This is a genomic window from Streptomyces sp. NBC_00996 (assembly GCF_045162675.1).
Classification (GTDB): Bacteria; Actinomycetota; Actinomycetes; order Streptomycetales; family Streptomycetaceae; genus Streptomyces.
This window is the reverse complement of the sequence record NZ_CP108723.1, coordinates 5787149-5843335: the sequence shown is the minus strand read 5'-3', so window position 1 is coordinate 5843335 and position 56187 is coordinate 5787149. Positions and strand designations below refer to the sequence as shown.

General features: G+C 69.4%; 54 protein-coding genes and 12 pseudogenes (2 of these 66 only partly in view). 20 read left to right on the top strand and 46 right to left on the bottom strand.

Features of this window, described 5'->3' with window-relative positions; genetic code table 11:
• From kynU to OG390_RS27485, 6 genes and pseudogenes are all read right to left on the bottom strand, one after another.
• Positions 1-563, bottom strand: the 5' end (the start) of a protein-coding gene (kynU, locus tag OG390_RS27510; RefSeq protein ID WP_406171948.1) for a kynureninase. It extends 622 nt beyond the left edge of the window; only the first 563 of its 1185 coding nucleotides appear in the window; its start codon is at positions 561-563; its stop codon lies off the left edge, out of view.
• Positions 556-1404: a tryptophan 2,3-dioxygenase family protein gene (locus tag OG390_RS27505; protein ID WP_406171946.1), complete on the bottom strand. Its 849-nt coding sequence runs from the start codon at positions 1402-1404 to the stop codon at positions 556-558. Before OG390_RS27505 ends, kynU begins: the two co-directional genes overlap by 8 nt.
• Positions 1405-1523: 119 nt before the next feature.
• Positions 1524-1682: pseudogene (locus OG390_RS27500) on the bottom strand (DUF3151 family protein); the annotation flags it as partial.
• A 381-nt stretch (positions 1683-2063) separates the two neighbouring features.
• Entirely contained in the window at positions 2064-2192 is a 129-nt protein-coding gene (locus tag OG390_RS27495) for a hypothetical protein (RefSeq protein ID WP_406178376.1), read from the bottom strand.
• Positions 2193-2443, bottom strand: a pseudogene (locus OG390_RS27490) (serine hydrolase); the annotation flags it as partial.
• Between the two features lie 177 nt (positions 2444-2620).
• Positions 2621-2728, bottom strand: a pseudogene (locus tag OG390_RS27485) (IS5/IS1182 family transposase); the annotation flags it as partial.
• Positions 2729-2831: 103 nt separating this feature from the next.
• Between OG390_RS27485 and OG390_RS27480 the strand changes: the two are divergent.
• Positions 2832-3797: a TAXI family TRAP transporter solute-binding subunit gene (locus OG390_RS27480; RefSeq protein ID WP_406177877.1), complete on the top strand. Its 966-nt coding sequence runs from the start codon at positions 2832-2834 to the stop codon at positions 3795-3797.
• A gap of 11 nt (positions 3798-3808) precedes the next feature.
• Here OG390_RS27480 and OG390_RS27475 read toward each other — a convergent pair whose 3' ends face one another.
• From OG390_RS27475 to OG390_RS27440, 8 genes are all read right to left on the bottom strand, one after another.
• Positions 3809-5290 (bottom strand): sensor histidine kinase, encoded by a 1482-nt coding sequence (locus OG390_RS27475; protein ID WP_406171944.1) that lies wholly within the window; start codon positions 5288-5290, stop codon positions 3809-3811.
• Positions 5272-6009 carry a response regulator transcription factor gene (locus OG390_RS27470; RefSeq protein WP_406171942.1) on the bottom strand — a complete coding sequence of 246 codons (738 nt, stop codon included), beginning with the start codon at positions 6007-6009 and terminating at the stop codon, positions 5272-5274. Before OG390_RS27470 ends, OG390_RS27475 begins: the two co-directional genes overlap by 19 nt.
• Before the next feature lie 73 nt (positions 6010-6082).
• On the bottom strand, positions 6083-6604 hold the full coding sequence (locus OG390_RS27465) for an ATP-binding protein (protein WP_406171940.1): 522 nt from the start codon (positions 6602-6604) through the stop codon (positions 6083-6085).
• A gap of 514 nt (positions 6605-7118) precedes the next feature.
• On the bottom strand, positions 7119-7817 hold the full coding sequence (locus OG390_RS27460; protein ID WP_406171936.1) for an ABC transporter ATP-binding protein: 699 nt from the start codon (positions 7815-7817) through the stop codon (positions 7119-7121).
• 13 nt (positions 7818-7830) lie between these two features.
• On the bottom strand, positions 7831-8643 hold the full coding sequence (locus OG390_RS27455; protein WP_406171934.1) for an ABC transporter ATP-binding protein: 813 nt from the start codon (positions 8641-8643) through the stop codon (positions 7831-7833).
• Positions 8640-9716 carry a branched-chain amino acid ABC transporter permease gene (locus OG390_RS27450; RefSeq protein ID WP_406171932.1) on the bottom strand — a complete coding sequence of 359 codons (1077 nt, stop codon included), beginning with the start codon at positions 9714-9716 and terminating at the stop codon, positions 8640-8642. The genes OG390_RS27455 and OG390_RS27450 overlap by 4 nt, the downstream gene beginning before the upstream one ends.
• Before the next feature lie 2 nt (positions 9717-9718).
• Complete coding sequence (locus OG390_RS27445) at positions 9719-10606, bottom strand: branched-chain amino acid ABC transporter permease (RefSeq protein ID WP_406171930.1); 888 nt, start codon at positions 10604-10606, stop codon at positions 9719-9721.
• Positions 10603-11835: an amino acid ABC transporter substrate-binding protein gene (locus OG390_RS27440; protein ID WP_406171928.1), complete on the bottom strand. Its 1233-nt coding sequence runs from the start codon at positions 11833-11835 to the stop codon at positions 10603-10605. Before OG390_RS27440 ends, OG390_RS27445 begins: the two co-directional genes overlap by 4 nt.
• 186 nt (positions 11836-12021) lie before the next feature.
• On the opposite strand from OG390_RS27440, the gene OG390_RS27435 reads away from it, so the two are divergent.
• Complete coding sequence (locus OG390_RS27435) at positions 12022-12801, top strand: response regulator transcription factor (RefSeq protein ID WP_406171926.1); 780 nt, start codon at positions 12022-12024, stop codon at positions 12799-12801.
• A gap of 68 nt (positions 12802-12869) precedes the next feature.
• Positions 12870-13643 (top strand): annotated as a pseudogene (locus OG390_RS27430) (nitrilase-related carbon-nitrogen hydrolase); the annotation flags it as partial.
• 634 nt (positions 13644-14277) lie between these two features.
• Here the strand turns inward: OG390_RS27430 and OG390_RS27425 are convergent.
• From OG390_RS27425 to OG390_RS27405, 5 genes are read right to left on the bottom strand one after another with little or no spacing between them, the layout of a single operon-like run.
• Positions 14278-15717, bottom strand: a complete 1440-nt coding sequence (locus OG390_RS27425; protein ID WP_406171924.1) for a serine hydrolase domain-containing protein — start codon at positions 15715-15717, stop codon at positions 14278-14280.
• On the bottom strand, positions 15714-16250 hold the full coding sequence (locus OG390_RS27420; RefSeq protein WP_406171922.1) for a dCTP deaminase domain-containing protein: 537 nt from the start codon (positions 16248-16250) through the stop codon (positions 15714-15716). The genes OG390_RS27425 and OG390_RS27420 overlap by 4 nt, the downstream gene beginning before the upstream one ends.
• Entirely contained in the window at positions 16247-16786 is a 540-nt protein-coding gene (gene dcd / locus OG390_RS27415; RefSeq protein WP_406171921.1) for a dCTP deaminase, read from the bottom strand. The genes OG390_RS27420 and dcd overlap by 4 nt, the downstream gene beginning before the upstream one ends.
• Positions 16783-18009, bottom strand: a complete 1227-nt coding sequence (locus OG390_RS27410; protein WP_406171919.1) for a metallophosphoesterase — start codon at positions 18007-18009, stop codon at positions 16783-16785. The genes dcd and OG390_RS27410 overlap by 4 nt, the downstream gene beginning before the upstream one ends.
• A complete protein-coding gene (locus tag OG390_RS27405; RefSeq protein WP_406177876.1) occupies positions 18006-19289 on the bottom strand; it encodes a UDP-N-acetylglucosamine 1-carboxyvinyltransferase in 1284 nt (427 codons plus the stop codon). The genes OG390_RS27410 and OG390_RS27405 overlap by 4 nt, the downstream gene beginning before the upstream one ends.
• Before the next feature lie 355 nt (positions 19290-19644).
• Here OG390_RS27405 and OG390_RS27400 point away from each other — a divergent pair.
• Positions 19645-21163, top strand: a pseudogene (locus OG390_RS27400) (LacI family DNA-binding transcriptional regulator).
• A gap of 392 nt (positions 21164-21555) precedes the next feature.
• Positions 21556-23415, top strand: a complete 1860-nt coding sequence (locus tag OG390_RS27395; RefSeq protein WP_406171917.1) for a TerD family protein — start codon at positions 21556-21558, stop codon at positions 23413-23415.
• Between the two features lie 243 nt (positions 23416-23658).
• Here OG390_RS27395 and OG390_RS27390 read toward each other — a convergent pair.
• The 4 genes and pseudogenes from OG390_RS27390 to OG390_RS27375 all read right to left on the bottom strand — a co-directional run.
• Positions 23659-24513: pseudogene (locus OG390_RS27390) on the bottom strand (S-4TM family putative pore-forming effector); the annotation flags it as partial.
• Between the two features lie 65 nt (positions 24514-24578).
• Positions 24579-25463, bottom strand: coding sequence for a CBASS oligonucleotide cyclase (locus OG390_RS27385; RefSeq protein WP_406171915.1), 885 nt, complete (start codon positions 25461-25463; stop codon positions 24579-24581).
• A complete protein-coding gene (locus tag OG390_RS27380; protein WP_406171913.1) occupies positions 25460-25981 on the bottom strand; it encodes a hypothetical protein in 522 nt (173 codons plus the stop codon). The genes OG390_RS27385 and OG390_RS27380 overlap by 4 nt, the downstream gene beginning before the upstream one ends.
• Complete coding sequence (locus tag OG390_RS27375) at positions 25978-26184, bottom strand: hypothetical protein (protein WP_406171911.1); 207 nt, start codon at positions 26182-26184, stop codon at positions 25978-25980. Before OG390_RS27375 ends, OG390_RS27380 begins: the two co-directional genes overlap by 4 nt.
• On the opposite strand from OG390_RS27375, the gene OG390_RS27370 reads away from it, so the two are divergent.
• Both OG390_RS27370 and OG390_RS27365 read left to right on the top strand, forming a co-directional pair.
• Positions 26161-26592 (top strand): hypothetical protein, encoded by a 432-nt coding sequence (locus tag OG390_RS27370; RefSeq protein WP_406171909.1) that lies wholly within the window; start codon positions 26161-26163, stop codon positions 26590-26592. The genes OG390_RS27375 and OG390_RS27370 overlap by 24 nt on opposite strands.
• Complete coding sequence (locus OG390_RS27365; protein ID WP_406171907.1) at positions 26589-27008, top strand: DUF3151 domain-containing protein; 420 nt, start codon at positions 26589-26591, stop codon at positions 27006-27008. Before OG390_RS27370 ends, OG390_RS27365 begins: the two co-directional genes overlap by 4 nt.
• 81 nt (positions 27009-27089) lie before the next feature.
• On the opposite strand, the pseudogene OG390_RS27360 reads toward OG390_RS27365, so the two are convergent.
• The 12 genes and pseudogenes from OG390_RS27360 to OG390_RS27305 form a co-directional block, all read right to left on the bottom strand.
• Positions 27090-27362 (bottom strand): annotated as a pseudogene (locus OG390_RS27360) (DUF3151 family protein); the annotation flags it as partial.
• A 170-nt stretch (positions 27363-27532) separates the two neighbouring features.
• A complete protein-coding gene (locus OG390_RS27355) occupies positions 27533-29071 on the bottom strand; it encodes an MFS transporter (RefSeq protein WP_406171905.1) in 1539 nt (512 codons plus the stop codon).
• A 63-nt stretch (positions 29072-29134) separates the two neighbouring features.
• A complete protein-coding gene (gene fbaA, locus OG390_RS27350; RefSeq protein WP_369248010.1) occupies positions 29135-30157 on the bottom strand; it encodes a class II fructose-bisphosphate aldolase in 1023 nt (340 codons plus the stop codon).
• A 183-nt stretch (positions 30158-30340) separates the two neighbouring features.
• Entirely contained in the window at positions 30341-30889 is a 549-nt protein-coding gene (gene pyrE, locus OG390_RS27345) for an orotate phosphoribosyltransferase (RefSeq protein WP_399075583.1), read from the bottom strand.
• A gap of 10 nt (positions 30890-30899) precedes the next feature.
• The gene (locus tag OG390_RS27340) at positions 30900-31694 is read right to left on the bottom strand and encodes an aldose 1-epimerase (RefSeq protein WP_406171902.1); all 795 of its coding nucleotides are present in this window, start codon (positions 31692-31694) and stop codon (positions 30900-30902) included.
• A 220-nt stretch (positions 31695-31914) separates the two neighbouring features.
• The gene (locus OG390_RS27335) at positions 31915-32847 is read right to left on the bottom strand and encodes an SRPBCC domain-containing protein (RefSeq protein WP_406171900.1); all 933 of its coding nucleotides are present in this window, start codon (positions 32845-32847) and stop codon (positions 31915-31917) included.
• A gap of 67 nt (positions 32848-32914) precedes the next feature.
• The gene (locus tag OG390_RS27330; protein ID WP_406171898.1) at positions 32915-34570 is read right to left on the bottom strand and encodes a polyamine aminopropyltransferase; all 1656 of its coding nucleotides are present in this window, start codon (positions 34568-34570) and stop codon (positions 32915-32917) included.
• 26 nt (positions 34571-34596) lie between these two features.
• Entirely contained in the window at positions 34597-35205 is a 609-nt protein-coding gene (locus tag OG390_RS27325; RefSeq protein ID WP_406171896.1) for a DUF2617 family protein, read from the bottom strand.
• A 345-nt stretch (positions 35206-35550) separates the two neighbouring features.
• On the bottom strand, positions 35551-35841 hold the full coding sequence (locus tag OG390_RS27320; protein WP_406171895.1) for a hypothetical protein: 291 nt from the start codon (positions 35839-35841) through the stop codon (positions 35551-35553).
• Between the two features lie 188 nt (positions 35842-36029).
• Positions 36030-36359 (bottom strand): annotated as a pseudogene (locus OG390_RS27315) (tyrosine-type recombinase/integrase); the annotation flags it as partial.
• Between the two features lie 97 nt (positions 36360-36456).
• Complete coding sequence (locus OG390_RS27310; RefSeq protein ID WP_406171893.1) at positions 36457-36654, bottom strand: helix-turn-helix transcriptional regulator; 198 nt, start codon at positions 36652-36654, stop codon at positions 36457-36459.
• Between the two features lie 2 nt (positions 36655-36656).
• Positions 36657-36815, bottom strand: a pseudogene (locus OG390_RS27305) (replication initiation protein); the annotation flags it as partial.
• Positions 36816-36940: 125 nt separating this feature from the next.
• On the opposite strand from OG390_RS27305, the gene OG390_RS27300 reads away from it, so the two are divergent.
• Positions 36941-37135 (top strand): hypothetical protein, encoded by a 195-nt coding sequence (locus OG390_RS27300; protein WP_406171891.1) that lies wholly within the window; start codon positions 36941-36943, stop codon positions 37133-37135.
• A gap of 247 nt (positions 37136-37382) precedes the next feature.
• On the opposite strand, the gene OG390_RS27295 is transcribed toward OG390_RS27300, so the two are convergent.
• Positions 37383-38408 carry a peptidase gene (locus tag OG390_RS27295; protein WP_406171889.1) on the bottom strand — a complete coding sequence of 342 codons (1026 nt, stop codon included), beginning with the start codon at positions 38406-38408 and terminating at the stop codon, positions 37383-37385.
• A gap of 29 nt (positions 38409-38437) precedes the next feature.
• The gene (locus OG390_RS27290) at positions 38438-38965 is read right to left on the bottom strand and encodes a hypothetical protein (protein ID WP_406171887.1); all 528 of its coding nucleotides are present in this window, start codon (positions 38963-38965) and stop codon (positions 38438-38440) included.
• Positions 38966-39573: 608 nt separating this feature from the next.
• Here OG390_RS27290 and OG390_RS27285 point away from each other — a divergent pair.
• Entirely contained in the window at positions 39574-40764 is a 1191-nt protein-coding gene (locus OG390_RS27285) for a pyridoxal phosphate-dependent aminotransferase (protein ID WP_406171885.1), read from the top strand.
• A gap of 631 nt (positions 40765-41395) precedes the next feature.
• Here the strand turns inward: OG390_RS27285 and OG390_RS27280 are convergent.
• On the bottom strand, positions 41396-41659 hold the full coding sequence (locus OG390_RS27280; protein WP_406171883.1) for a type II toxin-antitoxin system RelE/ParE family toxin: 264 nt from the start codon (positions 41657-41659) through the stop codon (positions 41396-41398).
• On the bottom strand, positions 41652-41921 hold the full coding sequence (locus OG390_RS27275) for a type II toxin-antitoxin system Phd/YefM family antitoxin (protein WP_005483715.1): 270 nt from the start codon (positions 41919-41921) through the stop codon (positions 41652-41654). The genes OG390_RS27280 and OG390_RS27275 overlap by 8 nt, the downstream gene beginning before the upstream one ends.
• A 101-nt stretch (positions 41922-42022) precedes the next feature.
• Between OG390_RS27275 and OG390_RS27270 the strand changes: the two are divergent.
• Positions 42023-42460: pseudogene (locus tag OG390_RS27270) on the top strand (aminotransferase class I/II-fold pyridoxal phosphate-dependent enzyme); the annotation flags it as partial.
• Between the two features lie 317 nt (positions 42461-42777).
• Here OG390_RS27270 and OG390_RS27265 read toward each other — a convergent pair.
• Complete coding sequence (locus OG390_RS27265; protein ID WP_406171881.1) at positions 42778-43530, bottom strand: hypothetical protein; 753 nt, start codon at positions 43528-43530, stop codon at positions 42778-42780.
• A 26-nt stretch (positions 43531-43556) separates the two neighbouring features.
• The gene (locus OG390_RS27260; RefSeq protein ID WP_406171879.1) at positions 43557-44111 is read right to left on the bottom strand and encodes a Uma2 family endonuclease; all 555 of its coding nucleotides are present in this window, start codon (positions 44109-44111) and stop codon (positions 43557-43559) included.
• A 223-nt stretch (positions 44112-44334) separates the two neighbouring features.
• On the opposite strand from OG390_RS27260, the pseudogene OG390_RS27255 reads away from it, so the two are divergent.
• Together OG390_RS27255 and OG390_RS27250 are read left to right on the top strand one after the other, a co-directional pair.
• A pseudogene (locus OG390_RS27255) lies at positions 44335-44769 on the top strand (aminotransferase class I/II-fold pyridoxal phosphate-dependent enzyme); the annotation flags it as partial.
• A gap of 244 nt (positions 44770-45013) precedes the next feature.
• Entirely contained in the window at positions 45014-46216 is a 1203-nt protein-coding gene (locus tag OG390_RS27250; RefSeq protein WP_406171877.1) for a hypothetical protein, read from the top strand.
• A gap of 12 nt (positions 46217-46228) precedes the next feature.
• Here the strand turns inward: OG390_RS27250 and OG390_RS27245 are convergent, their stop codons facing one another.
• Together OG390_RS27245 and clpB are read right to left on the bottom strand one after the other, a co-directional pair.
• Positions 46229-46759, bottom strand: coding sequence for a YbjN domain-containing protein (locus OG390_RS27245; RefSeq protein WP_399075618.1), 531 nt, complete (start codon positions 46757-46759; stop codon positions 46229-46231).
• 229 nt (positions 46760-46988) lie between these two features.
• Positions 46989-49622 (bottom strand): ATP-dependent chaperone ClpB, encoded by a 2634-nt coding sequence (clpB, locus tag OG390_RS27240; protein WP_406171875.1) that lies wholly within the window; start codon positions 49620-49622, stop codon positions 46989-46991.
• A 136-nt stretch (positions 49623-49758) separates the two neighbouring features.
• Between clpB and OG390_RS27235 the strand changes: the two genes are divergently transcribed.
• Complete coding sequence (locus OG390_RS27235; protein ID WP_406171873.1) at positions 49759-50172, top strand: pyridoxamine 5'-phosphate oxidase family protein; 414 nt, start codon at positions 49759-49761, stop codon at positions 50170-50172.
• A gap of 134 nt (positions 50173-50306) precedes the next feature.
• Here OG390_RS27235 and OG390_RS27230 read toward each other — a convergent pair whose 3' ends face one another.
• Positions 50307-50642 carry a hypothetical protein gene (locus OG390_RS27230; protein ID WP_399075624.1) on the bottom strand — a complete coding sequence of 112 codons (336 nt, stop codon included), beginning with the start codon at positions 50640-50642 and terminating at the stop codon, positions 50307-50309.
• A 375-nt stretch (positions 50643-51017) separates the two neighbouring features.
• On the opposite strand from OG390_RS27230, the gene OG390_RS27225 reads away from it, so the two are divergent.
• The 3 genes and pseudogenes from OG390_RS27225 to OG390_RS27215 all read left to right on the top strand — a co-directional run.
• Complete coding sequence (locus OG390_RS27225) at positions 51018-51962, top strand: helix-turn-helix transcriptional regulator (protein ID WP_399075626.1); 945 nt, start codon at positions 51018-51020, stop codon at positions 51960-51962.
• A gap of 23 nt (positions 51963-51985) precedes the next feature.
• Complete coding sequence (locus tag OG390_RS27220) at positions 51986-52108, top strand: hypothetical protein (protein ID WP_406171870.1); 123 nt, start codon at positions 51986-51988, stop codon at positions 52106-52108.
• 76 nt (positions 52109-52184) lie between these two features.
• Positions 52185-52340: pseudogene (locus OG390_RS27215) on the top strand (helix-turn-helix transcriptional regulator); the annotation flags it as partial.
• On the opposite strand, the gene OG390_RS27210 reads toward OG390_RS27215, so the two are convergent.
• Together OG390_RS27210 and OG390_RS27205 are read right to left on the bottom strand one after the other, a co-directional pair.
• Positions 52273-53337: a LuxR C-terminal-related transcriptional regulator gene (locus OG390_RS27210; RefSeq protein WP_406171869.1), complete on the bottom strand. Its 1065-nt coding sequence runs from the start codon at positions 53335-53337 to the stop codon at positions 52273-52275. The pseudogene OG390_RS27215 and the gene OG390_RS27210 overlap by 68 nt on opposite strands.
• Before the next feature lie 377 nt (positions 53338-53714).
• A complete protein-coding gene (locus OG390_RS27205) occupies positions 53715-54005 on the bottom strand; it encodes a hypothetical protein (RefSeq protein ID WP_406171867.1) in 291 nt (96 codons plus the stop codon).
• Positions 54006-54552: 547 nt separating this feature from the next.
• Between OG390_RS27205 and OG390_RS27200 the strand changes: the two genes are divergently transcribed.
• The 4 genes from OG390_RS27200 to OG390_RS27185 all read left to right on the top strand — a co-directional run.
• A complete protein-coding gene (locus OG390_RS27200; protein ID WP_406171865.1) occupies positions 54553-55434 on the top strand; it encodes a helix-turn-helix domain-containing protein in 882 nt (293 codons plus the stop codon).
• An 11-nt stretch (positions 55435-55445) separates the two neighbouring features.
• On the top strand, positions 55446-55628 hold the full coding sequence (locus tag OG390_RS27195) for a DUF397 domain-containing protein (RefSeq protein WP_406171863.1): 183 nt from the start codon (positions 55446-55448) through the stop codon (positions 55626-55628).
• A gap of 91 nt (positions 55629-55719) precedes the next feature.
• Positions 55720-56097, top strand: a complete 378-nt coding sequence (locus OG390_RS27190) for a hypothetical protein (RefSeq protein WP_406171861.1) — start codon at positions 55720-55722, stop codon at positions 56095-56097.
• Between the two features lie 2 nt (positions 56098-56099).
• Positions 56100-56187, top strand: the start of a protein-coding gene (locus OG390_RS27185; protein ID WP_406171860.1) for a PQQ-binding-like beta-propeller repeat protein. The gene runs 1970 nt beyond the window's last position; only the first 88 of its 2058 coding nucleotides appear in the window; the start codon lies at positions 56100-56102; the stop codon falls past the right edge of the window.

Genomic DNA, 56187 nt, shown 5'->3' with positions numbered 1-56187 from the left:
GCGTCATGGATCGCGGCGGTCAGGGAGGGGAGGTCGTGCAACCTGCCCGTGCGGTAGTCGACGTGGTTCAGCAGCACCGCCGCCGTACGGGGGCCCACCGCACCCGGGACCTCGGTCGGGTCGAGCGGCCGCAGCTCGCACCCCGTAAGCCGCGCCGCGGACGCCGCGATGTACCCGTCCGTCGGAAACGTCGTCGCGTCGACGACGATCTCATCGCGGCCGTCCCCCGCCAGCCGCACCGCCCCCACCAGCGCCTTGAAGACGTTCACACTCGTGGAGTCACCGACCACGATCTGCCCGGCCGCCGCCCCGACCAGCGGAGCGATCCGGTCACCGATCCGCTCGGGCGCGGTCCACCAACCGCTCTCCTCCCAGGAGCGGATACGCAGCTCACCCCACTGCCGGCGCACGACGTCGTCGACCCGCCCGGGCACCCCCACCGGCAGCGCGCCGAGCGAGTTCCCGTCCAGGTACACCCCGTCGTCCAGCACGAACTGCGCCCGCAGTCCGGCCAGTTCGTCGGCCGAGTCCAGCTTCTCCGCCTTGAGGATCAGCTCAGACATGAGACCTCGCCGTCCACAGCTCCGGGAAGACGTTCTTCTGCGCCCGCTTCTCCAGCCAGGCCACCCCGGCGGAGCCACCCGTACCCGCCTTCGCGCCCATCGCACGCCGCGTGGCGACGAGATGGTCGTTGCGCCAGCGCCACACCAGCTCGGCGACGTCCGTCAACGCCTCGCCGAGGCGGGCGAGTTCGTCGTCCCCGGGGCCCGAGTACAGGGATGTCCACACCGTCTCGACCTCTCCCGAGGGCTCGTACCGCAGCGACACATCCCGCTCCAGCACGGACGCGGGAATCGCGTGCCCGTGGCGCGCCAGCAACCGCAGCACCTCGTCGTACAGGCTCGGCTCGTGCAGCGCCTTCTCCAGCTCGGCGTGCACGCGCGGCGCGCCCCGGTGCGGGACCAGCATGGAGGCGGACTTCTCGCCGAGCAGGAACTCCATCCGGCGGTACATGGCCGACTGGAAGCCGGACCCCTCGCCGAGGGCCGCGCGGTAGGAGTTGAACTGGGCGGGGGTGAGCTGCGAGAGGGGCCGCCAGGAGGCGTTCAGCGCCTCCAGCTCCCGTACGGAACGCTTCAGCGCTGCCACGGCGGTCGGGACGTCGTCGGAGCGCAGGGCGCCTGCCGCCGTCTCCCACTCGTGGACGATGACCGTGAACCACAGCTCCATGACCTGGGTCGTCACCAGGAAGACCATCTCTCCGGGGTCGTCGGAGAGGGTGTGCTGGAGGTGGGTGAGCACATCCGCCTGTACGTAGTCCTCGTACGGGGTCGTGCCCTGGAAGTCGAGATGCGGGGTCTCGGGCTCCTGAGCCGCTGCGGGCTGAGCCGGATGGGACGACATCGCTGTCTCCTGATGCGTACTCCGGGTAGCGGTCCGCCCCTGCCGTTATCGACACGGGGGCCCCGGTCCCCACCGCGCATCCTCCACAATCGTGCCCCGAAACCGCAAGGTCCGCCTGGTCACACCAGGCGGACCTGCACAAGCGCACCCACAGCGACAGCACCGAGCCGCAGGAACTGGCTGCAGCGCTCGTACTCCTCCTGCTCGCCGATCGCCTGCGCGGCGCGGGCGAGAGCGTGCAGGGCGCGCAGGAAGCCGCGGTTCGGCTCGTGCTCCCAGGAGAGGTTGAAGATGTTCCCACTGAGGATCGGCCGGGGAGGACCAGGACATGACGGAGCAGGAGCGGCTGGGACAACGTCGCGGCACAGCTGCCGGAGCCGGACCTGGAGTGGGTGCGGGGCCTCGCCGGGATCTGCTCCACGGAGTGGACGGGCGACAAGCCGCCGGACGGGTGCGGCTGGCGAATCGGGACACACAGAAGCCGCTCTCCAGCGGGATTTGAGCGCACGACCCCTTCGTCCCGAATGAGGCTCGGGCGGGATCGACACCTGCCTGTTTGGTGTTTACGCAGGTCAGAGCGTTGGTCTGGATGGGCTTCGCGTGGTGCGGGGTGGGCTTGGGGAGCAGGTTGGCTCCCAGATGGCTCCCAGCCGCTTCCGTTAGCCGAGCGAGGGGAAGGGGCGGCGGGCTACCTCCTGGGCGTCGTCCATGAAGGCGCCCAGCATGCGCATCACCATCTCCGCCATCGTCGCGGCGGCCTCGTCGCAGTGGGCGAACCTCAGCTCCATCAGATTCAGCTTGCCTTCCTCCCGCAAGGGCGCCGATGGACGACCACACCGCGAGAATCTTGGTGAGGCCAGCGGCGTCGAAGAGGGTGTCGTGCCGCATCGGCAGGTCAGGCTCGTCGGGGTCGAGGGCCGGTGGTGCCGTGGGCGCGGGGGGCGGCGCTGTCGCCGACGGCCCACACGGCGCTTGGGTAGACCTTGTCGCGGGCTCCTTCGCTCAGGAGTTGATCGATGCGCTTGGTGCGGTACGTCATGGTCTCCCTGTTCACCGTGGGCAGCCCGCCGGATCAGCGTAGTGGCGCGGGCAGGACGGGTGGGGCAATGGCGCGTCGGACATCGGATGCGGCGCGTGCGTAGTCGCAGGCAGGCTGCCGCCGAGGGTTGTCCCGTAAGTGATCTCTGACGTGCTGGATGACCTGCTCGTTTCTTTGTCACTCAGTGATGGTGAGGTTGTGCTGCCGGGCGATGCCGAGCATGGCGTGGTGGACGTCGTCGCCTTTCAGGCGGCAGTCGCGGAGGATCTTCCAGCTCTGCCGGCGAAGGCGTGTCACAACTGAATCTCGTCAGTCCTCACGTCCCTGTCCGGGACTGTCGCGTGTGCATGATGGTTCCGTGTCATCTGTACGCGGTCCGGGTCCGGTGATGTGGACCCGACGGGGTGTTCTACGGCTTGCCGGACGAGGGCTCGCCGTTCTGGTCGGGGTACAGGCTGCAGCCTGTTCCTCGGACCGGGGGCCGGTGCTGCGTCTTCGGCTGGGGACCGGGACGGAAGGCGGGGCGTACTTCTCCTTCGGACATGCGTTCGCGGCCGCGGTCGCGGACAGCGTCCGCTCGCCGGTGATCATCCCCGTCACCACCTCCGCCAGCGTGGACAACTTGCGTCGCCTCGACAAGGGCGGCCTGGCGCTGGCCCTGACCACGGCCGACGTGGCCGAGGACGCGATCCGCGGGCGGCACCCGTTCACCCACCCGGTGCACCTGACCGCGCTCGCCCGGATCTACGTCAACTACACGCATCTCGTCGTCCGTGCGGACGACTCCGTCACTGCGGTCAGGGACCTGGCGGGCCAGCGGGTGGTCCTGGGGGCCGAGAGCTCGGGGGCGCAGGTGATCTCCCAGCGGCTGCTGGAGCTCGCCGGGCTCACCGGCTCCCGGGCCGTGATCCAGGAGCAGCTGAGCCTCAAGGGCTCCGTGGAAGCGCTCAGACGCAGGCGCGTCCGCGCCTTCTTCTGGTCCGGGGGCGTACCAACTCCAGCGGTGCGCGATCTGAGCAGGGAGGTGCCCCTGCGGCTGCTGGCTCTGGATACCTATGTGGAGCCCATGCGCAAGAAGTACGGCCCGGCGTACACGACGGTGGTGATTCCGGCCAAGCCCTACGGGCTGGACGCGCCCGTGCCCACCATCGGCACCGGCAGTTACCTGGTCGCCCGCCCCGACATACCCCACGACGTCGTCTACGAGCTGCTGCGCGTGCTCTTCGCCCACCGTGTCGACATCATGCGCCCGGTGTCGGCCGGTGTCCGCCTGGAGCCCCGGTTCGCGATCTCCACGGGAACCGTTCCGCTGCATCCAGGCGCGGTCTCGTACTACAGGTCCGTCCACGGCTGACTACCGGTCCGTCACGGCTGGGCGTCCGACGCGGTCCGGCCGGGCGGCGGCCGGCGGTCGAACGGTTCCGCCGCTCCCGCCCACGGCGCCGCCGTGGCGCTGCGCGGGCGGGGAGGGTTCGGCGGAGGCAGGCCGGGCAGGACGAGTTCGATCACGAGCCCGTGCGGTGTGTTCCCGGAGAGCGTCAGCCGTCCGCCGCTCTTTCTGGCGATCTCGTCAGCGATCGCCAGGCCCAGCCCGCTGCCCGGGAGATTCTGATGCTCCGGGCCGCGGGTGAAGCGGCGGGGCAGGCGGGCCAGTTGGTCGGCGGGCAGCCCGGGGCCGTCGTCGCGGATCAGCACGCGGCACGTCACCTGCCCCGCTGCGGCACGGACCTCCACCTGACCGCCCCTCGGAACGAACTTGGCCGCGTTGTCCAGCGCCGCGTCCAGCACCCGGTCCACGGCACTGGGCAGCCCTCTGCCTCGTACACCGTCGGCGACCGAGTCCACCAGTTCCAGACCTGCAGCCCGGTACACGCGCTGCCAGGCCGCGAGCCGGCTGCGACAGGCCCCGGAGACGTCGAGGTCGACCAGATCTTCCTCGGAGGACTCGACCTGGGCGAGTACCAGCAGCGCCTCGAGGAGCCTACCCAGCCGTTCCACCTCGTCCACGGCGAGCGCGTGCTCGTCTCGGCCGGCAGGAACGATATACGGCTCGATATTCTCCAGCTGGAGCACCAGGGTGGCGAGCGGATTGCGCAACTGGTGGGAGGCATCCGCGACGAAGTCGCGCTGGCGGCGGATGGAGTTTGTCACCGTCTGGGCCATGACAAAGAAGCGCTGCTCCAGCCGTCGCAGCTCGGGCGGTCCCGTGCTCCGCCCAAGGCTCGTGCCCGGATTGCCCTTGGCCAGGTCGTCCACCGCATGGTCCAGCTGCCGGACCGGACGCAGCAGCCACCGGGTGATCCAGACGGACACGCCGGCTGCGGCGGCAAAGGCCGTGAACGCTCCGGCCGCGATCAGCAGCCACCGCACCATGACGTCATGGGCCGCCGCGGTGGTCGGCACCGTCATGAGGACGGCCCCGCTGAGCTGCTCGTCGCCGCCGACCGGCTCCGCGAGCACCACACGGTCCGGCCCCCACGGTCTGATCGTCGGCAGACGGTCGGTGGTCCGCCCGGTCAGCGCGCGGTCGCGTGCCTCCCGCGCCGACTGCGTGCTCCACTGCGCGCTGGGTCCCACGTGGAGCAGCGTATGGCCCTGTCCGTCGACAAGGGCCACGCCGGCGCCGTACAGCTCGGCGTACCGGCGCATCTCGGTCGAGACCTCCGACCGGTCCGCGTCGGTGACCACGGAGGCCGCCAGGTTGGCGAACCTGACCGCTTCGGTACGCCGTTGCAGCAGCAGCTGCTCCGTCCGGTCACGCGCGTAGGAGTCCGCCAGTGGCACGCTCAGAGCGAGCGACGCGATGCCCATGAGGACCGTCAGGATGATCAGCAGTCGGCGGGCCATGGGGTTTCCGATGTCTCATGTGCCGGGAGACTCCCGAGTTCCCCGGTGGACAGCCGGTATCCGAAGGCATGCACCGTGCTGACGAGGCCGGGACGTCCGGTCTTGGCGCGGATGCCCGAGACGTGGACGTCGAGGGAGCGTGATGCGGACAGCAGCGTGTCGCCCCACGCGCGGTCGAGGATCTCCGCCCGGGAGCGGGCCTCGCCGGGGTGTTCCGCCAGGATGGCCAGGACATCGAACTCGCGGCGGGTCAGATGCACCGGCTCGCCCGCCACGCGTACGGTGCGGCCCGTCAGGTCGATCTCCACGTCGCCGATGTGTACGGTGCCCTCCTGCTGTGTGCCCCCGGCGGCATGCGGCGGCCGCCCGGGGGCGCGGCGGCGGACAGCGTCGATCCTGGCCATCAACTCCACCATGTGGAAGGGCTTGACCAGGTAGTCGTCGGCACCGGCGCGCAGCCCCTGCACGATGTCCCGCTGCCCGTCACGGGCCGTGACCACGATGAGCGGGACATCGGTGAGGGCGCGAAAACGGCGGAGCAGTTCGAGGCCGTCCAGGTCGGGCAGCCCCAGGTCGAGCAGGACGAACTCCGCTCCATGGATGAGACGCAGCGCGTCCTGACCTCTGCTCACGCGCCGGACGACATATCCGTGGACACTGAGGGCCGTGGCGAGCGCGTGAGCCAGCCGGTCGTCGTCCTCCACGAGCAGCGTGTGCATGATGCCTCGATTCCCGCCTCTCAAGCATGGCACTCGGCACAACGGATGGACACCCTCGGTCTTCCTGTCGACCTCAGTCCCCCGCGGCCGGCGGATCCGAATCCCGGAGGACCGAGGCCGGCACGTCGCCGCGCACCAGCGGCAGCCGCGCCCAGACAACCTTCCCCGGGCCGCGGGCTGCTGCGCGGTGGCCCCAGCGGGTGCTGGTCATCGAGACGATGACCAGGCCCCGGCCGTGGATCTGGTCGGCTTCCGGGGCCGCCCGGACCGGAGGGGTGGGGTCGGGGTCCCACACGGATATCTCCACCAGGTCACCCATGATCTCCAGCCCGAGGGTGAACGAGCCGCCCGACCCGGGCCGGTCCGCGCCCCCCTCCGCGTGGCACAGGACGTTGGTGGTGAGCTCGGAGACGATGAGGCACGCGGCGTCCACGGTGTCGTCGTGGGCGCGCCAGCCGCGCAGCACATGGGCGGCGTGGTGCCGTGCCCGGCCCACGGAGCCAGGGGTGCAGACGAGCGACAGTTCGGTGCGGCGTGCGGGCAGTCCTGGCACAGTGCGGCCCTTGCCGAGGGAAGGCGTGAAGGTGGTGAACATGTGCTCGGCTGCCTCTCTTGAAGGATGAGCCGGCCCGGTCGGCGCGCGGCTATCCGGTACTCACAGCCTGCGCACGTCGTTGACGGCCGGACAAGGCGCGACCGATTTGTCTAACAATCTGTTAAGGCGGTCTCGTTCAGGCGGTTCCGTATTGCTTCCGGCGTCGCTGGACGGGCGGTCCCCGTGGTCCTGCACTGGCCGTTCCAACGGATCCGGACCGGCCGTTCCGGTGGTCCCGGACCGGCTGTCCAGGCGTCCGTGGTCCAGCCGTTCTGGTGGTCCTGGACTGGCTGCCCCGACGGTTCCGGTACGGCTGCCCCGGGCGGTCCGATCCGGCGGCCCTTGGCGCCCCCGGACCGGCCGTTCGGGTGTCCCTGGAGCGCCGCAACCGGCGATCCAGGGACCCGGCCGTTCCGGCCGTGCGGAGTGGCCGGGTCCATGCCGGTACCGGTGGGGAGGGCCGGTGCCGGTAGGCGGATCGGCCGGCGGGCGGGCCGGGGGGCGGGCCGGGGGGCTAACCGGGGGTGCCCAGGTAGGCCGCTTGCATGCGGGGGTTGCTCGTGAGCTGGGACGCCGTGCCGGATACGGTGATCTGCCCGAGTTCCAGTACGTACCCGCGGTGGGCGATCTCCAGTGCCGCGCCGGCGTCCTGCTCCACCAACAGGACGGCCGTGCCCGTGGCGGCCACGTCGGAGAGCCGGACCAGGATCTCGTCGACGATGACCGGGGCCAGGCCCAGCGAGAGCTCGTCGATGAGCAGCAGCCGGGGCCGGCTCATCAGGCCCCGGGCGATGGCGCACATCTGCTGTTCGCCGCCCGACATGCTGCCGGCGACCTGGTCGAGCCGTTCGGCCAGTCGCGGGAAGAATTCGAGCACTTCGTCGAGGTTCTTCCTGCGGATGCGCCAGCCGCCGAGCCGGAGGTTGTCCCGCACGGTCAGCCCGGGAAACAGCCGTCTGCCCTCCGGCACATGCGCCACTCCGGCGTCCGCGATCGACTCGACCGTGCCGCCGATGAGCTCCTGACCGTCGAGGAGGACCGATCCGGAACGGTCGGGGATCATCGCGGTGATGGCGCGCAGCAGCGTGGACTTGCCCGCTCCGTTCGGCCCGACCAGCGCCACGATCTCTCCTGCGTCGATCTCCAGGGAGACTCCGCGCAGCACTTCGACTCGTCCGTATCCGGCGGTAAGCCGGGTGATCTGACATCTCATGCGCTCTGACACCTCATGTCCGGTTCCTCTTCGCGTAGCGGCGGCCGAGATACGCCTCGATGACCCGTTCGTCGCTCAGGACGTGGTCGGGGGGGCCGTGCATCAGCACCTGGCCGTGGTGAAGGACGAGGATCTCGTCGGAGACGGCGGTGATCGCCTGCACGATGTGCTCGACCACCAAGAGGGTCAGCCCCGCCTGCTTGAGGTCGTCGATGAGCTGCAGGGAGGCGTCGATCTCGACCGGCCTCAGGCCCGCCAGGACCTCGTCGAGCAGGAGCAGCTTCGGCTGCAGGGCGAGGGCCTTGGCCAGTTCGAGGCGGCGCGCGTCGGCGACGGACAGTTCCGTGGTGGTGAGGTCGTTCTTGCCGCCCAGGCCCACCCGCTCCAGTACCTGCGTGGCCTCCTTGCGGGCGGCCGTCGGGGTGTGTGCCGGTGAGGGCCCGAACAGTGCCGCGACGGCCACGTTGTCACACACCGTCAGCCCGCGGAAGGGCTTGACGATCTGAAACGTCCGGGCGACGCCCGCGTGGGCCACCCGCCAGGGCCGCGCCCCGGTAAGGTCGACGCCGTTGATCAGCACTCGCCCGCTGCTCGGAGTGAGATGCCCGGTGATGAGGTTGATCAGCGTGCTCTTGCCGGCGCCGTTGGGGCCGATGACCCCGACGGTTCTGCCGGGCAGGATGCTCAGGTCGACGTCCGACACGGCGTGCAGTCCGCCGAAGCGGCGCCCGAGGCCCATCGTCTGCAGTACAGGTGCGAGTGCGGAGCCGGCCGTGAGTGCCGGCGGCGTCGGACCGGTGCGGCCGGCCGGTGGGGTGCCGTTCACAGCCGGTACCTCCGAATGTTGGTGAGGAGCGAGAAGTCCCGTGTACGGGCGGCGTCCCGCGTGAAGTTGACGACTCCCTGGGGGAGCAGTACGACTGCTGCGATGACAAGGGCACCGAGGGTGAAGGTGTGCGCCTCCGTGAAGTGCTGCCGCAGATACTCGGAGACGGCGGCGATACCCACTGCGCCGAGGATCGGCCCGGCGATCGTGGCGGCTCCGCCTATCACCACCATGACGACCATCAGGACAGTGATGTCCACGTCGAACAGCCGCGCCGGAAAGATGGTGACCTGCTGGAACGCGTACGCCGACCCGGCCGCGCCGGTGAGCCCCGCGGACAGCCCGAAGGCCAGGGTCTTGGCCCGGGTGGTGTTGATCCCCATCGAGGCGGCGGCGTCCTCGTCCTGGTTGACGGCCCGCAGCGCGTATCCGGTGCGGCCGCGAGAGATCAGCGCGGCGACCAGCACCGAGAGGACGGCGAGGGCGAGGAACAGGAGGTAGAAGCCGTCGTTGCCGATCCACGAGGTCGGCGCCTTGGCACCGGCCGTCGGGATCGTGATCCCGGCCCCGCCGCCGCTCCACCGTGGCACGTTGAGCACGAGTTCGCGCAGCCCCTCCGCGACGCCCAGGGTGGCCACCGCGAAGTAGTGGCCCTTCAGCCGCAGCAGCGGCAGCCCGACGACGGCGGCGAAACCGGCCGCCACGGCCGCGGACAGGGGGAGGGCGAGCCAGAACGACAGACCACCGTGGACCACGAGGAACGCGGTCGTGTAGCCGCCGAGCCCGAAGAAGCCGACCTGGCCGAAACAGGCGTAACCGGTGTAGCCGCCAATGAGATTCCAGGCGGAGGCCAGCGCGACGAACATGAACACCGTGGTGACGGTGCGCTCCTGGCCGGTGTAGAGCTGCGACTGAAGGGCGAGGCAACCCAGAACGACGGCGAGTCCGCCCACCCAGCCGAGCCAGGCTGGTCTGCGGCCGTTGCGCAGTCTCCGCGCCCTCGAAGGCACGGCGGCCTCGGGGCGCTCAGCGGTCTCGGTGGCGGTACTGTTCGGTGCGTTCGTGGAAGACATGTTCACACCTCGACCCGGCTGGCGTAGAAGGCACGTCCGGCGATGCCCTGCGGGCGGATGACGAGCACCACGACGAGGACGGCGAAGGCGACGGCGTTGACCAGGGTGCCTGGTAGCAGTTGCCCGCCCCACGCCTCCACCAGCCCGAGGACGAGTCCGCCCACGAGCGCGCCGTACATGTTGCCGAGGCCGCCGAGGACCGCGGCGACGAAGCTGAAGAGGGTGAATCGCCCCGCGTCCGCCGGGCTGAAGGTGCCCACGGTGGCGACGGCGGCTCCCGCCGCACCGGCGAGGGCAGCCGCGACGCCGAAGGTGAGCGCGTACACGTGGGCGGCGCGGATCCCCATCAGCCGGGCGGCCCCGCGGTCCATGCCGGTGGCCAGGATGGCCAGCCCCGTGCGGGTGTGCCGCATGACCAGAACCAGCCCGATGGTGACCGCGAGCGCCACGACGGCGGCCAGCAACCGGCCCACGGGCAGTCTCACGTCGGCGAACAGAGCGAGGCTACGCCCGGCATAACCGGTGGGCACCGAGCGATAGTCGGCGGAGAAGATCCAGATCAGACCGTTGACCAGGAGGAGATCGAGGCCGAAGGTCAGCAGCAGAGTGATGAAGATCGGTGCCTTGACGACCAGATTGATGAGGTGGCGCTGCAACAGATAGCCCACACCGAACAGGACCACGGCGACCGGCACCATCGCCAGGAAGGGATCCAGGCCGAGGGAACCGTTGAGTTCGAAGGCCAGATAGGCGCCGATGAGCACGAACGAGCCGTGCGCCAGGTTGACAACGTTCATCACGCCCCAGACGAGCGAGAACCCGACAGCGATCAGGGCCAGGAGTCCGCCCTGCAGCAGCCCGTAGAGCGTGGCCTGCGCGAACTGGCTCATGACCGGCCCCCGGCGGCAGGCCACTTCAGCTTGGCCTCGGCAACGTCCTTCGGCCACACCGTGACCGGCTTGCCACCGCGAACCTGGATGACCTCCATGGTCTTGGACACGTTCTGGCCGACCGAATTGAACTTCAGAGGGCCGAAGAACGAGGGCTCGTCCAAGGCGGCGAGCGCGTCCCTGACCTTGTCCGCGTCGGTACTCCCAGCCTTCTCCACGGCGTCGACCAGCGCGATACAGGCCGCGGTGGCCTCGGCGGCGTGGTACTCGGGCTTGCGGCCGTCGTACACCTTCCCGAACAGCGTCACATAGTCCCCGGCGGTTCCGATCCAGCGGTCCTTGCCGACCGTGCGCGAGGTCCACTGCGTCGAACCGAGCACGCCTTCGGCCGCCTTGCCCAGCGTGCCGGAGAAGTCGGGCGTCGGCGGTGCGACGGTCTCGGCGAACCCTCCGGCCGGTGTGACACCGAGTTCGCGGGACTGCTTGATCACCGCGATGCCTTCCACGAGATGCGCGGACGAGACGATCACGTCCGGCTTCAGCGGCTTGACCTTGGTGAGGGCGGACGACACGTCCGAGGCACCGTTGGGGAAGTACTCGGTGGCGACCACCTTGAAGCCCAGCTTGCGAGCCTCGTCGACCCCGCCCTCGGTCACCGTCTTGGAGAACCCGTCGTCGGCCGAGAGGAACGCGATGGTGCGGGGCTTGGGTTGGGCCAGTTCATCGATCGCCCGCACCATGGACGCGGCGTAGGCGCGTGCCGGCGACAGCACAGCGAACGTCCGCTTGTAGCCCTTCTGGAAGATGGTGTCGTCGGCGCCCGAACTGTCCGCCATCACCTGCCCGTTGCGCTCCACGACGGCGGCCGTAGCCTCAGTTGCGGCAGAGCCGTACGGGCCGAGGACGAGCTTCACACCCTGGTCGTTGAACTGGTCGATCAACTGTCCGGCGGTGTCCGGCTTGGAGGTGTCGTCCTGGTATTTGACGGCGAGCTTGAGCCGCTTGGCGCCGACACGGACGCCGCCCTTGTCGTTCACGGCCCTACGGCAGACCTCGTATCCCTCTTTCGTCAGCCCGCCCTCCCGTGCGAGCGGTCCGGTCAGCGACAGCGACGCGCCCAGCTTCAGCGTGTCACCGGTCGTACTGCTCGCGGATTCGCCCTTCGAGCCGCAGCCTGCGGCGAGGGCGCTCGCCACGACGGCGAGGGCCACTGTCCTTCTGACAAGCATGGGGATCGCCTGCCTTTCTCGTCCCGATGTCATTTCGTCCCTGCGCTCCGGTCATCGGCCGGTGCGGTGGGATGGGACGCTAGGCGGACCTGACCCGTGCAAGAAGGGAGGGCAGGGGAGATTTGAGATTCCTCTAGGGTTCGAGCGGTATGCGTACAGCTCGGCGATTTCTACGCTGAGCACACCATGCGAATCCTGCTTGTAGAGGACGACAACCGGTTTGCTGACGCTCTCATCGGTGCACTGCGTCGGCAGTGCTTCGAGGTGTCCTGGGCGGCCACGGGAGCGGCGGCACTGGCCGCGCCCGCCGCCGATCTGGTCCTGCTCGACATGGGCCTGCCGGACATGGACGGTGTGGAAGTGTGCCGGAAGCTGCGCAGCGCGGGAGACGTGGCGATCATCGCTGTCACCGCGCGTGGTGAAGAACGCGACCGGGTCATCGGGTTGCGCTCCGGGGCCGACGACTACCTGGTCAAGCCGTTCGGCGTCGCCGAGCTGCGTGCCCGCATCGACGCCGTGATGCGCCGGGTGCGCCCCGCGGTCCGGCCCGTGGTGGCCGTGGGATCGATTCGGATCGACGTCGCACGGCACACCGTGACCACGGCTGACGGGTTTCCCGTCACGCTCACTCGCAAGGAGTTCGAACTGCTTGCCGCGCTGGCCCGGCAGCCAGGGCTCGTGGTGTCCCGAGAACGCCTGCTGCTGGAGGTGTGGGACAGCGTCTGGCCGGGCGCGCACCGGACCCTGGACGTCCACATCGCGACCCTGCGCGCCAAGCTCGGCGACACCAAGGTCGTACAGACCATACGGGGTGTCGGCTACCGACTGGTCTCCGACAGCGACAAAGAGGGTGTCACGGCGACCTCCGCCGCTGGGGATCGCGCTTCGCTGCCGCCCGCCGCACACGCCTCGCCACCCGGGCCCGTCGATGAGTCCGGCGACATATCAATCGGAGGGCCCCGTTGACGTCCGAAAGACACCCGCTGGTCCGGGCCGCGCTCGTCCAGAGCTCCTGGACCGGGGACCGTGAGTCGATGACCGCCAAGCACGAGTTGCTCGCCCGCGCGGCGGCAGGCCAGGGCGCGCAGATCATCGGCTTCCCGGAACTCTTCACCTCCCCCTACTTCTGCCAACTCCGGCCACCCCACAACCAGCAGGATGCCGAGGCAGTCCCGGGGGGCCCGACCATCAGGCGGATGCAGCAACTGGCCTACGCAACCGGCATGGTGACCGTCGCACCCGTACACGAGGCTGACGACCACGGCTCCGGCTACAGCACCGCAGTCGTGATCGACGCCGACGGAACATACCTTGGCAAATGCCGCAAGCATCACATCCCGAACTCCAAGGGGTCCTGGGAGAGGTCCGCCTTCCAGCCCGGTAATCTCGCCCAGGCGGTGTTCGCCACCGCCGTCGGGCGGATCGGCGTCTGCGTGGGCCACGACCGCCACTTTCCCGAGTACTGGCAGGCCCTCGGCCAGTCAGGAGCCCAGCTGGTCTACAACCCCTCGGCCGCCTACCGCAGTCTCTCCTCGTATCTGTGGCAACTGGAACAGCCCGCCGCGGCCGTCGCCAACGAGTACTTCGTTGCCGCCGTGAACCGCATCGGCCAGGAACCGCAATACGGCGACAACGATTTTCACGGTGCCAGCTATTTCGTCGACCCGCGTGGCCAGTTGGTCGGCGACATCGCCTCAGCCACAGAAGAGGAAGTCCTCATACGAGACCTGGACTTCGGCCTGCTGGAACGGGAGTCCCGACGTGCGGACTTCGGATGGGCTCACAAGGAGCGCGAGGAAGAGCCGTACCGCGTGGCAGCCCGCCTGCGCCAGCTGCGCAACGAGGGCCGCAGTGGCGACGCCTACCTGCTCATGAGCCGGGCGGTCGCCGACTCCGTGTCATTCGCGCCCCGCTTCGCCCGCGCGCTGGAGGAGTCCGGCCTCGCCGCAGAGGTGGCGACGCTCCTGTGGGAACTTTCCGCACAGCAGGCGGACCGCGTCGCCGCCCTGGTCAGAGCCTTCTCCGAAGCGGGCCGCCGTGATGACTGCCGCATCCTGCTCCATCAATCGGCCGCCCGACCGGCCGCCGACGTCGCCGCTCTGGCCGCCGCTCTCCGGGACGCCAACCGAAGCCCAGACGCCGTCACCCTTCTGACCGCGTTCATCCGCTCTCGAGCGGACGACGACGAAACGGCACAGATCGTGCGGGATCAGCAGGAACTCGCAGGACCGCTGCTGGAAGCAGCCGCTCAGATCTCCCCTCTCCGCCGCAGCAGCGTCGCCGCAGCGCTGCGCCACGCCGCACCGCGGACATCGTGACAACCTCGCATCGGGGAGCCTGCGGTGCGGTGCTCCCCCTGGTGATCAACTGCGGCCACTCTATGCACGTGTGAGGATGGTGGGGCAAGCCCGCCTTCGGCCAGCATCTGCCAATGCCTGTGCCTCAGTTGAAGGCGAGCTCACGGAAGGCGTTTCGGACGTCGGCCAGGGGCTGGCGGTCGCGGGTGCAGTAGAGCTTGTTGGTCAGGAGCACGGCCCAGCGCCGTAGCCGGGGTGAGATCCACATGCCGGTGCCGGTGAAGCCGTAGTGAACCCAGATGTCCTCGGCGGGGTCGGTGCCGGGGGCTGGGTGCCAGAACAGGCCACGTACGGGTTCCAGAGCGCCGGTCTGGACGGTCAGCGACTCCGCGGTCCAGGCGGGGCCGAATCCGGCCCCGCCTGGGGTGGCGACGTCATCCAGCATGTAGCGCAGGAAGACAGCGAGGTCGTCGAGGACAGTGAAGACGCCGGCGATGCCGCACACTCCGCCCAGGAGCCTGGCGGAGAAGTCATGGGCAATGCCTTTCAGGTGGGTGTCAATGTCCTGGTCGAACTCGGTCGGCGCGCACCGGGTAGCGATCTCCGCGGGCAGCGGCCCGAAGCGGGTGGAGTCCATGTTCAGCGGCTGCCAGATCCGTTCCGCGGCGAGCTGGTCGAGACGCTGCCCGGAAAGGTGCTCGGCGAGGTAGCCGAGGATGAGGGCGGCTCGGTCGGTGTACTCGACGACCTCGCCGGGCTGGCGGTGCAGGGCTTCGTGCAAGACGCCGTCGCGGATGTCCTGTGGATCGGTGCCGTACAGGTTCTTCAGCTGGGCCCGCAGTGGGACGCCGGCGGTGTGGGTCAGCAACTGGCGGGCGGTCACGGCACCGAGCGGGTGGCCGCCGACCTCCGGCCAGAAGGCGCCGAGGGGGATGTCGAGATCGAGCTTGCCTTCCTCCCACAACGCGCCGATGGATGACCACACCGCGAGGATCTTGGTGAGGCTGGCGGCGTCGAAGACGGCCTGGCCAAGGCGGAGTCCGGCCTGGTGGGTGCGTCCGCCGCCGCGCCTCGGCGAGCCACCTACGGCTGCTGTACGCAGGACGGCTGAGGTGGGTACCACGATGGCGTCGGCGGCCCTGACGGTCTCACGCAGGACCTGGAGCTGGTCGCGGTGGGCCTCGGCGAAGATCAGGTCCGTGCCGTGGACCAATGCGATGCGGGGGTGCGTCGGCAGTGCCCGGACGAGGGCGGGGGTGGCGCCGAAGGTGAGGTGATGCAGGTGCAGGATGCCGATCCGGGTTGGGTCGATCGAGCCCGCGAGGGCCTTGCGCAGGGCGGTGACGTAGCGGCCGAAGGCGAGCCCCTCCAGGCACTTCCCGGACACGGACAGCAGGTCGAGTCCGGCCGGGAGTCGGGGTTTGGGACCGGCCGGGGCGAGCATGAAGGCCCGGGCGGGGATGAGGGGTTTGTCGCCGGTGTAGAGGTCGAGGAAGAGTTCGACGCTGCCGCCGGGGCTTCCGGCGGGCAGGTCCAGGCAGGTGGCGGCCAGTGGCCCGGCGGCCGGGTGCACACGAGGGCTCACAGCGCTCCTTGAGGGATCTCTTCGTAGAGGCGGGAGATGTCGATGCCGTTGGTGGCGGCGTACTTGGCGCGCTGCTGCTGGTAGCTGGCCGGGGTGCCGAAGGCGGTGAGGAAGACGAGCTTGCCGAAGGTCAGGGCCGGATAGATGCGGGCGGGCCTCGTGGCGCGGATCTCCAGGGTCCAGCGGATGGCGTGGCCCTGGTGGCCGAGCGGGGCAAAGACGTGGACCCAGATGCCCAGGGAGCCGATGGTGCAGTCACCGTTGAGCATCTGCGCGTACGTCTCCGAGCCGGTCCTTTCCAGCGTGACGCCGAGGTAGAGCACCCCGGGCTTCAGCACCAGGCCGGAGGCAGGGATGGTCTGCTCGGTGAACGCGGTGGGGGCGGCGGCGTCCAGGTCGCCGTCGCAGATGCGGATCGTGTCGCCGAGCCGCCAGTCGTAGGCGTTCGGGGAGATGCGGGCGGGGTCGTAGGGGTCGATGGTGATCTCGCCCGCCTGGACGGCGGCGGCGATCGCAGAGCCGGTGAGGATCACGAGGCGACCGCCCGGATGCGGTCCACGTCCCGCCAGTAGCGGGAGGGCTGGGGACCTGCGGCAGCTTGGTACTTGCCACGGTAGAGATCGATGTCGCCTGTGGACACGAAGAACATGATCTGGCCGATCTTCATGCCCGCGTACACCCGCAGCGGCCTGACCGGCGTGAGCATCAGCGTCCACTGCCCGTGGAAGCCGATGTCGCCGATCGGGGCCGTGATCTCGACGAACAGCCCGAGCCTGCCGACCGAGGAGCGGCCGAACAGCAGCGGTACGAAGATGTCGGAGCCCACCTGCTCGAAGGTGTGGCCGAGGTAGAGCTCGCCTGGCTGGAGCACGTATCCGTGCTCGCCGATCTCGATCGCCTGCGTGGGATTGGGTTGATGGGCGTCGATCACTGCTGCGGTGTAGGTCAGCAGGGTGGGGCCGAGGCGGACGTTGTAGCTGTTGGGGTTGACCTGTTCCGCCTCGAAGGGGGCGATCGTTAAGCGTCCGTCGTAGACGGCTGCGGTGATCTCGGGGCCGGTGAGGATCATCGAGTGGCCTCTCCCTTCTCTTCAGCCAGCGGGGTGGCGATAGTGCGGCGGACGGCCTGGCCAAGGCGGAGTCCGGCCTGGTGGGTGCGTCCGCCGAGGTGGGTGTCGGCGAGGTAGTCGGTGGTCAGCACGAACCGGATCCCCTCCGGTAAGGGCCGGGGTGCGATGGCCAGGGGACCGACCTGCTCGGTCAGGTGCGCCAGGAGGCCATCCAGGTCTTCCGCGTATGGGCCGGGGAGGAAGGCGTGGGCGAGCTGGTTTTCGAATGGTTCGATGGCCAGCAGGTCCCCGAGCGCGAGCTGGTCGCCGAGGCGGACGGGCCGCAGGGCAGTCTCGTTGAGGACCACCGCGTCGGCCCCCAGCCCGCCGTGCAGCCGGAGGGCGACCTCCTGAAGAAGGTGGTGACGGTCCAGCTCGATGCCCCGGTAGGGGGCGTTCACGGTGCCAAGGCTGGCGGTGAGCATCCGGCCGATGAAGGCGATCTGCTCCTTGAGGCCGCCGAGTTCGCCCGGAAGCCTGCCGTTGTCGGGGAAGGATGCGGTGCGTGCGGCCCAGCCGACACCGAACGGTTCGGCGACGGCGTATCCGGCGCCGAGTTCGCGTCCCTTGACCACGAGCGTGTCGCCGACGTGCACCGGTCCGTAGCTGTCGCTGTGGCAATGCCCGGCGAAAATGACGTCCGCGAACGGGCAGGCGACGGCCAGCTTCAGGTCCTCGCCGAAACCGGAGTGGGACAGCACCACCCAGGCGTCGGTGCGGTGGTGGTGCTCCAGCATCACCGCGCGCAGGGCCTGGGCCGGATCGGTGACATGGTGGCCCGGGCGCTGGTTGGCAGGGATGGTGTTGAACGCCTGCGGGCCGATCACCCCGGTGACTGCGACTCGACGGCCGCCGATGCGCTTGATGCGTACGCGCTCGAAGAGCGGCTTACCGCTGTCGTCGGCCGTGTTGGCGCACACAGTCATCTCGTGCAGCCCCGGCTCGAAGTAGTGCGGCCAGCCATGATTTCCCGGGACCAGCAGGTCGTACAGGCTCGTAAGGACATCGCGTTCGATCTGGCCCTTGCCGAAGCGGTAGTAGCCGGTGCCTTCGAAGAAGTCACCGCAGTCCACGATCAGGCTCTCGCTCCGGGCCTCGTGGAGGTAGGCGAGCATCGGCGCAGCCGAGTCGAAGGAGGAGTGGACGTCGGTCGTGGCGGTGATCCGCCTGAGCCGCCGGGTCATGGAGTGACCTCGCAGATGTCGGCGCCCAGGGCGTGCAACTTGACGGGCAGGTCGGCGTGGCCGCGACGGAGCTGTTCGAGGCCGCCGAGGGTGGTGACGCCGTGAGCGGTGAGGCCGGCGATGAGCAGGGCGGAGCCCGTGCGGATGTCGGTGGCCTCCACCCCGGCGCCGGTCAGCCGCTGCGGACCGGTGAGGCGGCACTCGGTGGGGGAGAGTTCCTGGATCTCCGCTCCCAGGCGGGCGAGTTGGGGCAGGAGGTTGCCGTGGCGGCCCGGATTGATGGCATCGGCGAACAGATGGGTGCCGGGCAGGGTGAGGGCCAGGGCCATCAGCGACGGCTCGAAGTCGGCATCCAGGCCACCGGGTGCGAGGGAGGCGATGGCGCGCAGCGGTCGGCCGGTCGGCTCGGCGTCGTGGGCCTGGACGGTAAGGGCGTCGCCCTCGATGTCGGCGGGGATGCCGAGCCACCGCAGTGCGGTGACCAGGGGCGCGATGTCCTCGCCGCGCACGCCGAGGATGCTTGCGCCACCGCCGGTCGCAGCGACCGCACACGCCAGCGTCCCGGCTTCGACCTTGTCACCGGGCACCCTCCAGGCGAGGGACTCCTCCGATACGGAAGGGGGTGGTGCGAGCGCCAGGACGGGCTCGCTGACCCGGCACTCCCATCCGGCCGCCTGCAACGCTTCTACGACGCTGAGTACTTCGGGTGAGAGGTTGGGCTGACCCAGACGCAGAGGTCGCCCGGCAACGACGGTGCGGAGGAGGGCTGCGATGGTTGCCCCGCGGGACCGGAAGGGCAGCACCAGGGACACCGTTCCGATCCGGCCTGCGCCCGCGTCCACGAGGTAGCCGTGGTCGTCGACGGTCGTACGGTCACCGAAGCCCTCGTAGACCTTGAAGTGCTGTTCCATCCCGCGCTCACCAATCCGGCAGCCGCCTGGCCATGGCAGCCTGGCTCGCCCGTACGCGCCCAGCAGAGCCGGTACGAGGTAGTACGAGGCCCGAATGCGGGCGGCGACCTCCGGATCGGGACCCGGCTGGGGCTTGTCGCTCGGCAGGATCACAGTGGTGTGCGGATCGTTGACCGGGCAGGCTGCGTGCCAGCCGGCCTGCTGGAGCAACGTGAGCATCGTCTCGACGTCCGTGTTCGCCGGTACGTTGCCCAGATGCACCGGACGGTGCAGGGCTGCCGCGGTGGCCAGCAGGGGCAGAGCCGCGTTCTTGGATCCGTCGACGGTGACGGATCCGGCAAGCGGGCTGCTGGGTCGGACGGCGACCACTTCGGCGGCGACTGGGGGAATCCGTACGGCTGTCAACAGCCAACTCCTCTGTAGGGGAAGGGGCGGTGCGGGCGGGAGCAGGGCGGTGACCTTGAACTCGGCCCAGCAGCGCTTGCCGGACGGCGTTGGGTCGAATCCGTGGCGATCCGCGAGTGTGGCGACGAGGAGCAAGCCCCGGCCGCCCTCGTCCTCCGCGTCCGGTAGGCCACCGCGCCCCGCTCCCAATCCGCCAACTCCCCAGCCCTCCCCGCGGTCTCCCGCGCCCACAGCTCGCCTGCGTGCCCGGTCACCACGCCGAGCACGCCAGGGCCTGTTCGGGACCGCCGCCTAGGACGACGAGGAAGGGGAGGAACACGTGGGTTCCGCGGAGAAGCGCGGAAACTACTGGCGCGGCCGATACAAGACCGGGCCCGGCAAACACCTCACGGTCGTCGATGAGAACGGCAAGGCGATCCGGTTCGCCACCAAGGGCGAGGCCCAACGCGCCGCGAGCGAGGCCGAGAACAAGTACCGGCGCGGCGACTGGCGCGACCCGGCGCTCGGCCAGGAGACCTTCGGCGAGTACGCGAACCGCTGGTACGAGGCCCAGGACCTGGCCGCCTCGACCATGCAGAACTACAAGCGCCACATCGAGGAGCATCTGCTCCCCGAGTTCGAGGACAAGGCGCTCGCCGGCATCCTGCGCACGGACGTCGACCTGTGGGAGAAGGAGGAGAAGGCCGTCTACGCGGCCTCCAGCGTCAAGACCTGGCGCTCGACCCTCCACCTGATCTTCGAGGACGCGATCGACGAGGGCCTGATCACGTCCAACCCGGCCGCCAGACGGCGCGGACGCGGCAAGCGCGCCGGCCGCTCCCGAGACCGCGGCCCGGAGAAGGTCGTCACCGACCCGCTCGGCATCCTGCTGACCGCCGAACGGGCTGCCCTGCTCTCCGGCCGCGACGACGAGTTCGTCGCCGTCGTCCTCAAGGGCTACACCGGCATGCGCTGGGGTGAAATCGTCGGCCTGGAGACGGAATTCGCCCGCCCCGGCTCCGTTCGCGTCGAGTGGCAGCTGTACGAACTCGATACGGGCAAGCTGGTGCGCTGTCCGCCCAAGGGCGACAGCTACCGCAACATCGACGCGATGGACTGGCTGTCGGCCCTGGTCGCCAACCACGTCACCCGTACGAAGCCGACACCCTGCCCGTGCCACGGCAAGACCTACGTCTTCCGCGGGCAGGGCGCGGCTCGCACCGGCGGCCACCAGGGTGCGAAGCTCGTCGACGTCGCACGCCGTGCCGAAGTCTCCACGGGCACGGTGTCCAACGTCCTCAACCACCCCGACCGCGTCACCGAAGCCAAGCGGGTGAGGGTGGAGCAGGCCGTCGCGGACCTGGGCTTCGTGCGCGGCGGCGCAGTGTCGGAACACGCTGCCCACTGGCGCAAGAAACGGCTTCGCGACGTGGCTGTTCACTCCAGCGGTCTCGGGCTGGTACCCGAAGAAGGCACCACAGGAGGCCCGCCCCGTACCACTCCTCGGCGAACCGTGGCCCGGCGTCCCGGCCCGAGGACGCGGCGCCAGCGCGCGGGCCGACGCCTGCTGGCTCCCAATCGCCAAGGGCCTCACACCCCACGACCTCCGCCATACCCACCGGACGATGATGGAGGACCTCGGCACCGAGAAGGTCCTCATGGACCAGCGCATGGGCCACATCGACGGATCCGTCTCGGCGCGCTACGCCCACGTGACCCCTGGCATGCGCAAGCGCCTCATGGTCGGGTTGACCGAGCAGTGGGAGACGGCACTCGACGCCCGCCTCGCGATGAGCCACACGTCACCGGTGCGCGTCCTCGATGGACTTCTGCGGGCGCGCCAGGGAGCGCTTCAGTAGCACAAGTCGAGCGGACTCGGCAGGGGAGATGGCCTCGACCAAAACGCGGGCGGGGCTTTTCCCTCTCGTGTGTTGGCGTTGGGCTCAGACGGCCGTGTCGTTCCCTGCTCTTGGGCAAGGCTTCCTCCCGGAGTCACGGCGTGTGCAGGGCCGAGAGCTGTGGCTTCCTGCACCGGACAGGGGGCCGAGCCTTGAGGCGCGATGCGTCTCGGTGGTGAAGATGCTGGGCCTCGTTCGCCCTGGAGAGCCTGCAGCGGCTAAGCAGCCGGAATGGCCCTGCGTGATGGTTCCACCACGAACAGCGTCCGGCGCGTGCGAGAATCCCACCCGGTCGACCGTCACCGCAGGCAGGCTTCGCGCCGCCTGCCGCACCCCGGGAGGGGAGCCCCAGCATGGCCGTGCTGTCGTCGAGCCCGAAGTGGCCCACCCTGCCCGACTACTTCCACGACTGGGCGCTGGTGGACGTGGAGACCTCGGGGCTGAGGCCCGGCCGGGATCGCGTCCTGTCCCTCGCGGTAATCACGTTGGACGGACACGGCCGGCAGACAGGAGAGTTCTCCACCCTCCTCAACCCGGGCTGCGACCCTGGCCCGGTGCACGTCCACGGTCTCACCCCCGCCCGTCTTGCGGGCGCGCCCACCTTCGAGGACATAGCACCGCAGGTGGGGGCACTGCTCAGCAGCCGCGTCCTGGTCGCCCACAACGCGCAGTTCGACTACGACTTCCTGGCCCATGAGTTCGCCCGCGTTCGTTCCTGGGTCCCCGTCAGCAGACGCCTGTGCACACTGGCCCTCAACCGCCTGGTCGGGCCCGCGACGCCCGACTTCAAGCTGGGCACTCTCGCCGCGCACTACGGCGTGCGTCAAGAGCGGGCCCACGACGCCCGGGACGATGTACGGGTACTTTCCGGCGTCCTTCGCGGCTCGCTGGGCGCCGCCGAGCGGCTGGGCCTGCCGTTGCCGCTCCTGGCCTGCCCGCCCCGCCAGGACTACAAGCCCTACGTCCCCAAGACCCCCTGCGCCTACCGCAACCCGGGCCGCCTGGACGCGGGCGGGCCACTGGTGCAGGGGATGAAGGTCGCCATCACCGGGGACACCCAGGTCTCCCGCGAGGAACTGGTCGCCCGCTCGGTGGCGGCCGGGCTGAACATGATGACTTCGGTCAGCCGCCAGACCAGCGTCGTCGTCACCAACGATCCCAGCGCGGCGTCGGCCAAACTGTGCCGCGCCGCCGCCGAGGGCGTCCCCCTTGTGGACGAGTCCACCTACCTCCGGCTGCTGGAGAACGTGCAGCCCGGCCAGGCCAAGGGCACCGCCCGCGCCGGCACCGCCGGGCAACACCGCATGGCAGAGACGCCCGGGAACGCTACGACCGCACAACCCACGCCCGCGCCGAGCATTCCGGCACAGCGCACCACTGCACCGACCACACCCACTGCCGACGCGGACCGGTCGCTGGCCGGGCGTCGGGTCCTGGTCCTGGGCGGCACCCACGAGGAGGCCGCGGCGGCACGTTCCCGCGTTGTCGATCTCGGCGCCTCCGCAGCGGTCAACCTCTCAGCCAGAGTGACCGATGTCGTGGCGCTGCCCGGCGGCGAAGCGGACCGGCGCGTGAACCGCATCGCCTCCCTCGGCCTGCGCGTGCACGACGCCGACTGGCTCGCCGCACCCGCCCCTGCGGCTAAGCCCGTGCCGGGGCGGAGCGTGGCCGGGGACCAGCTGGACATGGCAGAGGTACTGGTCCGAGGCGCCGTCATTGACCTGCCCGACCTCGATGTGGCCTGGACGGTGGCCGCCACGTGGGGTCAGCATGCCGCCTGCGACGTGGATGTCGTCGCCTTCGCGCTCGACGCGCACGAGCAGGTGGCAGGAGATGAGGACTTCGTCTTCTACAACGCGCCCGAGCACCCGGACGGCACCGTACGGTTCGCTACGGACGGCCCGACGGAGCAGGCTGTCACCGCCGACCTCGAGCGGCTGCCCCTGGAGGTCAGCCGGGTCGTCATTGCCGCCGCGATCGACGGCGCCGCGACGTTCTCCGATGTCGGCGCCATCGAGATCACCGCCGCCTGCGGAATCGGCGCGGCACCGACCGCCCGGGCCACCCTCGACGCCGCTACTACCGAGCGCACCATGATCCTCGCCGAGATCTACCGCCGAGGCGACGGCTGGCGGCTGCGTGCCGTCGGGCAGGGCTACGACCACGGCTTGGCCGACCTGGCCCGCGGCTACGGCGTCGACGTCACCGAATGACCCAGGAGGCCCCCGAACAGCTACCAGCACTTATACGGCGAGCCGGACGTGCGGTGCAAGTCTCATGCCAGGGCGAAGCGGAAGGGCTCGTGGGGCTCGCAGCGGCAAGGGTGACGTCGCCGAGCGGCCGCCCTGATCTCCGACCGCGACGACGAGCTCGTTGCCGTGGTTCTCAAGGGGTACACCGGCATGCGCACGAGGGGTGAGGCCAGAGGTGTGAGGAGCGACCGGGCCTGACCGGGTTCAGGTGGGGTCAGAGGAGGACCGCAGCGTCGTAGTGCCGTCGTTCGTGACGGCGGCGGTCTCCCGGCGGCGCAGGCTATAGAACCAGTTGGGTACGGGTGGCCCGTCGCGGCGCAAGAGGTAGGTGGCGTCCTGGAGGCGCCGACATTCCTGGACGGGAACATCTCCGGGCCTGTCCTGGTACTCGTCCCATACGTCGTGGATATCGTCTTCGACTTGTCGGCGCTTAGTGGACTGCTGCCAATGGCTTTGCGCGAGTTCGATGGTGTCGAGGAGCGCAGGGGTGCTGGGTAGGAACAGCGCCACGAGGAAGGTGAGCAGCGTCATGTCGCGTACGAGGGCGAAGATGACGATCGAGAGGGCCCACACGCTGCCGCTGATCGCAAGAAAGGTGCCGTAAGCATGGTGGTCTCGGCGGCTCCAGACGGCGCTCTGGCGCTGGCACAGGAGGACATCGCCGGGCCAGGGGGTGTCGCCCAGGTCGACGCTGTACCAGTCGAAGTAGGGCTCGCGGTCGCGGATGTGGCGGGCGGCTGAAGAGACGTCGTCCGGTACTGGTGGGCGCCCCGCGACTGCTTGGTTCCACGGCAGCTGGAAAAGCTTGATGTCGTACAACTCCTGGATGTCCACCGCGCGTTGAGTGGCACTCCGCTCCAGCCCTGAAAGCACGGTCCTGCCCAGAACCAGCCAGACAGCAGCGACCGCTCCGCGGGTGCCCGTGCTTCCGGGGAGGAAGACCGCGAACAGGGGCGCGGTCAGGGCCAGAAGGACGTTTCCCCAGGTCTTGACGCGACGCCATCGCAGTGCCGTCTTGTACAGGTGGGAGTAAGCCAGCAGCCTGTTCAGGTCCTCTGGCTGGTCCTGGCGCTAATTGATTCGACCGGAGGCACCGGGCGGTACCGGCAACTGCTGACCGTGGGTCATGACTTGACGAAGAGAGGGCCGAAGAGTTCCTGCCACTTCGCCAGTGCCTCGCCAGTGCGGCCCGAGCGCTCCAGCCGGATCGCCTCGGTGCACACGGCTTCCGCCGTGCGCAGGGCACGCTGGGCGGTTTCAAGCTTGGCGGGCTGGCCGTCGAACATGTCGGAGACGTCCGGGCCGAGGTGTGCTGGGTCCGGCCACCGCTGAGCAATGGCGCTGATGGCCGTGGTGAAGAATTGGCGCAGTTCCAGGGGGTACGGCCCCACCCAGTTGCCTATGAGGAGCTTCAAGGCCATGACCTCGATGAGGAACGACGACTCGATGGGGTGATCGTGGTAACGGTTCCACGTCTTGACCATCTTGACGACGGGCTTCCATTGCTCGGAGAACGCCTTGTTCGCCTCGGTCGCGAGTTCCGCGTGCACCTTGGGGTTGGTGGGGATCCACTCGGCGAGTACGTCGTCGGGGATCAGATAGTGGTCGTTTTCGGCGAAGCAGGGCACGACGTCGAAAGAGACCACGTCGCCGGTGAGGTCGTCGACGAGCTTCACTCCGAAGTCGACGCGTACGGCGCGCCGGTCGCAACACACCCGACCCTCACCGTAGATAGGGGCCAGGACCTTGCGCACGGCCTCAAGAACCTCGTGAGGATGCAGGTCGAGGTAGGCCGTGTCCTTGAGGACGACCATGATGTCGACGTCCGCCAACGGCTTGGTCTCGGTGTTGCGCCGGTAGGCACCGGTGAGGAAGGTGTCTTCGACATCGAGAGCGGTCTCAAGTTCCTTGCGGATGCTCTGCTGTCGGTGGCTGGCCTTCTGGGACTCCGTCTCGGTGATCTCCAGATTCCCGCGGAACTTCTCGAAGGCTTCGGGGATGCTCATCATGATGCTGTCCGGGTGTAGTAGGAGAGACCGGCGCCCAGACTCCCGCCGCCGATGGCAGTGCCGACATCGTGACGGGTGAATCCGGTGGTGGACCGCAGGTTGGTTGTGGACCACCCGGGGACGTCCAGGCGTCCTGAGCTGGTGGTGGCGATGAAGCGGTAGTCACACTGCGAGGGGAAACTGCCTGCCTTGCGCACTGTGTAGTAGACGGTATCGGGGTCCAGCCACAACTCACCGTCGCCGTTGGGGTAGTACCCGTAGTCGATTGTGAAGTCGAACCGCCCGACGAGATCGTCCCCGTACGCCAGGCGAGGGTCGTAGATCTCCATGACGAGGGCTCGCAGGTGCTGGGACTCGAGCCAAGCGGCGATACCGGCCTCCAGGACGGACCACTGACCGGTCAACCCAGCTGGGTCGAGGTCGCTCGATTTGACGATCTTACGAAGGCTGTTGATGAGCCCGGTGGCCACGTGTGTGGCCGCGTAGGCATGCGTGTTGACGCGGACGGCGGTGCTCATGGCACCTCCAGCTCGGCGGTATTGATCACGATCCGCACCCCGTGCGCCTGGGCGCTCGCGGTGTCGTCGACGTCGTCGTCCAAAGGCCGGACCGTGATCTGCGAGTGTCCGACCAGGGCAGCGCGTAGTTCGTCGAGCTCGTCGGCGCGGACGGCGCCCGCTCCCGTGTCCGCCCGCTGGTGACCGACGCCCGCCCCGTCCACATCGGCGTCACCATGGTCGAGTGCGGCATCCCCGACGCGGATCGCGGCCACCCCGAACTCGCCGCCATGGTCGGGCGCGGCAACTACTGGGCCATCGGCAACGGCCAGTCCCTGGCGGCACAGCGCAACGGCGACGGCCGCATCCGGATCTACCTCTCCTTCCGCACCGCCGAGGACTGGGTCACCACCTCGGGCATCCCCTTCCAGGACCCCGCCGGCGCCCGCGCCGCGCTCACGGACCTGTTCGCCGACTGGGCCCCGCAGTTCAGCGACGTGCTGCCATGCGCCGGATCGTCGTACGCCGGGATCGATCACATCAACCGCTGTTCTCAGCCGACCACACGCCTCGTCCGTATTCCTCGTCGGCTTTCCGAACGCCTGGCCATGAGTGGCAGACTGCGTTCATGACGACTCACAAGAACCTGCTCGGCGGCCCGGAGCCGACGTACCTGCCGGAGAACGAAGAGGCGTACCGCCTGCTTGGCGAGGAGTCCCAGCCGCCGGCCGAGGTTGCGGCCCAGCACCCGACATTCTCGCTCGCCTGGGCGATGCTCGCCGACGACGCTTTCGAGGCGGGGCGAGTGGTCGAGTCGTACGCGTACGCCCGGACCGGCTATCACCGCGGTCTGGACGCGCTCCGCCGAGCCGGGTGGAAGGGACATGGCCCCATCCCTTGGGACCACCGAGCCAATCGCGGGTTCTTGCGCTGCCTTGCCGCCCTCGCTCGTGCCGCCGGCGAGATCAACGAGAAGGACGAGACGGAGCGTTGCTGGCAGTTCCTTCAGGACAGCAGCGCCGAGGCGTACGCCGAGCTGAAGCGATAGTCACCGCGCCAGAGTTGACTGTGCCGTCGTCACTCAGCAGGAGATGGCGGCACGGATTACACGATCACATGTAGCGCCCCTCTCCGAGGGCACCGGTCCGTGGCCCTTCCAGCCGTTGCGGCGCAGGGCGTCCAGGCCGCGGTGGTAGCCGGTCCGCGCGTAGGCGTACGACTCGACGACGCTGCCACGCTCGTACGCCTCGTCGCCGAGCTGCGCCCAGGCGAGCGAGGAGGTGGGCTACTTGGCGGCGGCATCGGCCGGGGCCGTGCCGTTCGCGAGGAGCTCGCGCGGCTCCGGGTCGTCGGGGAGGTGGGTCGGGGGCGGTCCCCCGAGGAGGTTCTCGTGAATCGTCATGGGTTCCGGTCTGCTGCATCGTCCGTGATCGGTAGCGGTTGGCTGCGGCCCTTCTGGAGCAAACGGTTCCGCGTACGCACTGCGATCAGCCACCAAGCCGCGCGTGTTCACGACAACAGGGGACACGCCACAGATGATCTTCACCTACAAGATCGACACCAGCGGCACCGTCACGAAGCCGGACCAGCGCTGGAAGCCTTGGCGGATACCGAGTCCGGAGGCGCGGCGGCGCGCGCCGGCTCCAGCGGAGGTGCCGTGACACACCCGTGCGTACGGCACTGGGGGCGCCGACAGTCGGGCGGCGGGCGGCGTACGGTCGCGAAGGCCAGCGCCGCCCCGACCACCAGCACACCCGCGCACAGCGGCATCGCCCGCCGGAAGGCCGCGTTGAAGGCGTCCGCCGAGCGGTACGCATCCGGGCCCATCCCCGCGAGCAGCGGCAGCGCGGCCACGGCGAGGAGCCCGGCCGCTCGGGCCGCCGCATTGTTGATGCCGCTGGCCAGGCCCGCCCGCGAGGTGTCCACGGAGGCGAGGACGGTGGCGGTCAGCGGCGCGACCAGGACGACCATGCCCAGACCCATCACCAGCAGCGCGGGCAGCACATCGACGACGTACGAGGCGCCCTTGCCGACGCGCAGCATCAGCAGCATGGCCGCCGCGCACAGCAGCGGACCCACGGTGAGCGGGATGCGGGGACCGATGCGCTGGGCGAGTTCCCCCGAGCGCGCCGAGAACAGCAGCATCAGGACGGTCGTCGGCAGCAGCGCCACACCGGCCTCGAGCGCCGAGTAGCCCGACACGACCTGGAGCTGTAGCGCGGTCAGGAAGAAAAAGCCGCCGAAGGCCGCGTAGACGCACAGAGTGACGAGATTGACGGCCGTGAACTGGCGCGAGGCGAAGATGTCGAGCGGCATCATCGGATCGGCCCGGCGCCGCTCGACATACACGAAGGCCACCCCCGCGACCACGCCCGCGACCGCCGTCACCACGACGACCACCGAGCCGCTGCGTGCCTCGATCAGGGCGTACGTCACCAGAGCGAGCGCGAGTGCGCCCAGCGCGGCGCCGAGGACGTCGAAGCCGTGGTGCGTGCGCTCGTCGGACGACTCGGGGACGTGGCGCAGCGCGATCGGGGCACACACCAGTGCCACCGGGATGTTCAGCAGGAAGACCCAGCGCCAGCCGGGGCCGTCCACCAGCCAGCCGCCCAGGAACGGCCCGATCGCCGCCCCGACGCCTCCGAAGCCCGACCACAGGCCGACGGCCCGGGCCCGGTCGTCCGGATGGAAGGAGGCCTGGATGAGCGCGAGCGAACCGGGGGTGAGCAGGGCGCCCCCGATCCCCTGCAGGGCGCGGGCGGCGATCAGCACGCCGACGTTCGGCGCGAGACCGCACAGCAGCGAGGCGGCCGCGAACCACACCACACCCAGGACGAACACCTTGCGCCGCCCGAAACGGTCCCCGAGCGATCCGCCCAGCAGGATCAGCCCGGCCAGCGTCAGCATGTACGCGTTGACGGTCCACTGCAGGGCCGCGAGGCTCGCGTTAAGGTCACGGCCGATGGTCGGCAGCGCGACGTTGACGACCGTCGAGTCCAGCATGGCCATGCTGGAGCCGAGCACGGTGGTCAGCAGGATCCATTTGCCCTTGGGGGTGGAGATCCGTACGGCCGGTTTCTGTCCCGGTCTCTCCTGCAGAGGGGCAGCCATACCTCGGAGCATACGGAAGGGCCCGGCACCGCGGGGGTGCCGAGCCCGAACCGAAGGTGATCGCTACTTGAGCTTGGTGCCCGTGGAACGCAGCGCGGCGCAGGCCTCGGTCACGCGCTTGGCCATGCCGGCCTCGGCGAGCTTGCCCCAGGTGCGCGGGTCGTAGGTCTTCTTGGAGCCGACCTCGCCGTCGACCTTCAGGACACCGTCGTAGTTGCGGAACATGTGGTCCGCGACGGGGCGCGTGAAGGCGTACTGCGTGTCGGTGTCGAGGTTCATCTTCACGACGCCGTTCTCCAGCGCCGTGGCGATCTCCTCGGCCGTGGAGCCGGAGCCGCCGTGGAAGACGAAGTCGAACGGGTTCGCCTTGCCGTACTTGGCGGCGACGCCCGCCTGGAGGTCCTTGAGGAGCTCGGGGCGCAGGACGACGTTGCCCGGCTTGTAGACGCCGTGCACGTTGCCGAAGGACGCGGCGAGCAGGTAGCGGCCCTTGTCGCCCAGGCCGAGGGCCTCGGCGGTGCGCAGCGCGTCGTCGACGGTCGTGTACAGCTCGTCGTTGATCTCGTGGCTGACGCCGTCCTCCTCGCCACCGGTCGGGGTGATCTCGACCTCGAGGATGATCTTCGCGGCGACGGCCTTCGCGAGCAGCTCCTGGCCGATGGCCAGGTTGTCGGCGAGGGTCTCGGCGGAGCCGTCCCACATGTGGGACTGGAACAGCGGGTTCTCGCCCTTGGCGACGCGCTCGGCGGAGATGTCGAGCAGCGGACGTACGTAGCCGTCCAGCTTGTCCTTGGGGCAGTGGTCCGTGTGCAGCGCGACGGTGATGTCGTACTTCGCGGCGACGATGTGGGCGAACTCGGCGAGCGCGACGGCGCCGGTCACCATGTCCTTGTTGTACTGGCCGCCCAGGAACTCCGCACCACCGGTGGAGATCTGGATGATGCCGTCGCTCTCGGCCTCCGCGAAGCCGCGCAGCGCAGCGTGCAGGGTCTGGGACGAGGTCACGTTGATGGCCGGGTAGGCGAACTTGCCTGCCTTCGCCCGGTCGAGCATCTCGTTGTAGACCTCGGGGGTTGCGATGGGCATCTGTCCGCTCCTTGTATGTGCGGGTCTGCGTACTGCTGTACGCCTGGACTGCTGCTTACGGCCCTGACCTAGGGGGCGACGTCATCGTCGGCCCCATCTTTCCAGACTTGACCCTGTGCTCCGGCCACGGCGTCCGACACCCGTCGGTAACCCCTGGGAACACCGGTCCCAGGGGTCCGCGTGTCAGTCCAGCCCCAGCTCGTCCTTCGCGTAGGCGAAAAGGTACGGCACCCCGGCGCCCGCCTCGATCTTCTCGGCGGCGCCGGTGGCACGGTCGACGATCGTCGCGACGCCGACGACCTCCGCGCCGGCCTCGCGGACCGCCTCGACAGCCGTGAGCGGGGAGCCACCGGTGGTGGACGTGTCCTCGACGACGAGCACACGCCGGCCCTTGATCTCCGGCCCTTCCACGCGCCGCTGCAGACCGTGCGCCTTGGCGGCCTTGCGCACGACGAAGGCGTCGAGACGCTTCCCGCGCGCGGCGGCCGCGTGCAGCATGGCCGCGGCCACGGGATCGGCGCCCATGGTCAGCCCGCCCACGGCGTCGAAGTCCAGCTCGGCCGTGAGATCGAGGAGGACCTGCCCGACGAGCGGCGCGGCCTCCCCGTCCAGGGTGATGCGGCGCAGGTCGACGTAGTAGTCCGCCTCAAGACCCGACGAAAGGGTCACCTTGCCGTGCACCACGGCCTTGTCCTTGATCTGCTGCAGCAGCGCGCCGCGTACGTCACTCATGTCCGCCAGCTTAGAGGCGCCGCCAGCTCCAGGTCGTGGTCGCCTCCAAGGGCTCGATGGGGGTGACCAGGCGGGGGTGGGTGTTCAGCCCGTTGGGCGGCCCCGTCTGGGGCTCCACGCACACGGCCGCCTCCTGCTCGTCGTAGACGACGACCCACTCCTCGCGGCTGGCGACCTTCAGCTCGAGCTGCCCGGGCCAGGTGAGCGTCACGTCGACGCCGTCCGGCATGCCGAAGCAGTCGTCCCAGGGGCTGGGCTTCGGCTCGATCCGCCGCCCGGTGGGCAGGTGGTCGTCGCCGCGCTCCTCCTGCCAGCCGGGCCGGAAGTCGACGCGGGCGTCCTCGCCGTCTCCCCCCAGGTTCCTGTTGAACCACGGGTGCCAGCCGATCTGGGCCGGGAAGGACGATTCGTACGTCTCCACGGACATCGTGAGCGTGAAGGCGTCCTCGGTCAGGGTGAAGGCCTGGGTGACGCGGCCGGGGTACGGCCAGGGGGCGACGAGGTCGTAGGTGATGACGGCCTCGTTCTTCGTGGTGCGGGCGGTGCGCCAGGCGCCGTCGCGGGCGGTGCCGTGGATGGCGTGCGGTGGGGAGTTGAGCGGCATCTGCTGGACGGTGGCGCCGTCCAGGAACCGTCCTTCGCGGATCCGGCCGCACCACGGGACCATGGGAAAGCACCCGAACCTCGCGCCCTGCCGCAGCAGTTCGACGCCGCCGACTCGCAGACTTCCGACCCGTCCGCCGTTGGCCGGCGCCACGGTCACCTCCGCGTCACCCGCGGTCAGCGTGATGTCTTCGTTACTCACGGAGTTGACCCTACTGGGACGGGGCCCGCCTGCGGGATTTCGCCCCCGCCGCCCCTACCCATTCCCTCCACCGGGGGTCCGCCCCTTCGACCCCGGCAGGGGGTTGCGGCCCCTGCACCCCGTCTCGGGCTCCGTCCCTGGGCCCTCGAGTGGTTTTTTGGCTGCCGGTGAGTGGGGGGGCTGGTCGCGGAGTTCCCCGTGCCCCCTACGGGGGGCGGAATCAGCGACGTTTACGGAGGGCGCGGGTCAGGGCGATCGCCGAGGCGAGGGCCAGGGCCGCGGCGGGGGCCGCCCAGCGGAGGGTGTCGCGGGCGGCGGTGGCCTCCGGCGGCGGGACGGGGGCGTAGCGGCCGCGAGGCGGAGCGTGGTCCACCTCCTCCGCGCTGCGACCGATCATCGTCCGCCGCGCGTGCGCCGCCTCGGCCATGGCATCCTCCTCGCCCGGCTCCCCCGCCTCCACCACGAACTCCTCCTCCACGAGCTCGTCGTCCTCCAGCGAATCGAGCGACGGAGCCGGAACCTCGACCTCGAAGACGGACTCGGACTCGGACTCGGACTCGGACTCCGGCTCGGACTCGGACTCGGACTCGGACTCGGCCGAAGCCTCGGATTCAGCCACCACATCCGGCTCGGACTCGTCCCGGAACTCGGGCAGAGCCACCGCACCGGGCTCGGGCTCCGGCTCGGCCCGGGACTCGGGCTCCACCGCCGCGTCCGGCTGAGGCTCCCGCTCACCCTCCGCCCCCAAGTTCTCCGCGAACCGGCTCAGCAGCCGCGCCCCCGACGAGGACACCGCGTCCGGCGGGAGCTCCGCCACGCGGCCGTCGCCGGAGGCTGTGCCCGTGAAGGTGAGGGTGGTGCCGCCGTCGGTGGCGCGCAGGTGTACGGCGAGGGCGAGCTTCACGGAGCCGGTGCCGCGGGCCTCGGTCGCGTCGCCCTCGACGGCGTAGGTGCCGTCGTCCTGGGCGGTGACCCGGAGCGCCCCGCGGTAGGTGATCGTGTGGCCGCTCACGCGGACTTTCAGGCGCCCGGAGACGGGCGGCGTCCCCGCGTCCTGCTGGAGGCCTGGAACCGCACGGGCCACCCGCACGGGATCGGCCAGCGCCTCCCTCAACCGCTCGGCCGGAACCGGAACGAACACCTCATGCTCCATGTCAGCCGAGCCTACCCAGCACGGCCAGAACCGCACCCGCGTATCACGGGATTCCTCCGCCTCCACCTCAGTCGGCGTACCGCGGATGCACCAGGGTGGAGGGCGGGAGGCGGGCCGTGACGCGCGTTCGGTAGGCCGCCCGCGCGTCCGCCGCCAGGGCCGCCCGGGTCAGCGTGCGCAGCCGCGGCCCGTCCGGGGCGAGGCCCAGGCGTACGCCCGTACGGGAGGCCGAGGCCAGGATGAAGCCCCAGTCCCGGGGGACCTTCGACGTACCGCCCGCCGTACGGTCGGGACCCGCCGCGAAGCCGGAGTCCCGGCCGCCCACGCGGTAGGGGGCGGTGCGCAGGCCGGCCGCCCGGATCGTCCTGTCCACCGTCCAGAAGACGCGGCGGCGGGAGGCGACCGGGCCCGCGTGGACCGCCAGGCGCCCGTCGGGGGCAAGGACGCGGTGCGCCAGGCCGTAGAACTCCTGCGAGTACAGCTTCGTACTGGCGGTGATGCCCGGGTCGGGGAGGTCCGAGATGACGACGTCGTACGTCGACGGGGCGCTGCGCAGCCAGTGGAAGGCGTCCGCGGTCATGACGTGCACGCGCGGGTCGTCGTACGCGTGGCCGTTCAGGGCCGACAGCGCCGGATCGTTGCGCGCCAACCGCACCACCCCCGCATCGAGTTCGACGACATCGACACTGCGCACCCCGGGGTAGCGCAGCACTTCGCGCGCAGCGAGCCCGTCGCCGCCGCCGAGGATGAGCACGCGCGCGTGCGGGCCGTTCATCGCGGGGTGCACGAGCGCCTCGTGGTAGCGGTCCTCGTCGCGGCCGCTGACCCGGAGGCGACCGTCGAGGAAGAGGCGCAGCGGACGGCCGTGCGTGCCGCCGGTGAGGACGACCTCCTGGACGTCCGTCTGGAGGGCGACCCGCACGTCCGTCCCGTACACCGCGTGCCGCGCGGCCCGTTCGAAGTCGTCGACCAACACCGCTGCCGCGGCGAGGAGTCCGAGGACGACGAGGTTGGCGACCAGGAGGACCCAGCGCGCCCGGCGGGTCAAGTCTCCCCGGAACAGGCCGAGTACGAGGGCCCCGCCGGCCACCGCGTTCACCGTTCCGGTGAGCAGCGCGCCCGTCAGCTGGCCGAGCAGCGGGAGAAGGAGGAAGGGAAAAGCCAGGCCACCCACCAGCGCGCCCACGTAGTCCGCCGCAAACAGGTCCGCCACCGCTCCGCCCGGGTCCTGGCGGCGGATGCGCTGTATCAGCTCCATGAGGAGGGGGACTTCGGCGCCGATCAGCAGGCCGATGGTGAGGGAGAAGGCCACCAGCAGATAGCGGCATCCGTCCGCCCAGACGCCACCCCAGTCCCCCGTCCATGCGAACACCGCGTACAGCGCCATCGCGCTGCAGCCGCCGACGAGCGCCAGCGCCGCCTCGACCGCGCCGAAGCCTGCCGCCGCGCGGGGACGCAGCCGCTTCGCGGCGAGGGAGCCGATGCCCATGGCGAAGACCATGACGGAGAGCACGACGGAGGCCTGGGTGACCGAGTCGCCGATCAAGTACGAGGCGAGGGCGACGAGTTCGAGTTCGTACACGAGTCCGCACGCCGCACAGACGAATACGCCGGCGAGGACGAGGAACCGGCCGATGCCCGGGCGGACGGGCAGCCGCGCCTGGCCCTGGACGGCCCAGGGCGGCGGCGCGCCGGGGGGAGCGGGCGCGTGCGGTTCGATCACCCAGCGAACGCTACGTCACGGCGACGCTACGCTTCGTCACCCACACGTGTGGAACCTCGGCGCTTTATGGCACTCCGGGTTGGGGAGGGCGTATCCGGGTCTCCGCCCCACGCCCCATCAACCCCCGCTGCCCCCCGAATCCCCACTCTCGTCCTCGTCGCCACCAACTGGCCGTCCTGCGGGTACGCGTGCCACGTGCGCCAGTGGACCTGACCCTCGTGGCGCTGGGCGAGCAGGGCGGTGAAGGCGTGGGGGCTGCCGGGGAAGACGCCCGCCAGACCGTTGGGGTGGTCGGAGACCAGGGCCAGCAACTCCTGGGCGCGGCCCGCGAAGGAGCCGGGGGGCAGCACTTCGACGCGGGCCGCGAACTCGTACTCCCAGTCGCCGACCCGCTTCGCCACGCCGAGCGGGAGGGGCGTGCTGCTGCCGGGAAGGCACGCGACGGTCTCCGAACAACTGCCCCGCTCCTCCTCCAGGAGCACCTGGTGGGACGCGCCCAGGAGTCTCAATTGGAGCTTCGACCCGGCGAGTTCGAGGTCGAGCGTGGCGAGGGCAGGCAGCGGTTCGCGGCCCAGGGTCCACGCGAGATCGGCCGCGCGCGTGTCGGTGTAGGAGGTTTTCAGGGTCGTGAGCATGGGTCGGCTCCGCTAGCACGCAAAGTGAGGTGGGGGTCCGGCGCACCCGGTCGGCACCGGGGGAACGGCCCGGTCAGCCTGGTCAGGAAGGACGACCCGACGCCAAGATGACGACAGGGCCTCGGGGCTGCGTTGGTGATTTAGAGGGAATCATGAACTGTGGCGCCGCCACAGCCTTTTTACCCAACTTCGTAGGGTTTCCATCCCCCCGAGGGCTCCACAGCTCAACTGTTCAACTACAGCGTGCGCCCGGCGCACGGAAGTGCCCGTCGGCAGCCGTTGCCCGACGGGCACTTCCGTGTGCTCCGGATGCGCTTCCCCCAGTGGGAGCTCAGCTGCCCCGTGTCAGCTGCCTCCGCCGCATCCGCCCCCGCCGCCACAGGAGGACCCGCCTCCGCAGGACGAGCCTCCGCACGACGAGTGACCGCCGCACGAGTGGCCCCCGTGGTGCCCGGACGAGCCGCTGTCGCCGACGCCGCCGGCCCACCAGCTGCTACTGCCGCTGTCCGACGAGGAGCCGCGGCGCGAACGGCGGCCCCCCTTCGAGAGCGTGACCTTCGACTGGCTGCGGCCGGTGGCCTTGAAGGCCACGACGAACACGATGCACACGACCGCCAGGATGATGCCGATGACCATGGCGCCACCCTCCTTTCGTTCCCCCGAAGCGGCCCCCCGTGGGCCGTGCTTCCCGTATCGCTTCTTGCGTGAGAGGGGGATGCCCTCGCGTCTCACGGCCCAAAGCAGAGTTGAGGAAGTTCAGAGGGTTCTCTCCGGGAAACGACCCCTGACCTGCACAGAAGGGCAGGTCAGGGGCCGTCAGGGTCTCACTGGGCCGTCTGTGGGCCGTGATCTTCCTGCGAGGCATGCTGCAACACCGTGTCGATGGCACGGCGGGCACGCTCGCGGCTGTCGGACATCAGGTGGGCGTACACCCGCAGGGTCAGCGCCGGGTCGGCGTGCCCCATGTACTCGCTGACGGCCTTGATGTTCTCGCCCGCGTCCAACAGCGCGGAGGCGTAGAAATGCCGGAGGGCTTGCATGCCGTGCTCACGCGCCGACTCGTACTTGCCGTCATCGTCCGCTTTCGGGATAAGGCCCGCGAGAGCGGGCTTCCATTCCTTGCCGTTGAAGTTGCTCCGCCACACCAAGCCCCCTTGCTGCCCTTGCCGTAGCGGTCGGTCTTGACCTTGAGGGGCTTGCCGTCCGATCCGGTCTCGGTCCTGTACCAGCGATCTTGAATGTGTCCGGCCATCAGGCGGCCCCTTCCATGAGGGACTCCACCCAGGCCCGCACGTCGCTAGGGTCGAAGCGCAGGTGCCGGCCGACCCGGAAGCCGCGGGGACCGGTGTGCTTCCGGCGCCACTGGTAGACCGTCTCCACGCTCGGCAGCTCGAACATCTCGACCAAGTCCTCAGGTGTCAGGAACCTGTTCGGCAGCTCTGAGGCCATGGTCAGCAGCCCCTCTCGTCGGCGAGCAGGTAGGGCAGCTCTTCGCGGGCGGTCTCGCGGTTGAGTTGGATGTCTCGGCGGATGTTGGCGGTGAGCCAGGATTCGCCGGGGGTGTGGCCGTGGCCGGCGTAGGTCCAGTGGGCGAGGGTGAGCGTGCTTGCCCCCGTCTATCCATGCCGTAAGCACGGCCGTGGAGTTGGGAGACGCCGGGCTTGCCCTGGAAGTGGCCCACCGGGTCGACGCATCGGGTCTGTCCCCCGAGCGGCAATCGCGTTTCCTGCTTGACGTGGCGCGAGCGCACGCGCAGCGGCGACACGTCGGTGAGGCCACAGCCGCGCTCTTGGAAGCCGAAGCCCTGGCACCCGAGCAGATCCAAGACCATCACTTGGCCCGCGAGGTCATCCGCGACTTGATCCAACTCTCCGGAACTCGCATCCCTGAGGCACTGCGCGACTTGGCCGAGCGGAGCGCTGTCGTCTAGGACCATGTGCCACTGACGATCTTGTTACAGATTTCTCTACCTCATCGAGCGGGAAACAACGGTGAACCGCGGGCACTCAGGGGCAGTGGGCAACGCAACGGCCCCTGACCGAGTTGCCTGGTCAGGGGCCGTTCACCTGCGGTGGGTGTGGGATTTGAACCCACGGTCACATCGCTGCGACGACGATTTTCAAGATTGTCACTGGCTTGCTTCGGCCATTGAGACTCGGCCCGACTGCGCGGCTTGCTCACGTGTCCTGGGATGCTGCCTTCCGACGCCGCAGCATCACAGCGGGAAGGATCACACCACCCAGGGCCAGCCCGGCCGCCCCTCCGTAGAAGGCCATGTGCCTGCCGCCGACAACGGCGTGTGCCGGGACCGGCCGCCCGTGACCTCTGTGGCGTGGGAAGGTGATGCGGGCGCGGTAGGTCTCCTCGTACAGGCCGCTCTTGAGGTTGAGCGTGGCCTTCCAGGGGCCGTTGGCCACTTGGTCGGTCACCGGCACTGTCACCGGCTCGGACTGGCCGGGCGCGAGGGTGGTGCCGAGCTGAACCGCGTAAGGTCCGGCGTTGATGCTCCCTCTCACCTTGCTCAGATTGAGGGTTCCGCTCAAGTCCAGAGCACGGCCGCCGGTGTTGTGGACCTGGGCCTTGACGATTGCCCGACCAGCCCGGTCGCGTTCGGCGGTCATCGTGTCGACCGTGAATTTGGTCGGCGGCGGATTGTGGCCGCCCACGGAGAGATACAGCCGGATCCCTGCGCGGTTGACCAGCGTGACGCCAGGGCCGGCTCCTCCGGACATCTGTGCCCAGATGACGCCGTATCTCTCGCCGGGGGCCGCGTCCCGGGGCACGCGGATCGTCACGGACGTACGGGCCGTGGAGTGGGCCGGCACCTCGAGCCGTTTCCTGGACAGCGACGTCCACGAGGTCAGTTCGCTTCTTTGTCGTCCGAACGCTCCGATGAACGAACCGTGCCTGATTCTCGCAGCGCTGGGATACACCACCACGCGCGCCGGCTCGTCGGAGGTGTTCGCCACCTCCACGCGCCGGCGGATGGTGGCTCCCGGATGCAGGTTGTCGATGATGTACTGACGTGCGCGTGTGTCGTTGACCAGGGACGCGGGAACGTCGACGAGCCGCACGGAGAAGCTGCCGTGAACGTCAGTGCCCTCCGCCGCGACCCGGGGGGATGCGGTTGCGGACGGAGGGGCGCCGATGGTCCCGGCAAGCGCCAGCAGCCCCAGCGCTCCAGCCGGAATGTACTTGTGCACAGAAGAAGCCTCGGTTGGGTGCCGCTAGGTCACGCCACGGAATGCGTGATGGTCGAGTTGTACGTGCCCGCGAGCGAGTTCGCGGGGACCGTGATCGAGATCGTCGGGTTCCAGGTCGCCGAGTTGGAGCCGGAGACCCCCGTGGCGGTCTGCACGGGGCCCGGCGGATACATGGGGCTCAGGTCGTGCGGGGTCACCGTGGCGGTGCCGATGACGTTCGCCTGGGGAGCGTGGTACGTGCTGGAGTTCGGTGCGGAGACCGAGATGGTGGTGTTGTTGGGGCCCGTGAAGTCCACTGCCTGCGCTGTGGCGGTCCAGTCGGCGGTAGCGCCGCGCTGGTCGGTCACGGTGACGTTGCCCAGTTGATTGGTGACCGTCTGCGGGCTGGAGCTTACGGCGGTCGAACCGAGGTTGACCGGTCCTGCCGGCACTGTGATGCCGAGGCCGCCGCCGGTCACCTCCAGCGTCACGGGGGTGTCTTCGGCGGAGGCCGATGTGGGGAAGGCCAGAACCGCCACGCTGGACAGCACCACAGACAAGGGAATGCCACGATGCATTCTCTTTTTCCTCTCGAGGGGAGACGAATCAGCGTCTCGCTGCGTGATCATTGACATATTGAGGGCCTGATTCCACCGCCTGTAGCTGTTCCCGATCCGACACGACCGCGGCTAGCTGATTCGGATCAAAATTCATTTCGGTTAATTGTTCCGCCCCCTCGGGTGGTCGCGGAGAACGCCGTCGGAAAGCCCGTCGCACAGGGCGGAATGGCAGTAACGGCCGCCAACGCACTTTGAACCGTGCACAAGGCACAGCAGCATGCAGTCTGCATTCGTGCCGGCCATAGTCGTGCCACATCCTGGGGTCAACCACGATCCCCCAGCCCGATCCGAAAGGTTGCTGTACCGCAGCGAACTACAGCAACCTCAGCAACCGATCACGTGCGTTCGGGTCCTCGTGGGGCCATCGCCGCACCTCGCTCCTAACGCGGGGCTGGCGTCGAGGGCCGTGGTGCGGCACCCTCCGGGGCCGTCTCTGGGCCGTCCGAGGGCAGCCAACGACGACAGACCACGCCCGCTTTCTCCCTGGCCAGAGATGGCGCGTTGGGTACCACCGCAGGCGTTCATCCGCGAAGCCATGTTGAGGAAGTTCAGAGCTTGGGCGCAGGATGACCGGCATGACCTCCAGCGCGCGCCCCTTCCTCAACCGCCGGCTCGCCGAGTTCGGAACGACGATCTTCGCCGAGATGTCGGCCCTCGCGATGAGCACCGGCTCGATCAACCTCGGCCAGGGCTTCCCCGACACCGACGGTCCCGAGGAGATCCGGGAAGCGGCCGTGCGGGCGCTGCGGGACGGGCGCGGCAACCAGTACCCGCCGGGTCCCGGCATCCCCGAGCTGCGCGCGGCGATCGCCGCGCACCAGGAGCGCCGGTACGGCCTTTCGTACGACCCCGACACCGAGGTCCTGGTCACGGCGGGCGCCACGGAGGCCATCGCCGCCACCCTGCTCGCCCTGCTGGAGCCCGGCGACGAGGTGATCGCCTTCGAGCCGTACTACGACTCGTACGCGGCCTGCATCGCGATGGCGGGGGGCACCCGGGTCCCGGTCACACTGCGCCCGCACGAGGGCAGCTTCCGGCTCGACCTCGACGAGTTGCGCGACGCCGTCACCGACAAGACCCGCCTGCTGCTGATCAACACCCCGCACAACCCGACCGGCACCGTGCTCACCCGCGAGGAGCTCACCGAGATCGCAAGGCTCGCTGTGGAGCGTGACCTCCTTGTGGTCACGGACGAGGTCTACGAGCACCTCGTCTTCGACGCCGCCGAGCACCTGCCGCCGGCCACGTTCCCGGGGATGCGCGAGCGGACGGTCACCATCGGGAGCGCGGGGAAGACCTTCTCGTTCACCGGCTGGAAGGTGGGCTGGGTGACCGCCGCGCCCGGCCTGGTCACGGCGGTGCGCTCGGCGAAGCAGTTCCTGACATACGTGTCGTCGGGCCCGTTCCAGTACGCGGTCGCCGAGGCCCTGGCCCTGCCCGACACCTACTTCGACGCCTTCCGCGCGGACATGCTCGCCAAACGCGACCTGCTGACGGCGGGACTCACGGAGGCGGGCTTCGCCGTGTTCCGCCCGGCCGGCACGTACTTCATCACCACCGACATCCGCCCGCTCGGCGAGAGCGACGGTTTCGCCTTCTGCCGTTCGCTGCCGGAGCGCGCGGGCGTCGTCGCCATCCCGAACGCGGTCTTCTACGACCACCGTGAGGCCGGCGCCCCGTTCGTGCGGTTCGCGTTCTGCAAGCAGACCTCGGTGCTGGAGGAGGCGGTGGGACGTCTGAAAGCGCTGGCGGGCTGACGACAGGCCCCGGGTGCCGTAGACGAAACGAGGGCGGGCGTTTCCCGGCAGTTCCGACCTCCGGACGTCGTCTTCCGTCAGCTGGGCAGGGGCGTCGTACTCGACCAGAACGCGGACGCACGTTCGGCTCCGGCAGCTTCTGCCTCGAGTAGTCGGGGCCATTCGACTTGCTCGTCGGCTGAGCAACCTCGGACTTCTCCACGCACGGGGTGGTGACGCTCAGATGGGCCTGGCCGTTCGGCCCGATCAGCACCTCCAGCTGGAACCCGTCCTGTGTCTCGAAGTCGGCCGCAAGGCCGTTCGGACTCGTGGCGACGAGCTGGTAGCCCCTGCTCTTCCAGTGGCGTTCCAGGACGCCGAGGCAACTGCCGCGCCGTTCGGCGGAGATGACCGTCATGGCGGAACGGTCACGAGAATGAGCACCAGCGCGGCAGCCGCTGCAACCCTCGCCCTCATCGCGGCGTCTCCCTCACGACGTATCCGCACGTCGCCCTTCCTGCGGCACGGCCTCCCCTCTCACTCCGGTCGGCCTGGCACCTGCATCGTCTGCGGTGCAGGCTGTTACGGGCCCGGCCTCTTCACCGATCCCGTGCTGGATCGTCTGGATATTCTGACCCGCTGTCAGGAGTGCTCAGGTGTCGTAGACGGTGGAGCGATGCCCGACGTGTACGACCCACACCACCAGCTCGCCGTTGTCGATTGTGTAGATCACGCGGTAGTCGCCTACCCGTAGGCGCCGCCGGTCGGGCTGGGAGACGAGGGCCGTGGTGTTGAACCCCATCGGGTCGTTCTCCAGCTCAGCCAGCTTGGCCAAAATGCGGAGGGCCATGTCTCGCGGCACCTTGCGGAGTTCGGTCTGAGCCTCGGCTCGGAAGACGGTGCGGTACTCACTCACTGCGCGCCAGCGTCTCCCTCATGATGTCCTCGATCGGGATGCCGGGTGCCGGGTTGGTCATGCGCTCGTCGATGATCCGGTTGATCTCGCGCTCTTCCCACTCCTGGTATTTGCGCAGCACTTCGATGGACACGACGGCGGCGACCTGCTTGCCGCGCCGGGTGATGACGGTAGGTACGTCGTCCCGGTCGGCCCGCTCCACGACCTCGGCCAGGTGTGCCCGGACATCGCGGATCGACTCTATGGGCATGGGCTGCGTCATGCACCCAAGGGTAACGAGTGTCTCATGTGTACACAACAGCTCACTGTCTCTCGAGTGTGTAGCCCCGTGGGCCCTCACGCGAATATGTGCGCGAACGAGGTGTCGGCTGGGTTACCGGCGCCCCCGATCTCGTCGCCGCCGTCCGCTCGGCCAAGCAATTCCTGACGTACGTCGCCTCCGGGCCCTTCCAATACGCCGTGGCCGAGGCCCTGCGCCTTCCCGACTCGTACTTCGCGGACTTCCGCGCGGACATGCTGGCCAAACGGGACCTGCTCGCGGGCGGCCTGGAGCAGGCGGGCTTCAAGGTTTTCCGCCCGGCCGGCACGTACTTCATCACCACCGATATCCGGCCCCTCGGTGAGAGCGACGGTTTCACCTTCTGCCGTGCGCTGCCGGAGCGCTGCGGGGTGGTCGCGATCCCCAACGCGGTCTTCTACGACCACCGTGAGCAGGGCGCACCCTTTGTCCGCTTCGCGTTCTGCAAGCGGACAGGCGTGCTGGAGGAGGCGGCCTCCCGACTCAAGACGCTGGCCGCCTGACAGCCACAGACGCACCAGCACATGTACCGGCCACATCGCCTGGTTGCTCCGAGCCGCCGCGCACCCGGACTCGACTGCCGCCTGGTCGACCGCCGCAGGGCACCTTCCCGCTCGCCGCGGGCCGTGATCCAGCCGGGCCAGCTCCGTGCGGGCGGCGTCCGGGTCGTAGTCCTCGGCCAGCACCCCCAGCAGGCCGGCCGCCGGCGCCTGGACCAGTTCACCGACCAACGGTGCGTCCCTGCCGGCCGCCAGCAACCGCTGTCGTACGGCCCGGGTAGCGAGCTCGGTGAGACGGATGAGCTCGACCGGCCCGGCGGTCAGCTCCTCTCGCCGGGCATCGGCACGCTCCCGCGCCGCCGGGTCCGTTGCCGCCCCGCGACGCCCAGCAGCTCCGCGAGCTCAGGCGGCATGTCCGCGAGCAGCTCGGGACCGGCATCGGAGAGGTCGATGTCGAGAAACACCGGATCGGCCATCCCACGGTCACGCTCGATCGCGCCCAGGTCGTCCAGCAGGTCGAGCACCGCGCGCAGGTCCCGGTCGGCGTGCTCGAACCACATCCGGTGCTGAAGGTCCAACCCGGCGTCGAGCTGGAAGGAGGTCCGATAGGCCAGGTGTACCGTGTCGCGCAGCCGCGGCCAGGGCATCGGGTACGGCAGGCTGTAGAGCGTGTTCAGCACATCCTCCAGCACCTCCTCGTAGACATCGAAGAGCAGCGACTCGACGTGCCAGCCGCTGCGTGCCCCGATCAGGGCCTGCCGCAGCTCGAAGCACGCCTCGAAGGCGCGCAGCCACAGCTGGAGCGGGTCGGCCAGCACCGGCCGGGCCTTGGCCACCGCGTACAACCGCCCCTTGACCACCCGGACCAGCCGTGCCTTCTTCGCCCACTCCATCAGCAGTCCCAGCCGCGGCAGGTCGGCCGAAGAGCGCACCCCCTCAATCCTGTCGCCGGTGCCGAGCACGTCCACCAGCTCGCGGGCCTCCGCCATCCGCAGCCGTCCCGTCGCCGTCACCGGGCGGCCGCCCTGCCCCGCCCATTCGGCGAGTCCGCGCAACTGCGGTGCCGACGGCACGGGCCTGGCCGGCGGGGAGTTGCTCGTCAGCGGGCGTCTGCCTCGGGCTCCGGGCGCGGGAGTTCGTCGAGGTCGAGGGTGAAGGTGCGGCCGTCGGCCAGGGGGATGGGGAGCTTGCCCGTGCCGTACTTGTGGGTGTGTGCCGCGATGTAACCGGTGGCGGTCGGCTGGGTGTGGAGGACGACTTCCTGGGCGTAGGGGTCCACGACCAGGTAGATGGGGATGCCGTAGCGGCCGTACTTCGCGGTGCAGTCGTCGTAGTCCTTGCGTGCGGAGGAGGTCGAGACGACCTCGGAGATCAGCAGGACGTCCTCGAAGCTGTAGCGCTTGCCCTCCCGGCGGGCGTCCTCGCGAAGGATCGCCAGATCGGGGGCGGAGTTCTCGTCGGCAGGGAAGTCGATGTAGACGTCGGAGGTGACCTTCGAGTGACGGCCGAGGGCGAGAGCGGAGTCGATCTGCATCGATCTGATGGTGCTGGAGTGCTCTTCGCTCTGCGGAGTCATGATCACCTTTCCATCGGCCCCGAACAGGACCGTGTACCCCTCGGGGAACTCGGTGTGCACGATCGCGTCGACGCTCATGGACGGCTCCTTCCCGTGTGTGGTCAGGATACGGCGGACAGTGCCGTGCCACCGAGCCCGGCGGTACGCCTGTGAGATCCGTCGCCGCCGTCGCCAGGCAGGACGAGGTTGTCGAGGCCGGGCTCCTGCGACGCCGCTGCTCCCCAGTGGCGATGCCCCGCCGGGGCGCCGGCGCCTGGACCGACATCACAGTCCGGGAAACAAATGGGTGCGTGAACACGGCGTCGCCTGGGTGACCGCGCCGCCCGCCCTGGTCAGCGCCGTACGGTCGGCGAAGCAGTTCCTGACGTATGTGTCGGCGGGCCCGTTCCAGTACGCCGTGGCGGAGGCGCTCGCGCTGCCGGACGCGTACTTCGACGCGTTCCGCGCCGACATGCCGGCCAAGCGGGACGTGCTGGCGGCGGGGCTCACGGAAGCCGGGTTCGAGGTCTTCCGCCCGCAGGGCACGTACTTCATCACCACCGACATCGGGCCGCTCGGCGAGTCCGACGGCTTCGCCTTCTGCCGCGCCCTGCCGGAGCGCGCCGGTGTCGTCGCCATCCCGAACGCCGTCTTCTACGACCACCGGGAGGCGGGCGCGCCCTTCGTGCGGTTCACGTTCTGCAAGCAGACGGAGGTGCTTCAGGAGGCGGCGAAACGGCTCAAGGCGGCGTGGTAGTTCCGTAGGCGGCGATCGGGACACTCCGTCGGCAGCAGTGCGGGACGCACCCATGGCAGCACAGCGGCGCGCCGGTATTCACGCCTGGCCCGCCGCCGGCAACTCGACCGGCAACTCGACGGGAGGCGCCTCCGTTAGCACTGCGCGCGCCGTCCCCGCGGACGGCGCGCCGGGGCGAGGTGAACCGTACCCGCACGGAGGCACAAATCTAGCGAATACCCCGTAGGGAACGCACAGTTCGGGTGTGACCCACCCGAGTACCCTCGCTCGCCCCGCCCTCACGGAGCACGGGGACCGCGCCCACCCGTCGCCCCGCGCCGCGCGCAGCCTGCCGAACGCCACGGTGACCGCGCTGGGGCTGTTCGCCGCCGCACGCCTCACCGGCATCCTCGTGCTCGCCGCGACCGCCTGGGCCACCGGCAAGCACCCGCTCGTCCTGCTCGCGCGGTCCTGGGACTCGATCTGGTACCTGCACATCGCGGCGCACGGCTATGGCCGGACGATGTACTTCCAGCCCACCGTCGTCCACAGCGACCTGGCGTTCTTCCCGCTGTACCCGGCGCTGGTGCGCACCGCCACCGCCCTGACGCCGCTGAACGCGGGCACGGCGGGCCTGCTGGTGTCCTGGCTGGCGGCCGCGGCCGCCGCCTGCGGGGTGTACGCGATCGGGGCCCGGCTGCACGGCCGCGCGGTCGGCACCACCCTCGTCCTGCTCTGGGGCCTGCTCCCGCACTCGGTCGTGCTGTCGATGGCGTACACCGAGCCCGTGCTGACCGCCTTCGCCGCCTGGTCGCTGTATGCGCTGCTCGGCGAGCGTTGGCTGTGGGCGGGCTCCCTCGCGGCGCTCGCGGGTCTTTCCCGGCCGAACGGGTTCGCGGTGGCGGCGGCGGTCCTCGCGGCGGCGGCGCAGGAGGCCTGGCGGCGGCGCGGCCGAAAAGTTCCCCACAGGCTGTGGACGGGCGCCGCGCTCGCGCCGCTCGGCTGGGGCGGCTACGTGCTGTGGGTGGGGCACCGCAAGGGCGATCCGCTCGGCGGCTATTTCGAGGTGCAGCGGCTGTGGGGCTCGCGCTTCGACTTCGGGGTGGGCTCGCTCCGCTTCATCAAGCACCTGCTGCTGCACGGGGACCGCTTCGTGTTTCCCGTGACGCTGCTGATCGTCACCGCGGCCGTCCTGCTGTACGCGCTGCTGATCGCCGACCGCACGCCCTTGCCGCTCCTCGTCTACAGCGGCGTACTGCTGCTGATCGCGCTCGGCGGCTCCGGCTTCTTCGAATCGAAGCCGCGCTTCCTGCTGCCGGCCTTCCCGCTGCTGCTGCCGCTGACGCGGGCGCTGGTGCGAACAGCGAGAGCCCGGCCCTGGCACGCGACCCTGGTGGTCGGCGCCCTGGCCGGGCTCTCGTTCGCATACGGCGCGTATCTGGTGGTGATCACCCACACGCCGCTGTGAGTTCCCGGAGGACTACTCCTCGTCGTCTTCGGGCTTCTCCGCCTCGTTGATCTCCTGCTCCAGGCCCAGCTGCTCGACGAGCCACTTGTCGAACTCGATGGCGGCCCGCACCCAGCTGACCGTCGACGAGACGAAGTGTTCCAGGCTGACGCCGGTGCCGATCAGCATCTGCGCCTCGCCGATCAGGCGGACGGTGCCGTCGTCGTGCGTGTGGCTGTAGACCTTGGGCCACAGCGTGCGGCGGTTCCAGTCGTCGATGGACTCCAGAAGCAAGGGCTTCTCGTCGATCTGGTGCGGCCGGTCGTAGAACGTACGCACCGAGAAGACCTGCTGGTCGCCCTCGCCACGGAACATGAAATACGTACGGAACTGCTCCCACGGCGCCGCGAGGTCACCCTCGTCGTCGACGACGTACTTGAGCTCCATCTGGTCAAGGAGCTGCTTCACGAGGTCCTGATCCGGGACGACGGGGCCCGCGGGGCCGCCGGGCTGCGGCTCGGGCTGGCCCCCGAAGTTCGGAATCGAGGACGGGTCGATGCTCACCGTGTATTTCCCTTCGTACGGATTCTGCCATCCTCCCCCATCCAGGGAGGGGAGTGGCAACCCCTGACAGGGCCTGTCGCCCGGGGGCTGGCAAGATCCGGTCACGGGCACCGCTCGGGGCCCTGCGCGAAGCCTCGGCACCGGTCCTCCGAAGGGTCTCGGCGCTGCTCTTCCACAGCGCCTCGGCTCACCGGGCCGGGGCGAAGGTCCCGGCCCGGTGAGCGCGGCCCTACAGCGTCTTGCCCGTCGCCGGGCCCACGATCAGCCCGCCGCCATGGGGGTCCCCCCGGTCGAGCGAAGCCGAGACTGGGGGAGCGTCCACCCGTACCGTGTCGCCGTCCTTGACCTCGCCCGCGAGGATCTCCTTGGCGAGGCGGTCGCCGATGGCGGTCTGGACGAGGCGGCGCAGCGGGCGTGCGCCGTACGCCGGGTCGTTGCCCTCGTCGGCGAGCCAGGCCAGGGCCGCGTCGGTGACCTCCAGGGTCAGCCGGCGCTCGGCGAGCCGCTTGGCGAGCCGGCCGATCTGGAGCCCCGCGATGCGCTCCAGCTCCTCCTTGTCGAGGGCGGAGAAGACCACCAGGTCGTCGAGGCGGTTGAGAAACTCCGGCTTGAAAGAGGCCCGCACGATCTCAAGGACCTGCTGCTTCTTCTCCTCCTCGGAGGTGAGCGGCTCGACAAGGAACTGGCTGCCCAGGTTCGAGGTGAGGATCAGGATGGTGTTGCGGAAGTCGACCGTCCGTCCCTGACCGTCCGTCAGCCGCCCGTCGTCCAGTACCTGGAGCAGGATGTCGAAGACCTCCGGGTGCGCCTTCTCGACCTCGTCCAGCAGGACGACGCTGTACGGGCGCCTGCGCACGGCCTCCGTCAGCTGACCGCCCTCCTCGTAACCGACGTACCCGGGCGGGGCGCCGACCAGCCGCGCGACGGTGTGCTTCTCGCCGTACTCGCTCATGTCGATGCGGACCATGGCCCGCTCGTCGTCGAAGAGGAAGTCGGCGAGCGCCTTGGCCAGTTCGGTCTTGCCGACGCCGGTGGGGCCGAGGAAGAGGAAGGAGCCGGTCGGGCGGTCCGGGTCGGCGATTCCGGCGCGGGTGCGGCGCACGGCGTCCGACACGGCCTGCACGGCCTCGGTCTGGCCGATGAGGCGACGGCCCAACTCCTGCTCCATGCGCAGCAGTTTCTGGGTCTCGCCCTCCAGGAGCCGCCCGGCGGGGATGCCGGTCCAGGAGCCCACGACGTCGGCGATGTCGTCGGGCCCGACCTCTTCCTTCACCATCGTGTCCTTGGCTGCTTCCTCCTCCGCCTCGGAGGCCTCCTCCAAGTCCCTTTCCAGGGACGGGATCTCGCCGTACAGCAGCTTGGAGGCGGTGTCGAAGTCGCCGTCGCGCTGGGCGCGTTCGGCCTGGCCGCGCAGGTCGTCGAGTTTCTCCTTCAGCTCACCGACGCGGTTGAGGGACTGCTTCTCCTTCTCCCAGCGGGCGGTGAGACCGCGCAGCTCCTCCTCCTTGTCGGCGAGGTCGCGGCGCAGCTTCTCGAGGCGCTCCTTGCTGGCGGCGTCGGTCTCCTTGCCGATCGCCAGCTCCTCCATCTTGAGCCGGTCGACGGCGCGCTGGAGTTCGTCGATCTCGACGGGGGACGAGTCGATCTCCATGCGCAGCCGGGACGCGGCCTCGTCGACGAGGTCGATGGCCTTGTCGGGCAGGAAGCGGGAGGTGATGTACCGATCGGAGAGCGTCGCGGCCGCGACGAGCGCGCTGTCCGCGATCTGGACCTTGTGGTGGGCCTCGTAGCGCCCCTTGAGCCCGCGCAGGATCGCGATGGTGTCCTCGACGGTGGGCTCGGCGACCAGCACCTGCTGGAACCGCCGCTCCAGCGCCGGGTCCTTCTCGATCCGCTCGCGGTACTCGTCGAGCGTCGTGGCACCGACCATCCGCAGCTCACCACGGGCGAGCATGGGCTTGAGCATGTTCCCGGCGTCCATGGCGGAGTCGCCGCCGGCCCCGGCGCCCACGACGGTGTGCAACTCGTCGATGAAGGTGATGATCTGCCCGTCGGAGTCCTTGATCTCGGCGAGGACGGTCTTGAGCCGCTCCTCGAACTCACCGCGGTACTTCGCGCCCGCGACCATCGCGCCGAGGTCGAGCGCGACGAGCCGCTTGTCCTTGAGGGACTCGGGCACGTCGCCCTTCACGATGCGCTGGGCGAGCCCCTCGACCACAGCCGTCTTGCCGACACCGGGTTCACCGATGAGGACGGGGTTGTTCTTGGTCCGGCGGGACAGCACCTGCACCACCCGTCGGATCTCCTGATCGCGGCCGATGACGGGGTCGAGCTTGCCCTCGCGCGCCGCGGCCGTGAAGTCGGTACCGAACTTTTCGAGCGCCTTGTACTGGCCCTCGGGATCCGGGGTCGTCACCCGGCGCCCTCCCCTGGTCTTCTGGAACGCCTCGAGCAGCTTTTTCGCACTGGCACCCTGCTGGGAGAGTACGTCGCCGGTCTGGCCGCCCTTCGCGGCGATACCGAGGAGCAGGTGCTCCGTGGAGAGGTAGTCGTCGCCGAGCTCCTTGGCGCGCTCGGCGGCGTCGGCGATGACGGCGAGCAGCTCCCGGTTGGGCTGCGGGGGCGCGACGGTGGACCCGGTCACGCTGGGCAGGCCCGCGAGGACGCGTTCGACCCCGGCACGGACGGAGGCCTGGTCGGCGTCGACGGCGGCCAGCAGATCAATGATGTTCTCGTTGTCCTGCCCCCCGAGCAGCGCCAGCAGCAGGTGCGCAGGGGTCAGATCCGGGTGCCCCTCGGACACGGCCCGGCTGGTGGCCGCGTTGATCGCATCCCGGCTCCTGTTGGTCAGCTCGGCGTCCACGGTCGCGTTCTCCTCCTTGCGTCAGCGGTCCTGCATACGTCCCTCGCGCATGCATCCCTCATACTGAGTGTGCCAACGGGCACAAAGTTGAGTCTATTCCACTCAAGGGTGTGTCGGGGGCGTAGATTCGGGCCTCATGGCTTCGTATCCGGTGGACCCGCGGCAGCCCGACGCCGCCTACCTCAGCTTCTGGCGCGAGCGGCACCTGTGCACACTCTCGACACTCCGCCCCGACGGGAGCCCGCACGTGGTGCCGGTCGGGGTGACCTACGACCCCGAGGCGGGCCTGGCCCGGGTGATCACCAACAAGTCCAGCGCGAAGGTGGGCCACGTACGGGCGGCGGGGGCGGACGGGGCGCGAGTCGCGGTCTGCCAGGTGGACGGCCGCCGCTGGGCGACACTGGAGGGGCGGGCGACGGTATCCGTCGAGCCGGCGCGCGTCGCGGAGGCGGAGCGACGGTACGCGGAGCGGTACGGGCGGGTGCCGTCGCCGAACCCGTCCCGGGTGGTGATCGAGATCGAACTGACCTCGGCGATGGGGCGCGGCTGATTCCAGCCGCTCTCGGTATGCGCCGACACCTGGAGGTTTCACGTAAAACTGCAGCGGCGTCACCGTGTTCAGGTCACGGTGACGCCGCTGCGGGGGGAAGTACCTGCGCGATCTACTACGACGGGGGAATCGCGTCAGGCACTGCGGGGGGTGGCTGCAATGGTCTGTACGTCCGGGATTTCCGGTTCGGCCAGCTGGTGGTCGCGCTGGTCGAGGTTCACAAAGATCATTCCGTAACGGATGGCACACCTGACTGGCTGCGGCGCCCCCCGAGGCCGTCGCAGACACCGGTACGCCCGCACGTCGTCCTCTTCGTCCCGGGTGACCACCACCGGTTCCCCGAACACGGTCACCATCAGCGAGTCACCGCTGTGGGGGATGGCGGTGGCCAGGTCGATGAAGTGCCAGCCGGAGCGGTAGGCGGTGGCCATTTCCCGGCGGAAGGAGCGGTCATCGGGAGGAGTGGTCATATCAGGCCCAGACACTGTCATCTTCGCCAGCCGGAGCCACCGGCCAGACGCTGTCACCAGTAATCACGACGGTCGCGGCCGCCGCCGGCCAGACACTGTCCGCCCTGGCGTCACCCTTCGCATCGGAGAGACCGCTCAGCGCTCCGAAGGCCATAACGGCGGAGAAGGCGGCGACAAGCGCCGAGCGAAGCATTTTGTTACGCATAGTCGGCTTCGTCCTCACTTGAAGGTCCCCTCTTCCCCCGTCGGATACGACGATGGCTCATTCGGGCACGTCATGGCCACACAATCGATGCATCATGTTCCTGCACGTTCAGGACCCTGGGGGGTGGAGTTTTGGCAATAAATGGGACTAGAGGGACACATCCCCATGCGGTGACCCAGCTGTGCGAGGAAGGGGGCCGCATCTACGCGAATGCACTGCGCACAGGACGCATCGCTCGCGCGGACGTGGAATCCGCTCCCTGCCTGATGGAGTTCGCCCTGCTGCACCCCGATCCTGACGACGCGAACTGGTTGCGTCCGGTACCACCGTCCATCGCTCTGGCCCAGCGTCTCAACCCCATAGAGCACGAGATCACCGAACGCCGGCGCTTGTCGATCGAACTGGCCGATGCTTTCGAGCCGTTCATGGCGCTCAGCGCCCAGGCCACGGCGACCACGCACTCGATCACTGTGCTGGAGGGCAACGGCCGGATCAACGCAGCGCTCGACCTGGCCACGGCCCAGTGCCAGGTCGAGATGCTCACGGTCCAGCCCAGCGGTCCTCGCCCCGAGCGCAATCTCATCCAGGGGCTGGAACGCGACAGGCCCCTGATCGAACGTGGTGTGCGGATCCGGACTCTCTATCAGCACACGGCTCGGTACAGCCCGGAGAAGCTGGCCTACGTGAGCCAGCTCTCCAACGGCAAGGTGGAGCACCGCACCATCGACGAACTGGTCGAGCGCCTCATCATCTGCGACGAGACCGTGGCCTTCATCCCCACCCGTGACGACCAGCAGGTCGCGCTGGAGCTTCGCCACCCGGGCCTCGTCCGCTACCTGATCAAGGTCTTCGAGTTCATGTGGGGCCGTGCGGTCCCGCTGACCACCGGCGCCCCCTATGAGACCGCCCCCGACGGCATCACGGAGATCCAGCATTCCATCGCCAAGCTCCTGGTGGAGGGCCACGTGGACGAGGCCATAGCCCGCCGCCTCGGCATGAACGTCCGCACCTGCCGCGCCCACATAGCCAAACTTGCCACTGCACTCGGCAGCGGGAGCCGGGCACAACTCGGCTTTCTCATAGCGCAGTCCGGCATCCTGAAACAGGATCACTGAGCGCTGGCGGAGGAACGGAACGGGTGACCACCGGGGGGCACGGGCACGGAGCCGACGAACTGTGCGAAGCAGGCCTGAAGTTGTACGCCCGCGCGCTGCGCGAGGGGCGTGTGCGGGTGAAGCCGCCGAAGGCGCCCCCTGCCTGATCGACTTCGGCCTGCTCCAGCCGGAGGTCGAGGACCTGCACTGGCTGGAACCCGTCGCACCGGCGGTCGCCCTCCACTTGGCATGAACGTCCGCACCGCCCGCGTCCACATCGCCGGACTCGCCGCCACTCTCGGCAGTGGGGGCCGGGCCCAACTCCGCTACCTCATAGGGAAGTCGGGGATCCTCGATCAGGAACACCAGGGGGCCCGGGAGCAACCCCAGGAACGGTGATCGTCTCGAGTTCCGGGGTCCGCGGAGGTCCGTCCAGGCCCGCCTGGGCGATACGGACGCCCAACTGGGTGCGGCTGGCCGCGCCCAGGGTCTCCGACAGACGCGCGATGTGCGCCCGGCAGGTACGGACGCTGATCCCGAGCCGTTCCGCGACCACCGCGTCCTGGTGGCCCTCGGCAAGGAGGGCGGCGATGGAGCGTTCGCGGTGCGTGATGCCCTCGATGCCCGTCGACGGGAGCGGCGAGGTCAGCGGGATCGCCAGGCGCCAAAACCGCTCGAAGACCGTCACCAAGTAGTCCACGAGGGCCGGGTGGCGTAGTTCCAGCGCGATCGTGCGGTCCGGGTTCGCGGGGATGAAGGCGACCTTGCGGTCGAAGAGGATGAGCCGCTCGACGACCTCGTCGAGGGTGCGGGCCTCGGCCGCCTCGCCCATCAGCTCCATGTAGTTCAGCAGGCCCTGGCCGTGCCGGGCCACATGCGTGTACAGGTCCCGCATCCGCACACCCCTGCGGCGCATCTCCAGCGCCCGGTGCAGGCCCTCGGAGAGTTCGTCCTCGCGGCGGATACCGCCCGGCTGCACGGTGAGGACCTCGCTCGTGCATTCCTCGGTCGCCTTGTCCATGGCGGCCCGGATGCGCGGCAGTCCGTCGAGGACGCGGATCGCCACGCCCTCGGCCGGCGCCTGGACGCGTCCACCGAGCCCCGCGTACCACTCGAACGCGGACACCGCGTCGCCCAACCGCACCTGGCTCGCGCTGACTTCCTCGTACACCCCGCGCAGCAGCCGTGTCATGACCTCCTGCGGCGAGGTCGGGACCAGCCACCCCATGTCGTCGGGGTCGGGGTGCAGCAGCGCCAACTCCAGCAGACAGGGCACCGCTTCGGCGTCCTCGCGGGGCACGCGGCCGCGCCGCACGGCCCGGGAGTACACCCGGTCTCCGGCCTCGCACAGTCGGTCAGCACCGTGCGGATGCATGTCCGTCCCGTGCCCGGCCATCTCCCACCTCTGGCTCCAACCCCGGCGTAAGCCCTGCGTTCCAGCGTCCTTCGCAGCGCAATTACCTGCGTTCCAGCGTCTTCCGCAGCGCAACTATGCGCGGACCCGCCCGCCTCCGCAACACGACACCGCTCCGAGCCCGCACCTAATTCCACCCAAATATTATGGAATTTCCCGGCCTCCTTACCACCCATTGCAACAAGCTGACGGTGGTAGCGTCCCGCCCCCGCACTGCATGGTGATGCCGCTTCCCCCAGGTATCGCAAGGTGCCAGGAGCAGCCCTGACCGGATCCCCCTTCCGGCCAGGGCCGCCACGTGCTCCGGCACGCGCCGAAACGCCGCATGAGCCGGCGAAAGTCACTGAGTGACCGGCGTGCTACGTACAGCGCCCTACGTCAAAGGGGCGCAGAGCGCGGGCGTAAGCCAGGACATCACCCACCTGACGGCGGCCTTCCTGCCCGGCCTCGGCCTGCCCACCCGCCAAGTGTCCGGTTACCTCCACCCCGACGGCGAGGCCGAACTCCACCGCCCCGTGGGCGGCCAGCGCCACGCCCCCCTTCGCGTACCTCCCCGCCCGGTCGGCCGCCACGCCCCACAGGTCCGCCAGCTCCGCGACGGGGGAGAGCCCCCGCCCCCAACAGGCGGTCAACCCGGTGGCCGGGCTCACCGGGCGATCGTGGCTCTCGTCGTACACGCTCACCCGCAGCCGTACGGGGGGTGAGCCGCACGCGGAGCATCGCGGTGCCCTTGGTGTGCAGGTGGACGTTCGTCACCAGCTCCGAGGTGCAGAGGGGCGCGGGAATCACTAACGCGTCACGGTCGAGGGTGAGGAGGACGGCGCGCACGAAGTCCCGGCAGACCTTGGGAGCGGTGGCGTCGGCGGGGGCGAAGAGGCTGTAGTCGTAGGCGAGTTGGGCGGGGCGGTGAAGGGCTCTGCGGGCAGCTTCCATGGGCGTCGAGTCCTGTCGGAGCGGTGCGGTGGGGGTGGTCGTACGCCCGCGATGGCATTGTCCGGGTCCGGCTGGATGACGCTCCGAGTGCACTTTCGCTTGCGGGCAGGGAGAGTTGGACGACTCCGGTACGGTTCCGGAGCATTAGCGGCGCCACACTCACGGCAGGGGAGCAGGTTTACAATTTTCAAGCTTGTCTCTTGAATCTGTGGACGAACTCCCTTGCCCTGGAGAGACTTTGAGCGGACCGACGAGGAGTGGCCAGTGGGACTGCGCACCACCATCAGCGAACGTCAGCGACGACTCGGCTTCGAGCTCAAACAATTGCGCGAACAGGCAGGGTTGAGTGCAGGTGAGGCCGCCGAACGGATCGGCATGGCGCGCGGCCAACTGAGTCAGATCGAGACCGCGAAGACGACGATCCTGACGGGGCGGCTGCGAGAGTTGTGCCGCGTCTATGGGTGTACAGATAACACCTACGTCGATGCCCTGGTGACTTTGTCCGAGGCGACCGGAAAGGGCTGGTGGAGCGCGTACAAGGGGCCAATGGAGCCAGGCGCGCTCAGCTTGGCCGAGTTGGAGTCGAGCGCCGTGGTCCTACGGATGCATCAGTCGCTGTTCATCCCAGGGCTCTTCCAGACCGCCGCGTATACGCAGGCCATCTTCAACAGCCCAAAACTGGGCTTTGAGAACATCGAGGAAGGCCTGAAGTTCCGCATGGAGAGGCAACGGATCCTCACATGCGACAACCCTCCCGCCGTGCATGCCGTGATCCACGAAGCCGCCCTGCACATGCGATTCGGTGGTCCTCAGGTGGTACGCGAACAACTGCTGCGACTCGTCGAACTGGCCCGGTTGTCCAACGTAACCGTCCAGATCTACCCGTTCAGCGCGCAGGCGCACGCCGCGCTCAGCGGGAACTTCGTCCACATCATCCCCAGCGCCCCGGAGTTGAGCACCGTCGTACTCGAACAGCTCGGCGGGGCCCGGTACTTGAGCGAGCAGGCCCATCTGCAGCAGTACGGCGAGATGTTCGACCGCCTCGCCGAAAACGCCCTGGCCCCCATCGACGTATCGTTGGCCCCTGAAGCACACTCAGTGAAGGACTCGCTGGCCCTCATCCAGCACCTTCTCTACACCCTTTAGGGGAGGCCCAGATGTCCGAGCTCAACTGGCAGAAGTCGACGTACAGCGGCGGCCCACAGGGAGAGTGCGTCAACGTCGCCACCGCCCCCGACGGAACGATCCGCCTCCGCGAAAGCGACACCCCCCGCACCGTCATCGCCACCGCCCCCGAAGGACTCGCCGCACTGCTGCGACACCTCAAGACCTACACCTGAGGTCCCCCCGAGCTACGTCGACTTCCGGGAAAATCTTCCCGCCAGCCATCCCGGTTCACCACACTGGGACGTACGGGGAGGTAGGGACGCCATGGATGTACTGCTGGGTCTGACGCCGGACGGTGACGCGGATCCCGAGGAGGTCGAGAGACTGACAGCCCGGCTCCGTGCCGAGTTGCGCGGACTCGACGTCGAAGCACTGCGCCCCCTCTCCGACGGCGCCCCACCCGACGGTGCCAAGGCGGTCGATCCGGTCACCGTCGGCGCCGTCGTGCTCGCCCTGAGCGCTCCGGGCGGGGTGCTCACCTCGCTCGTGGAGACGCTGCGGGACTGGCTCGGCCGGCAGTCCGCGCGGAACCGTATCTCGGTGACCATCGACGGAGACACGCTCGAACTGGAGCAGGCGTCCGCCGACGAACGCCGGGAGCTGATCGACCGGTTCGTGCGCCGCCACCGGTCGGGAGAATAGCCGTGGGCCGTCGAACCGCCCTGTTGATCGCGACGTACGCATACCAGGACGAAGGGCTACGGCAACTGACCGCTCCCGGGCATGACGCGG

Coding starts and splice junctions, on each gene's coding strand:
- OG390_RS27210 (WP_406171869.1), bottom strand. CDS start 53,337: ATGGCCGGGCACGGGACGGACATGCATCCGCACGGTGCTGACCGACTG.
- OG390_RS27410 (WP_406171919.1), bottom strand. CDS start 18,009: ATGACCCGGCGGCTCAGGCGGATCACCGCCACGACCGACGTCCACTCC.
- fbaA (WP_369248010.1), bottom strand. CDS start 30,157: ATGCCCATCGCAACCCCCGAGGTCTACAACGAGATGCTCGACCGGGCG.
- OG390_RS27385 (WP_406171915.1), bottom strand. CDS start 25,463: ATGATGAGCATCCCCGAAGCCTTCGAGAAGTTCCGCGGGAATCTGGAG.
- OG390_RS27320 (WP_406171895.1), bottom strand. CDS start 35,841: ATGGTCATCGGCATCATCCTGGCGGTCGTGTGCATCGTGTTCGTCGTG.
- OG390_RS27445 (WP_406171930.1), bottom strand. CDS start 10,606: ATGAGCCAGTTCGCGCAGGCCACGCTCTACGGGCTGCTGCAGGGCGGA.
- OG390_RS27230 (WP_399075624.1), bottom strand. CDS start 50,642: ATGACCACTCCTCCCGATGACCGCTCCTTCCGCCGGGAAATGGCCACC.
- OG390_RS27435 (WP_406171926.1), top strand. CDS start 12,022: ATGCGAATCCTGCTTGTAGAGGACGACAACCGGTTTGCTGACGCTCTC.
- OG390_RS27505 (WP_406171946.1), bottom strand. CDS start 1,404: ATGTCGTCCCATCCGGCTCAGCCCGCAGCGGCTCAGGAGCCCGAGACC.
- OG390_RS27480 (WP_406177877.1), top strand. CDS start 2,832: ATGTGGACCCGACGGGGTGTTCTACGGCTTGCCGGACGAGGGCTCGCC.
- OG390_RS27465 (WP_406171940.1), bottom strand. CDS start 6,604: ATGTTCACCACCTTCACGCCTTCCCTCGGCAAGGGCCGCACTGTGCCA.
- dcd (WP_406171921.1), bottom strand. CDS start 16,786: ATGATCCTCACCGGCCCCGAGATCACCGCAGCCGTCTACGACGGACGC.
- pyrE (WP_399075583.1), bottom strand. CDS start 30,889: ATGAGTGACGTACGCGGCGCGCTGCTGCAGCAGATCAAGGACAAGGCC.
- OG390_RS27470 (WP_406171942.1), bottom strand. CDS start 6,009: ATGCACACGCTGCTCGTGGAGGACGACGACCGGCTGGCTCACGCGCTC.
- OG390_RS27450 (WP_406171932.1), bottom strand. CDS start 9,716: ATGTCTTCCACGAACGCACCGAACAGTACCGCCACCGAGACCGCTGAG.
- OG390_RS27310 (WP_406171893.1), bottom strand. CDS start 36,654: ATGGCCTCAGAGCTGCCGAACAGGTTCCTGACACCTGAGGACTTGGTC.
- OG390_RS27440 (WP_406171928.1), bottom strand. CDS start 11,835: ATGCTTGTCAGAAGGACAGTGGCCCTCGCCGTCGTGGCGAGCGCCCTC.
- OG390_RS27365 (WP_406171907.1), top strand. CDS start 26,589: ATGACGACTCACAAGAACCTGCTCGGCGGCCCGGAGCCGACGTACCTG.
- OG390_RS27190 (WP_406171861.1), top strand. CDS start 55,720: ATGGATGTACTGCTGGGTCTGACGCCGGACGGTGACGCGGATCCCGAG.
- OG390_RS27380 (WP_406171913.1), bottom strand. CDS start 25,981: ATGAGCACCGCCGTCCGCGTCAACACGCATGCCTACGCGGCCACACAC.
- OG390_RS27260 (WP_406171879.1), bottom strand. CDS start 44,111: ATGAGCGTCGACGCGATCGTGCACACCGAGTTCCCCGAGGGGTACACG.
- OG390_RS27275 (WP_005483715.1), bottom strand. CDS start 41,921: ATGACGCAGCCCATGCCCATAGAGTCGATCCGCGATGTCCGGGCACAC.
- OG390_RS27335 (WP_406171900.1), bottom strand. CDS start 32,847: ATGGAGCATGAGGTGTTCGTTCCGGTTCCGGCCGAGCGGTTGAGGGAG.
- OG390_RS27285 (WP_406171885.1), top strand. CDS start 39,574: ATGACCGGCATGACCTCCAGCGCGCGCCCCTTCCTCAACCGCCGGCTC.
- OG390_RS27325 (WP_406171896.1), bottom strand. CDS start 35,205: ATGCTCACGACCCTGAAAACCTCCTACACCGACACGCGCGCGGCCGAT.
- OG390_RS27235 (WP_406171873.1), top strand. CDS start 49,759: ATGGCTTCGTATCCGGTGGACCCGCGGCAGCCCGACGCCGCCTACCTC.
- OG390_RS27395 (WP_406171917.1), top strand. CDS start 21,556: ATGGCCGTGCTGTCGTCGAGCCCGAAGTGGCCCACCCTGCCCGACTAC.
- OG390_RS27195 (WP_406171863.1), top strand. CDS start 55,446: ATGTCCGAGCTCAACTGGCAGAAGTCGACGTACAGCGGCGGCCCACAG.
- OG390_RS27495 (WP_406178376.1), bottom strand. CDS start 2,192: ATGGAGCTGAGGTTCGCCCACTGCGACGAGGCCGCCGCGACGATGGCG.
- OG390_RS27460 (WP_406171936.1), bottom strand. CDS start 7,817: ATGAGATGTCAGATCACCCGGCTTACCGCCGGATACGGACGAGTCGAA.
- OG390_RS27290 (WP_406171887.1), bottom strand. CDS start 38,965: ATGCATCGTGGCATTCCCTTGTCTGTGGTGCTGTCCAGCGTGGCGGTT.
- OG390_RS27355 (WP_406171905.1), bottom strand. CDS start 29,071: ATGGCTGCCCCTCTGCAGGAGAGACCGGGACAGAAACCGGCCGTACGG.
- OG390_RS27475 (WP_406171944.1), bottom strand. CDS start 5,290: ATGGCCCGCCGACTGCTGATCATCCTGACGGTCCTCATGGGCATCGCG.